This window comes from Pseudomonas sp. FSL R10-0399 (assembly GCF_009600165.1).
GTDB classification, from domain to species: Bacteria; Pseudomonadota; Gammaproteobacteria; order Pseudomonadales; family Pseudomonadaceae; genus Aquipseudomonas; species Aquipseudomonas helleri.
Genome location: NZ_WIWK01000046.1, coordinates 1 through 42,349 on the forward strand (window position 1 = coordinate 1; position 42,349 = coordinate 42,349).

Annotated in this window: 32 protein-coding genes and 1 pseudogene; 5 read left to right on the forward strand and 28 right to left on the reverse strand. The window is 58.0% G+C overall.

Going from position 1 to position 42,349, the window contains the following annotated elements; all coding sequences use genetic code 11:
• The 4 genes and pseudogenes from GHO41_RS14735 to GHO41_RS14750 all read right to left on the reverse strand — a co-directional run.
• Nucleotides 1-406 (reverse strand): annotated as a pseudogene (locus tag GHO41_RS14735) (hypothetical protein); the annotation flags it as partial.
• A 277-nt stretch (nucleotides 407-683) separates the two neighbouring features.
• Nucleotides 684-2,006, reverse strand: a complete 1,323-nt coding sequence (locus GHO41_RS14740) for a UDP-glucose/GDP-mannose dehydrogenase family protein (protein WP_153433985.1) — start codon at nucleotides 2,004-2,006, stop codon at nucleotides 684-686.
• A 214-nt stretch (nucleotides 2,007-2,220) separates the two neighbouring features.
• Nucleotides 2,221-4,449: a polysaccharide biosynthesis tyrosine autokinase gene (locus GHO41_RS14745; protein WP_153433998.1), complete on the reverse strand. Its 2,229-nt coding sequence runs from the start codon at nucleotides 4,447-4,449 to the stop codon at nucleotides 2,221-2,223.
• Nucleotides 4,450-4,487: 38 nt separating this feature from the next.
• Nucleotides 4,488-4,928, reverse strand: a complete 441-nt coding sequence (locus GHO41_RS14750; RefSeq protein ID WP_048369070.1) for a low molecular weight protein-tyrosine-phosphatase — start codon at nucleotides 4,926-4,928, stop codon at nucleotides 4,488-4,490.
• A gap of 998 nt (nucleotides 4,929-5,926) precedes the next feature.
• Between GHO41_RS14750 and GHO41_RS14755 the strand changes: the two genes are divergently transcribed.
• Together GHO41_RS14755 and umuC are read left to right on the forward strand one after the other, a co-directional pair.
• Complete coding sequence (locus GHO41_RS14755; RefSeq protein ID WP_048369071.1) at nucleotides 5,927-6,355, forward strand: LexA family transcriptional regulator; 429 nt, start codon at nucleotides 5,927-5,929, stop codon at nucleotides 6,353-6,355.
• Nucleotides 6,345-7,619, forward strand: coding sequence for a translesion error-prone DNA polymerase V subunit UmuC (gene umuC, locus GHO41_RS14760; protein WP_048369072.1), 1,275 nt, complete (start codon nucleotides 6,345-6,347; stop codon nucleotides 7,617-7,619). Before GHO41_RS14755 ends, umuC begins: the two co-directional genes overlap by 11 nt.
• 61 nt (nucleotides 7,620-7,680) lie before the next feature.
• On the opposite strand, the gene GHO41_RS14765 is transcribed toward umuC, so the two are convergent.
• Nucleotides 7,681-8,031, reverse strand: coding sequence for a DUF6124 family protein (locus GHO41_RS14765; protein WP_048369073.1), 351 nt, complete (start codon nucleotides 8,029-8,031; stop codon nucleotides 7,681-7,683).
• A gap of 612 nt (nucleotides 8,032-8,643) precedes the next feature.
• On the opposite strand from GHO41_RS14765, the gene GHO41_RS14770 reads away from it, so the two are divergent.
• Nucleotides 8,644-10,434 (forward strand): bifunctional diguanylate cyclase/phosphodiesterase, encoded by a 1,791-nt coding sequence (locus tag GHO41_RS14770; RefSeq protein WP_048369074.1) that lies wholly within the window; start codon nucleotides 8,644-8,646, stop codon nucleotides 10,432-10,434.
• A gap of 748 nt (nucleotides 10,435-11,182) precedes the next feature.
• Here GHO41_RS14770 and GHO41_RS14775 read toward each other — a convergent pair.
• From GHO41_RS14775 to GHO41_RS14830, 12 genes are all read right to left on the reverse strand, one after another.
• Nucleotides 11,183-11,959: an avidin/streptavidin family protein gene (locus GHO41_RS14775; RefSeq protein WP_153433986.1), complete on the reverse strand. Its 777-nt coding sequence runs from the start codon at nucleotides 11,957-11,959 to the stop codon at nucleotides 11,183-11,185.
• Nucleotides 11,956-13,281 carry an MFS transporter gene (locus GHO41_RS14780; RefSeq protein ID WP_256678781.1) on the reverse strand — a complete coding sequence of 442 codons (1,326 nt, stop codon included), beginning with the start codon at nucleotides 13,279-13,281 and terminating at the stop codon, nucleotides 11,956-11,958. Before GHO41_RS14780 ends, GHO41_RS14775 begins: the two co-directional genes overlap by 4 nt.
• Nucleotides 13,282-13,298: 17 nt before the next feature.
• A complete protein-coding gene (locus tag GHO41_RS14785; protein ID WP_048369075.1) occupies nucleotides 13,299-14,120 on the reverse strand; it encodes an aspartate/glutamate racemase family protein in 822 nt (273 codons plus the stop codon).
• Between the two features lie 18 nt (nucleotides 14,121-14,138).
• Complete coding sequence (locus GHO41_RS14790; RefSeq protein WP_153433987.1) at nucleotides 14,139-15,029, reverse strand: hypothetical protein; 891 nt, start codon at nucleotides 15,027-15,029, stop codon at nucleotides 14,139-14,141.
• 52 nt (nucleotides 15,030-15,081) lie between these two features.
• Entirely contained in the window at nucleotides 15,082-16,743 is a 1,662-nt protein-coding gene (locus GHO41_RS14795; protein WP_153433988.1) for a hydantoinase B/oxoprolinase family protein, read from the reverse strand.
• Nucleotides 16,744-16,745: 2 nt separating this feature from the next.
• Complete coding sequence (locus tag GHO41_RS14800) at nucleotides 16,746-18,833, reverse strand: hydantoinase/oxoprolinase family protein (protein WP_153433989.1); 2,088 nt, start codon at nucleotides 18,831-18,833, stop codon at nucleotides 16,746-16,748.
• Between the two features lie 182 nt (nucleotides 18,834-19,015).
• Nucleotides 19,016-21,655, reverse strand: a complete 2,640-nt coding sequence (locus tag GHO41_RS14805; protein ID WP_153433990.1) for a LuxR C-terminal-related transcriptional regulator — start codon at nucleotides 21,653-21,655, stop codon at nucleotides 19,016-19,018.
• A gap of 664 nt (nucleotides 21,656-22,319) precedes the next feature.
• Nucleotides 22,320-23,564, reverse strand: coding sequence for an aspartate aminotransferase family protein (locus GHO41_RS14810; RefSeq protein WP_153433991.1), 1,245 nt, complete (start codon nucleotides 23,562-23,564; stop codon nucleotides 22,320-22,322).
• Nucleotides 23,565-23,634: 70 nt separating this feature from the next.
• Nucleotides 23,635-24,459, reverse strand: coding sequence for an ABC transporter permease (locus tag GHO41_RS14815; RefSeq protein ID WP_153434000.1), 825 nt, complete (start codon nucleotides 24,457-24,459; stop codon nucleotides 23,635-23,637).
• A gap of 2 nt (nucleotides 24,460-24,461) precedes the next feature.
• Nucleotides 24,462-25,718 (reverse strand): ABC transporter permease, encoded by a 1,257-nt coding sequence (locus tag GHO41_RS14820; protein WP_153433992.1) that lies wholly within the window; start codon nucleotides 25,716-25,718, stop codon nucleotides 24,462-24,464.
• Nucleotides 25,719-25,728: 10 nt separating this feature from the next.
• Nucleotides 25,729-26,832 (reverse strand): ABC transporter ATP-binding protein, encoded by a 1,104-nt coding sequence (locus GHO41_RS14825; RefSeq protein ID WP_153434001.1) that lies wholly within the window; start codon nucleotides 26,830-26,832, stop codon nucleotides 25,729-25,731.
• A 118-nt stretch (nucleotides 26,833-26,950) separates the two neighbouring features.
• A complete protein-coding gene (locus GHO41_RS14830; protein WP_153393157.1) occupies nucleotides 26,951-28,003 on the reverse strand; it encodes an ABC transporter substrate-binding protein in 1,053 nt (350 codons plus the stop codon).
• Between the two features lie 384 nt (nucleotides 28,004-28,387).
• Between GHO41_RS14830 and GHO41_RS14835 the strand changes: the two genes are divergently transcribed.
• Nucleotides 28,388-29,023, forward strand: coding sequence for a cupin domain-containing protein (locus tag GHO41_RS14835; protein ID WP_082148724.1), 636 nt, complete (start codon nucleotides 28,388-28,390; stop codon nucleotides 29,021-29,023).
• Between the two features lie 107 nt (nucleotides 29,024-29,130).
• Here GHO41_RS14835 and GHO41_RS14840 read toward each other — a convergent pair whose 3' ends face one another.
• The 4 genes from GHO41_RS14840 to GHO41_RS14855 all read right to left on the reverse strand — a co-directional run bounded on the left by GHO41_RS14840 (nucleotide 29,131) and on the right by GHO41_RS14855 (nucleotide 34,227).
• Nucleotides 29,131-30,030 carry a LysR family transcriptional regulator gene (locus GHO41_RS14840; protein WP_153326937.1) on the reverse strand — a complete coding sequence of 300 codons (900 nt, stop codon included), beginning with the start codon at nucleotides 30,028-30,030 and terminating at the stop codon, nucleotides 29,131-29,133.
• A gap of 63 nt (nucleotides 30,031-30,093) precedes the next feature.
• Entirely contained in the window at nucleotides 30,094-33,114 is a 3,021-nt protein-coding gene (locus GHO41_RS14845) for an FAD-binding and (Fe-S)-binding domain-containing protein (protein ID WP_153433993.1), read from the reverse strand.
• 261 nt (nucleotides 33,115-33,375) lie between these two features.
• Nucleotides 33,376-33,846 (reverse strand): hypothetical protein, encoded by a 471-nt coding sequence (locus GHO41_RS14850; protein WP_048388762.1) that lies wholly within the window; start codon nucleotides 33,844-33,846, stop codon nucleotides 33,376-33,378.
• A gap of 12 nt (nucleotides 33,847-33,858) precedes the next feature.
• On the reverse strand, nucleotides 33,859-34,227 hold the full coding sequence (locus tag GHO41_RS14855) for a hypothetical protein (protein WP_153433994.1): 369 nt from the start codon (nucleotides 34,225-34,227) through the stop codon (nucleotides 33,859-33,861).
• A gap of 498 nt (nucleotides 34,228-34,725) precedes the next feature.
• On the opposite strand from GHO41_RS14855, the gene mqo reads away from it, so the two are divergent.
• Nucleotides 34,726-36,372, forward strand: a complete 1,647-nt coding sequence (gene mqo, locus GHO41_RS14860) for a malate dehydrogenase (quinone) (protein ID WP_048369925.1) — start codon at nucleotides 34,726-34,728, stop codon at nucleotides 36,370-36,372.
• An 85-nt stretch (nucleotides 36,373-36,457) separates the two neighbouring features.
• Here mqo and GHO41_RS14865 read toward each other — a convergent pair whose 3' ends face one another.
• From GHO41_RS14865 to GHO41_RS14895, 7 genes are all read right to left on the reverse strand, one after another.
• On the reverse strand, nucleotides 36,458-37,309 hold the full coding sequence (locus GHO41_RS14865) for a CAP domain-containing protein (protein ID WP_153433995.1): 852 nt from the start codon (nucleotides 37,307-37,309) through the stop codon (nucleotides 36,458-36,460).
• A 35-nt stretch (nucleotides 37,310-37,344) separates the two neighbouring features.
• The gene (locus tag GHO41_RS14870) at nucleotides 37,345-38,022 is read right to left on the reverse strand and encodes a GNAT family acetyltransferase (protein ID WP_048369934.1); all 678 of its coding nucleotides are present in this window, start codon (nucleotides 38,020-38,022) and stop codon (nucleotides 37,345-37,347) included.
• A 112-nt stretch (nucleotides 38,023-38,134) separates the two neighbouring features.
• Nucleotides 38,135-38,689 (reverse strand): UPF0149 family protein, encoded by a 555-nt coding sequence (locus GHO41_RS14875; RefSeq protein ID WP_048369937.1) that lies wholly within the window; start codon nucleotides 38,687-38,689, stop codon nucleotides 38,135-38,137.
• Nucleotides 38,690-38,743: 54 nt separating this feature from the next.
• The gene (locus GHO41_RS14880; RefSeq protein ID WP_048369939.1) at nucleotides 38,744-39,088 is read right to left on the reverse strand and encodes a hypothetical protein; all 345 of its coding nucleotides are present in this window, start codon (nucleotides 39,086-39,088) and stop codon (nucleotides 38,744-38,746) included.
• Between the two features lie 124 nt (nucleotides 39,089-39,212).
• A complete protein-coding gene (locus GHO41_RS14885; protein WP_048370371.1) occupies nucleotides 39,213-39,614 on the reverse strand; it encodes a hypothetical protein in 402 nt (133 codons plus the stop codon).
• A 40-nt stretch (nucleotides 39,615-39,654) separates the two neighbouring features.
• On the reverse strand, nucleotides 39,655-40,290 hold the full coding sequence (locus GHO41_RS14890) for a TetR/AcrR family transcriptional regulator (protein ID WP_153433996.1): 636 nt from the start codon (nucleotides 40,288-40,290) through the stop codon (nucleotides 39,655-39,657).
• A gap of 5 nt (nucleotides 40,291-40,295) precedes the next feature.
• Nucleotides 40,296-42,349, reverse strand: a 2,054-nt coding sequence (locus GHO41_RS14895; protein WP_153433997.1) for a membrane-bound PQQ-dependent dehydrogenase, glucose/quinate/shikimate family, incomplete at its 5' end; no start/stop codon positions are given.

Here is a 42,349-nt window from a genome sequence, read left to right on the forward strand (position 1 = left end):
CAAGAAGCCGTGGTGATGCGGCATGATGCTCCCGCTTCAATTCAATAACCGTGTTGCACTCAGATCCTGCAACCGCCATGTTTATGGCTTCTTTGCTTATCGTTATACCACTGCCGATTGCGGTGACATAATCTTTCTTTGTGTACGGTCCCGCAGAGTAAACTCCGTGGGAGCAAGGGCTTCGAGGAACTCCTTTTGTTAATATGGTTGGCATTCCGACAAATGTTTGCTGCGTATTGGTTACGAAGCTTAAGTATTCTTTTGTCAAGTTGGAGTCATGATCCAGTATTACATAGTTATCGCTTGGCCAGCTTTCAATAAAAGTATTGTATATCCAGCTTAACGGTTTGTTTGTGATTGTCTGTTTGAGGACGGTATTGAGTCCGCAGGCTTCAAGCTTACTCATAACGGGCTGCTCTATGCAGATTTCGCGAGGGCCATTATTCCATATGCATAGCGTTGCTCCGCCAAAATGTAGTGTCGACGTCAATAGTGATTTTATTGTTGCTGAGTCTTCAATTTCGCAATTGTAGGCAACAACCAATATGGAAAGGGTCATAATATATTGTGCCGTAGCCAGTAGATGGAGCTTTTGTGGTTCCTGAGGTGTGCGTTGGCGCTATGAGTAATTCACGGCGCCAAAGCAGCAGGGTGCGCACAGCGAATGATCTTGCTTACTTGCCTCAGCGCCCTATTGAGTAATAAGTGATGTCCTTGTTTTTAATGCGCGCAGGGGTGAATAGATTTCGGCCATCAAAAATTACGGGATTACTTAGTTGCTGTTTGATGAGTTCAAAATCTGGCGCCTTAAATGCTTGCCACTCAGTAACAATAACCAAAGCATCTGCGCCTTTGAGCGCTGCTTCTTTGGTTCCACAAAGATTTAGATCATCGCGGCTGCCATAGATGCGCTGTGTCTCTTCCATTGCTTCGGGGTCGAAGGCTTGTACCTTGGCCCCGGCCTGCCACAAGGCTTCCATCAATACACGACTAGGTGCCTCACGCATGTCGTCGGTATTAGGCTTAAAGCTAAGACCCCATAGTGCAAACGTCTTGCCACTTAGGCTGCCATTGAAATGCTGGGTTATTTTCTTGAACAGTACGGACTTTTGTTCATCGTTACGACTTTCTACAGCTTTGAGCACCTTGGCGTCGAAGTCTATGCTATCAGCGGTACGGATAAGCGCTTGAACATCTTTTGGGAAGCAAGAACCCCCATAGCCGACACCTGCATACAAAAACTGGTAACCGATGCGTGGATCGGAGCCGATGCCTTGTCGAACCATTTCGATATCTGCGCCGAGCATTTCGGCTAGATTGGCCATTTCATTCATAAAGCTGATTTTTGTAGCAAGCATGCAGTTGGCCGCGTATTTGGTCAGTTCTGCGCTGCGCACATCCATCACAATTATTTTCTCGTGGTTGCGATTGAACGGGGCATACAGCTCTCGCATAACCTCTTCAGTTGAGGTGCTGCTGGTCCCGATCACAATACGGTCTGGGCGCATACAGTCAGTAACGGCTGAGCCTTCTTTAAGGAACTCAGGGTTGGACACTACATCAAAGTTTAGGTCTTCACGCTGGCGCAGGCTCAGCACTTGCGAGATGCGGGCACTCACTTTGTCTGCAGTGCCAACTGGGACTGTAGATTTGTCGATAATGATTTGTGGCCGTTCCATATGCTGGGCGATGGTTTCGGCAACGGCTAAAACATATTTTAGATCTGCCGAACCATCTTCGTCGGGTGGTGTGCCAACAGCAATGAACTGCACTTCTCCGTGTTTTACACCGGCAGCTGCATCGGTAGTGAAATTCAATCGTCCAGCTGCGTAGTTTTCTTTGACGAGTGCCTCGAGTCCCGGCTCGTAAATCGGAATATACCCTTGCTTAAGGCGTTCGACCTTATTGGCATCGATATCAATACAGACGACATCGTGCCCGACTTCGGCGAGAACTGCGCCTTGGACTAGGCCGACGTAACCGATGCCAAATACTGTAACTTTCATGTCGATTCCCTTTAAGCGTATGGCGGTGGTGTAAAGTAGAAAAGTTGTGCTGCAACAGTGGTATTAAATCGATTAGACACGCTACCGCCCCAGGATTATTCGCTAGTCCCTCAAAGCGGCATTACTTTACAGTTGGCGTGTTTTTTAATCTTGAGTAGCAAAAGAGCGCCCGCAAATTTAGCAGGCGCTCGGTAAATCATGAAAATGGCAGTTGTTAAGCTTTGTCGGACTTGTATTCGTAGTTGTAATAGCCGTAAGCACCGTAGCCGTATTTGGCGGATGCACGTTTTTCTATGCCGTTGAAAATTGCACCTTTTAGGTCAATTCCATTTTGTGCGAAGCGGCGCATGGTCAGTTCAACTTCACGGGCTGGGTTGAGTTCGAATCGAGTGACAATTAAGTTGGTACCCGATTGACGGCCGACAATAGCCGCATCCGTGACTGCCAGGAAAGGTGGTGTATCAAGAATTACTAAATCGTAGTCGGCACTGAGCTGGTCGAGAAGTTCGCTGAAGTTTTTGTGCATCAGCAGTTCGGACGGGTTTGGGGGTGTTTGACCGCGACTGATTACATGGAGGTTCTCTATGTTTGTTTTATGAGTTGCAGTATTCAGATCGCAGCGTTTGGTCAATAGATCAGATAAGCCGTTCTCTGCCGGGATATCAAACATTTTGTGGATATAGCCTTTTCGCATGTCTACATCGACTAGCAGTACACGCTGACCTGATTGCGCAATAACAGCAGCCAAGTTTGAGGAGACGAAAGATTTACCAACTTTAGGGCTCGGGCCCGAGATCATCAGGCGGTTGTTGTCTGCTTCAAGCATGGCGAAGTGCAAGCTGGTTCGCAGGCTGCGCAGTCCTTCAACTGCAAGATCAGTTGGATGGCTGCTCGCCAGCAAAGGTGTCACGCGAGTACCTCGGCCTCCAGTACTTTTATCATCTTCAACTTTTTGCAGCGAGCTGAAGGGAATTGAGGCGTATACCGGAAGGCCTAGTTTCTCGATGTCGTCTGGGTTTTGAACACCACGGTTCAGCGCTCTACGAAAGAGGACATAACCTATTGCTAAAAGAGCACCTAAAAAGGTTGCAATAAGCACGATCAAAGCTTTTTTAGGTTTGACTGGAGTTAGAAGATCTACGTCGGCGGTATCGATCAGGCGCACGTTACCAACTGCACCAGCGCGCATTACATCCAGTTCCTGAGATTTATTCAGCAACTGAGTGTAAATTTCAGTACTGACTTTTAAGTCTCGGGTCAGACTTAGTACTTCTTGCTGTGTCGTAGGTAAGCCTTCAACTTGCTTCGCCAATCGACTTTGTTTGCTAGTTAGCTCCGCAAGCTGCCCCATTAGCGCCCTATAAGCAGGATGCTGTGGAGTAAACTTTCGATCCATTTCTGCTTTTTGCAATTTCAAGGTTGAGATACTTGTATCCAGAGCTACGATCTGATCGAGAATTGCTTTTGCTTCAAGGCTGATATCAATAGATTTGCTGCGTATTTGGAAAGCATTAAGCGCATTTTCAGCTTTTTCTAGATCCTTACGAACTTGCGGTAATTGATCTCTAAGAAAGCCAAGACTTTGTGCTGCCTCTGCTGAGGTGCGTTCAACGTTTTGCTGTACATACAGGCGGGCTATTTCATTAAGCGTCTGAATTGCGACTGTTGGATCTTTATCTTCAAAGGCAAGGGCTATCATGCCTGACTCTTTGCCACGCTCAGTCACGTCCAGTGCTTTTTGGTAATCCATAATAGTGTTAAGGCGTGGATTACGAACGACAGTAAACTTAGTCCCTGGATTTGCACGTAGATTTTCAACTTGCAGTTTTACACCATGCTCGTTGATATCTTGGCCAACATTGCCTGTGAGCAATAGATTGTTGTCATCATCAAGAAGGCTAAAAGCTCCCGACTCACCCTTGATAAGCGTCAGGTCTTTGCCCAAGAGTTCCCGTGGCACTTCCAACTGTGCAAGCTTGAGTTGTTCACCGCCCCAAGCGTAACTGTTCATGCCCAGCAGTGGGCTAGCAATTTCTCCATCGGTCTCTGGTTTAAACCGACGCGCAACAAATTCCCCAATTAGTGGGAATCGGTTGGGTTCAACAGTGATATCCAGTTTCAGGTTATCTACTGCAGTCCCGATATTCTTACGCGACTTGATCAGTTCAATCTCTGTCGTTGACGGCGATTCCTTACCCAACAAGCTGCTGACATCAGAAAACCCCAACGGGTCATTCTTCTTCGGCTCAACCTGAATCAACGCGTTCGCTTGGTAGACCGGAGTGGCCAGGAGCGCATACGCCACGCCCGCGGCCATAAATACGCCGGTCACGCCTGCGATCAGCCATTTGTGGTCGATCAGCGTGCCCAGCAACCCCATAAGGTCGATTTCGTCGTTATCGTCTTCGCGGTCATGGGACTTTGTCACGGGAGCTTGCTGCATAATTCGATTCTTTTTCTTCACAGTATTCGAGAATTTGCTCAGCGCTTGAGGCGCTGTGCCCATGCGTTTACAGCTTCTTCAATCAGCGCGTACGCATGGTCGAAGGCGGCTTTCCCCTGGCGATAGGGGTCGTCGATTTCACGGTTGTTTTGCCATTTACCCAACAACAACACTTTGCCGCGTGCTTCCGGTGCGATTTTCAGTACACCGTCTATATGTTTCTTCTCCATGACAAGGATGAGATCCGAGTCATTTATCAGAGAAGAGTTCAATTGGGTACCGCTGTGGTCGCCCAGGACATGACCTTTGCTCTCAAGGACAGCACGAGCGTTTTTTTCGATGGCGTGGTTTTTCAGGGCGCCCAAGCCCGCAGAGCTCACGGCGATGCCGGAGGGGGCGAGGGCAACCCGCAGCATATGTTCTGCGGTAGGACTGCGACAGATGTTGCCGACGCAGACAATCAAGATTCGTTTAAACAAGGCAGCTTCCTTTGTGCCAAATATGCTCAGCCGGCGAGAGCATTCAACTAATCGTCACGACCACCATGCCCGCGTTTGGGCAATGGTTGTACCTGTCTATAAAAGCCTATGTGCAGCAATTGCTAAGTGGACATGGCCTTCACAAGGCAACAGTTCCCTCTGTTTTAATTACAGATAAGGCCGGTGTGAAGTTGGAGGTGCCGAAAATTTTAACGGCGAAGGGTCTCTCAGATCAACCTTTATGTACAAGATGTAACGTAGGGGGCTATATATAGCCTTTTTCAACGATTTTAGTTTGACAAAAAATAACATTTTAGGGCCTTTTTTCTCGGTCAAATCAACCCCTTAGGCGCTGTTGCGTTGCGCTGGCAAGCAGGCCTAAGGGGCAGTTTTCAGGGTGCAGATGAGTATTTATGCGGCTTCCAGGGCACGTTGTGCGGGTTGGGGTTTGCGCTCACCCACTTGGGTGTGCTTTCGCGGGTGCCCATCCTTTTAGATGGCAACCTGTGCCCGGTTCTGGTGCAAGGTGGTGCCCGCTCATCGCCCTGGCTGCACGGGTGCCGGTGGCAGGGTGCACGGGCAATTTTGCGGTAGAACTGTTTAGTTATATCTGGCGCTAACTGCCGCTTGGCTCTTCAGAAGTTGCATGACTATTCACCTAAACTTAGTGGTAGTGGCACGGTGATATTGATGTTGATATCAAAACATCAAATTAAGCGATAAGCGGTAAATAGCCGTGTATTACGCGCTTTTGTCACTGAGTTTGACAGTACTTATGCGCCCTAAATGTGTAGGGCGAATCTGAAATTCGCTTCAAGTTAGTGCAATTGCTCCAGATATCGCACAGCGATAAAGCAGAGCATTTAGGCCGGGCATGCGTTTTTGGCAATTTCGGATGCGGCTGGCTCCACCTGTCGAAATTTCTGACATAAAAATTGACCGGGCTCTTACGCCACAGTCTACTGTATGCATGTACAGTTTATGGAAGGGCGCGTGTCATGGGTTTCTCTCTCTTGGGTCCTCTTGCTGAAGGCAGCGTTCGCTTGCCGCTGTGTACGTTCAAGATCCCGGCGGGGTTTCCGTCGCCTGCGACGGACCATATGGAGCAGCCCATCTCGCTGGATGAGGTGCTAAGCCTGCGTGCCCCGCATGTGTATCTGGTGACGATTGATGGCGACAGCATGCAGGGGGTGGGGATTTTTTCGGGTGACCTTGCGGTGGTTGATCGTTCTATTGAGGCGGCAGACGGGGATGTGGTGGTGGCTCTGCTTAATAACGAGCCGATCTGTAAGCGGCTGTGTATTCGTGGCAAGCGCGTGGTGCTTTGCTCCGAGAACCCCAAGTACCCCGACCACCATGTGCTGGAGGGCGATGACTTGTCTATTTGGGGCGTGATTACGTATAGCGTGCGCAGCCATGGCCATTAAGTTGCCAGCGGTGTTTGCGCTGATTGACTGCAATAGTTTTTATGCCAGTTGCGAGCGGGTGTTTCGTCCGGACTTGGCCAAGGTGCCGATTGTGGTGCTGAGCAACAACGATGGCTGCGTGATTGCCCGCAGTTATGACGCCAAGCCGCACATAAAAATGGGTGAGCCGTATTTTCAGATCAAGGATCGGCTGGAAGCATTGGGGATTGTTGCGTTCTCGTCCAACTATGCGCTGTACGGCGATATGAGTGAGCGGGTGATGAGCCTGATCGAGTCTCAGCTGCCCGCCGTCGAGGTGTACAGCATTGATGAGTGTTTTGCTGACTTGACCGGTATTACCGACCCCAGCGAGGTGGGGCGCCAGTTGCGCAGCAAAATTGTGCAGTGCACAGGGATCCCGGTAGGGGTGGGTATTGCCCCGACCAAAACCCTGGCCAAGTTGGCCAACTACACGGCCAAACGGTTGCAGGCGCGTACAGGCGGGGTGGTTAATTTGTGTGGCGAGCGTGAGCGCAGTTGGGTGCTGCGTAATACGCCGGTGGCTGAAGTGTGGGGCGTGGGCCGGCGCATGACGCTGCATTTGCAAGGCATGGGCATTATGACGGCCATGGATCTGGCCAGTGCTGACCCATGGATGCTGCGCAAAAAGTTTAGCGTGGTGATGGAGAAAACCGCTCGCGAGCTGGCCGGTACGTCGTGCCTGGAGCTGGATGAGCCAGATCCGCCCAAGCAAGAGATCTGCTGTAGCCGCATGTTCGGCAAACGCCTGACCGCCATGGCACCTATTAAAGAAGCGGTCGCGACTTATATGATGCGCGCGTCCGAGAAGCTTCGGGCCCAGCGTTCTTATTGCCGCAAGGTGCGGGTGAGTATTCGTACGGGGATGTTCAACCCCGATGAGGCCAAGTACGCCAATGGTGTGGTGGTGACGTTGCCGTACCCGACCGACGACGTGCGCTTGCTCACCAAGGCCGCGGTTGATGCGGTGGAGTTGGTGTTTCGGCCGGGTTTTAAATACAGCAAGGCAGAGGTGCTGTTGCTGGATCTGCGCCAGCCGGGCGAGTTTACCGATGATCTGTTTGCGATTAACCAGCCTGCGGAGGCGTCGCGGGTGATGGCGGTGCTGGACGAGATCAACGGGCGCTGGGGGCGTGGCACGTTACGCACGGCCAGTGTGCCGAGCCATCCGGAGTGGGCCATGCGCCGTGACTTGATGAGCCAGGGCTATACCACGCGGCTGGACCAACTGTGGCGGGTGGGGTGAGGTGTTTGTATGAATACACGGTTGGGCTGACGCGCCTGTCGCCAAGCAGGCGCGTGCTGCTTTAGTGCGTGGTTAAACCATCCAGCGACTTATCGACGTACGCCCTGGCCAGCTCCACCAGGTGCACGGTCGATAACACCAAACTGCGCGCGTGCCCGCTCATGCCATTTCCTGCCTCACTCGCGGAGGCACCCGCGCAGCGCAACAAGTCTGACGCTTGGGCCAAAGCCGCTTCTAAATTGACGCTGTCCGGGATGACATACGTGGCCAGGTCCACGTGTCGTGGAGGTTTGGGTTCGAGCAGGTAAAAATCCAGCGCGCGCTCGGCGGCCGCACGGTCTAACAGCACATCGTTGCACTGGGCAGCATCGAGCAAGGGAAGGGTGGGTGGATCGGGGACAATCTTTTTCATGGGTACAACTCCTAATCACTTAAAGGAGCTGTCACCTGTCGCGACTAAACGAGTGGGTGGCAGCCGTACGCAGGTTAGTCGACCGGTGATCAGGAAACCCGGCGCGCCCGAAGGCGCCCTGCGCACGGCCACCATAAAACGCGGCCGAAAAAAAACGCCTCGCACAGGTGGCGCCTTGCGCCTGATCACTTGCCGGGCGACTAAACCCAACCGCTGATGGACAGCGATGGGCCGAGACTATGCCTCGAACTGGACAGGCGCAAGCGAACGGGATTTTCTCGGAAGTTTCGCGCAATTGAAAGCGAACTGTCGTACGAAATGGCTGATTTTTAAGTGCTGCTGACGTTTTTCATCGCAGTTTGTGGCTGTTTGCCATTGCTTAAATTTGCAACGGTTTCGTTTGAATGTTGCCTTTATTTGAAGCATGCCTTGGCCCGGTGGTGGCTGGCATAGATTTTGTAGAGCGCCCGCGTGGAGAAACCCTGAGAAGGGTGCTTTACTCCAACCCACTTAAAGCGAGAGCTCCGGCGGTAAGGGGTTCAACACGGTGAATACACTGAACGAAGGCCGATCAAGGCTGGAAACCCAGGCCGACTGAATTAAGGACTCTTCATGCCTACAACGCCGGCCACACTTTTAATTGTTGATGATGACGAAGGCATCCGTAAGTTGCTGGAGATCATGCTGGAGGATCAGGGCTATCAAACGCTCAGCGCCCCTTCGGGTGAAATGGCCCTGGCCATGGTGGCCAGGCAACCGCCCGACTTGATCTTGCTCGATGCCATGATGCCGGGCATGGACGGCTACCAGGTGGCCCGCCACATCAAGGCGAACGTGGCGACCGCGAATATCCCGATCATCATGTTGTCGGGCCTCAGCCAGCAAAGCGCGCGGCTTTCAGGGCTGGAGGCGGGCGCCGAAGAGGTGCTCAGCAAACCGGTGGTCAATGATGAACTGTGGCTCAAAGTGCGCAACCTGCTAAGGCTCAAGGCCTTTGGCGATCATCAGGTGGTGCACAGCTTGATGCTCGAGCAGCAATTGCAAAAGCGCACCATCGACGTTGAGCGGTTTCGTTCCGCCATGGGCAGCGACGAGCGCCTGTTGAAAATGGCCAACTACGACCCGCTGACTGGCTTGCCCAACCGCAACCTGTTCTACACCACCTTGCAAATGGGCCTGACCCAGGCCGAGCTTAGAGGCTGGCAACTGGCGGTGTGTACGGTCGACCTGAATGACTTTAAAAGCTTCAACGACGTGTGGGGGCATTTGATTGGTGATCAGGTGCTGGCCGAGTTTTGTCGTCGGCTGTCCAACTGCCTTAACGTTACCGACACCTTGGGCCGTATGGACGGTCATGAATTGGCCTTGATCTTGATGATCCGCAAAGGCCAGACGGGGCCCAAACAGATCGTGGACCGTATTCGAGAGGTGCTGCGCGAGCCGTTCAGGGTTCAGGAGCAAGACGTGACCATGACTGCCAGCATGGGGCTTGCCCTGTACCCCGATGATGGCGCCGACGCCGAGGGGCTGATCAAACAGGCCAGCACCGCGATGAACCGCGCCAAACAGGCGGGCAGGGATACCTACCGGTTTTACACCGCGCAAATGAACGTCGAAGTGCAGGCACGCCAAGAGCTCGAAACGGCGTTGCGTGATGCGGTACGCAAGCAGGCGTTTGAGCTGTATTACCAGCCGAAGATAAGCCTGCGCGACGGCACCATGTGCGGGGTTGAAGCGCTGTTGCGCTGGCATCGCCCGGGGCTGGCGAGCGTGCCGCCGTCGGTATTTGTGCCGATTCTGGAAGAAATGGGGCTTATCTCCATGGTGGGGCAGTGGGTGATTGCCAGGGTTTGTAAGCAAATTGCCTATTGGCAGCGTTCCGGTTTAGGCGTGTCGCAAGTGGCGGTCAACGTCTCGGCGCAGCAGATAGCCGAGGGGGATTTTGTGCAAGACATCCAGCGCTCGCTGGACGAACATCAAATCGAGGCTAAATGGCTGGAGCTGGAGTTGACCGAAAGCTCCTTGATGTTCAACACCCCCGAGACCATAGCCAGTTTGTTGGCGTTGCGAGACATCGGGTTGAAGATCTCCATAGACGACTTTGGCACGGGGTATTCGAGCCTTGCTTACTTGAGTCGTTTCCCGATTGATAAATTGAAAATCGACATCGCTTTTATCCGCGAAGTCCCGCACAACGTCCAGGACGCGGCCATTACCCGCACCATCATCGAACTGGCTCACAGCCTCAACTTGCAGGTGATTGCAGAAGGCGTTGAAAACTGTGAGCAGCTGGCGTTTTTAACAGAGAACGGCTGTGATCAAGTCCAGGGTTACCTATTGAGCCGGCCATTGCCGACAAAAGAGCTGGAGACGTTATTGCGCGAACAGAGATGTTTTACGTGAGACGTGGTACGCCCGTAGCAGTTGACGAGCCTTGCGAGGCTACGTCCGGGCGCGCAGCGGCCGTAAAAGAGCCAAGATCAAAAGATCGCAGCCTTCGGCGGCTCCTACGCTTTGACCGCGTACGCTTGTAGTCGCTGGCGAGGCACGAGGCTGCGAAAGATCAAAAGATCGCGAGGCAAGCTCGCTCCTACAGCTGTATTGCGCACCTGTAGCCGCTGACGAGGTACGAGGCTGCGATCGGGCGCGCAGCGGCCGTAAAAGAGCCAAACTCAAAAGATCGCAGCCTGCGGCGGCTCCTACGCTTTTACCGCGTACGCCCGTAGTAGCTGACGAGGTACGAGGCTGCGAAAGATCAAAAGATCGCGAGCAAGCGCACACACCTGTAGCAGTTGACGAGCTTTGCGAGGCTACGTCCGGGCGCGCAGCGGCCGCAAAAAGGCCAAAATCAAAAGATCGCAGCCTGCGGCGGCTCCTACGCTTTTACCGCGTACACCTGTAGTCGCTGACGAGGTACGAAGGCTGCGAAAGATCAAAAGATCGCGAGCAAGCGCACACACCTGTAGCAGTTGACGAGCCTTGCGAGGCTACGCAATAGCCAAAATCAAAAGATCGCAGCCTGCGGCGGCTCCTACGCTATTACCGCGTACACCTGTAGATCAAAAGATCGCGAGACAAGCTCGCTCCTACAGGTGTATTGCGCACACCTGTAGTCGCTGACGAGGCACGAGGCTGCGAAAGATCATAAGAACTACCCGCGTTTAAACACTAATGCCGTCAGACGTGTTTGTACGTAGGTCTGACCTGGCGCTGTCGGTGCGCTGGTCATTACCGCTAATGCCAATGTTTGATCCTGCATCTGTAAGGTTCCACATAACGACTGTACGTGGGATGAGTGTGCAGTGCTCAGTGCCAGTGATTGCAGCACTAGCCCGCTGGCCATGGCTTTGATGTCGGTAAACCCCACCACCTGTGTCTGGCCCTCTGCATTGATCAAAAAGCCCTGCACACGGCCCACTCGACCTTCTTTGGTGGCTTCAACCCACAGGTTTAAACCCGTGCCGTCCGGCGCAATCCATGTGCCTGTCAGTGGGTTGTCGACGCTCGATGCTATGGCCGCAGCCCCCGTCGGCACCGCGCGTTGCATACGGCCAGGCCTGCGATACACCAGTTTGTCGACGTAGGTTCCCTGCGCGGCAAGCCCCGCAAAGTCACTGCTGGCGACCAGTAAATGCGAGAGGGTCAACACCTCTTCCTGACCCTGCAAACTGATTTGCCCGCAGAGTGAGGATGACCAGTTCCAACTGGGGTCTGCCGTGCCTTTGCCGACGCAATGCCAGTCGATGGCCAGCGCCACGGGTTGGCCCTGTGTCGCCGTGGCGGCTGTGCCCAGTTGGTAACCGCTGACTTCGTACTGCCCCGTGGAGCCGGTTGAAGACTGGTAAACCCCCGACACTTTATTACCCTCAACGACCAGGCTCATCAGCGAGCCGTATTCATTGGTCCAAAGACCTGCAACCGGGCTCATTGCAACGCCTTCCCTTGCGTCTCCGGAATAAACACCACCAGCAGCACGGTGACTAACATGAAGCCGTTGATGAGGGTGGAGGTCAGGTTGAAGGATGACCCGTAGGCCACCAGCACGCCGATGATGGACGGTGCCAGGATGTTGGCCACGCGTTGGGCAAAGACTGCCCAGCCATAGCCGATGGTGCGCAGTGGGGTGGGGTAGAGTTCGGCGATCCAGGTGCCCCACACGCCCCAGGCGCCAAGGCTGAAGAAGGCCAGGGCAAAGTTGCTGAGGTAGAGCATTTCCAGGCTCTGAACGTTGGCAAAGGCGTACCCGGCCACCACGGAGGCGCTGATGAAGGCGATGATGACTTTTTTACGCCCCAAACGGTGGGTCAGCCAGGAGGCGGCCATGTAGCCCGGGATCATGCACAGGGCTGACAGGGCAATAAAGCCGTAGCTTTGCGGCAAGTTGAGGCCGCGCTGCTGGAGCAAGGTCGGGAGCCAGGTTTGCAGACCCCAATAGCCCCACGAGAAGGTGAAGTTGACGGCAATTTGCAACACGCTGACTTTGCACAGCGCAGCTTTGAACAGTTCACGCTGATGGCCCCGGCTGGTCTGGTCGATGTGCAGCCAGCAATGCTCCGGGACTTGCACCGCGCCCCGGCTAAGCCGGGCAATCACGGCGCGGGCCTGAGTTTGTTTGCCAGCACCTGCCAGCCAATAAGGCGATTCCGGCACCCAATACGCAACCACCAACGCCCATAAACTGCCCATTGAGCTCAGCACGATAATCGCCCGCCAGCCCCATGGCAGCAGCCACACGGTCGCGCCCAGCGCCAATAGCATGCCGACCGGCCAGCCTGCCGCGAGGTACACCGACAACGCGCCGCGATAGCGCAGGGGCAGTAGCTCCTGGAAGTGGGCAAAGGTGACGACCATCATGCCCACCGCTGCCACGCCCGACAGCAGTCTGAGGCTGTACAGGGTGACGTAATCGGGGGCAAAGGCGCTGGCCAGCGAGATTACGCCATAGGTCGCCAGGCTCAATATGATGGCGCGTTTGCGGCCGATGCGTTCGGCCACTTTGCCCCAGGCCAGTGACCCCAGCAGCATGCCGATAAACATGGCGCCAATCAGGTTGCCGACGGCGATGGTGTCGAGGCCGAAGTCGTTGGCGATCAGCGGCGAGGTGTAGACGATGATCATCATTTCCCACGCTTCAATCGCGAAGACAAAAAACAGCGCCAGGCAGCTTTTTAAATGTTCGCGGGTCAAGGGCACGGTGCGAAATACATCACCGACCTGCCGGGTTGTTGGGGTGTCAGGCGTCATGCTCATAAGGGCTGCATCCAGGATTAGGCGTTGATGCGGTTGCCAATTGGCACCGGTTCTTGAAACAGCCCGAAGGCCTTGATCTCTGCTTCGGATGGCGGCTCACAACTGCCTACCCGGCTGGGGCTCCAGCCAAAGCGGCGTTTCATGCCCGCTGCGGCTTCGGCCACTTTGAACGCGGCGACCACCGGGTCGATGACCGGTACACCGATTTGCGCCTGTACCTCCTCGAAGAAGCCGAACTCGATGGTGCAACCGAGGATGATGGCTTCTGCGCCGTCCTCTTCGACAGCCCGCCGGGCCTGTTCAATGATGGTTCGGCGGGTAAGGGCGTGATCGCGCTGGAACTCGTCCACGCCCATGCCCAGCGAGCGCATGGAAGCCAGCCGGTCTTGCGCGCCGTAAGCCCGGATGCGCCCGTGCATCTGCTCTATCCATTTGTTGCGCCCCACAATGATCGAGAACCGGTTGGCCAGATTGGCAGCCACTTGCACGCTGGCCTGGCAAGGGCCGATGACCACGGTCTGGCCAGAGATTTCTCGGGCATCTTCAAGGGCCGGGTCGTAGAAGCAGCCCAGTACCAACGCGTCGATGTTGTGCTGGGCGCTGTCGCGGGCTATGTGCACGATGGGCGCGTAGGTCAGCGCTTCATACGCGCGGTATTCGAGATGTGTGGAGCTGGCCGCCATGGCCAGCGACAGCACTTCAACGCGGGTCGAAGGCAGTTTGATGGCGTGCAGCAGCTCACTGATCGGCGCATCGAAGGTGGGGCGGCCAATCGGGTTCAGCCAGCGCACGGTGACCGGCACGTCGTGTGCCGGGGTGGGGAATGTCGGGGTGTCCATGGGCGTGGCCTCGCAAGGTTAAAAGAACTTCACCAGCGCCATGGTCAGGGCGTTGGAGTGCTTGAGGTTGGCGCTGTGGTAGTAGTCAACATTGAGGTTGGCGGAGATGAAGAGGCCGTCCTCGGCAAACCCGGTGTAGGTCATGGACGGGCCGATCTTGCCGGCCCGCGACACGTTGAAGTCCGAGGCGGTGGTGTTGTTGATGTGGTAGACGTGGTGCACGCCCAGCCACAAGTCTTCGGTCACTAGATACCCGGCGGCAATGTCGCCCAGCCACAGGCTGACCCCGCCGCGCAGTTGGGCGGGGTCGCCCGCGCCCAGGTCGGTTGCGTGGCGGTTGCGGGCGGCGTAATGGATGCCTGCGGGGGTAAAGGTGACGGCGAAACGGCCCACTCGCAGGTAATTGGCGACACTGAAACTCACGGCGTAACGATTGGCAAAGGCGCCGTGGCCGGTCAGGTCGTCATTGCCGTTGGGGAATTCGACCATCAGCGTAGGGTTGGTCCAGAACGTGGTGTAGTCATCTGAACCCATGTCGCTGGTGGGCTCGACCACGTTGTAGTAGTACGAAAAACCGACATTGGGCGAGGCAATGCCCCACGCGCTGCTGTCACGGGCACCGTTGCTGCTGGCGTAACCGGGGATGGCGCCTACCCAAAATTGCAGTTGGTCGCGGGCGGTACCGGTGAAGCCGGTCTCGGAGAAGTACGCCAGCACCGTATTGGCGGCCATGCTGAGGTCGCCATCGGTGGTGCGGTTGAGCACCGGAAATGACTCCACCGCCCAACTGCCCGGGATTCCGGGTTGGGCGAATCCGATAAATTGCTCGCCCAGGGCCAGCGGGCTGGAACCCAGGGTGCAAGCGAGTGCAAGACCGACGCTGAGGCGCCGTGCAAAGTGTGTGTGCATGGTTGAGCTCTCTTTATTGTTGTTTTTGTTTGAAGCCGTGTTTCAACCCTGGTCAGCCATGAACGCCATACACCGCGCTGGCGGTGGCGGCGTCGACATAGCCGTTTTTCAGGTCATCGCGCACCGCGTCCTTGCAGCGTTTGCCGGGTGGGCCAAAGCCGCCGCCCGCGCCGGTGCGTACGCGCACCAGGTCACCCGCATTCAGGGGCACGCTGCTGGCCATGGCGTAGCGTTCGTGCACATCGCTGTGCTGGCGGATCACTTCTACGTAGTTGAGCGAGCCGGGCTCCCCCTGTTGCAGGCCCCACGGCGGCACGACCGAGCGGGTGTAGCCGCAGGTCATGAAGCTGGCGTCGGAGCGCACCCGATAGTCGATGCAGATACCCCGGCCACCCCGAAACTGGCCGTGGCCACCGGGTTCGTCGTTCAGTGCCATGCGCTCGACATACAGGCCGTAGCGGGCTTCGCAGATCTCGACCGGGCAGTTATAGGTTTCGCCATGCAGGCCTGAGTACATGGCGTTGTTGCCGTCGCGGCCCGGTTCGGCGCCCCAGCCGCCGATTTCGGGTTCGACCAGGGTGAACAGGCGCCCGGTGTCCGGGTGCACGCCGCCAATGATGGTGGCGCACACCGAGGCGAAATTGCCGGCCGGCAGGCGCTCGGGGAACGCCGTGGCCAAACAGCGCAGGAGCAGGTCGTAGACGCGGATCATGTTTTCGAAATAAAAGCCCTCGGCGGCGGGTGCCTGCGCATCAAACAAGGAACCGGGGCGCGTCAGTACCTTGAGCGGGCGAAAGGTGCCGCCATTGGTTACGCCCTGCGGAGCCGTCAGCGCCTTGAATGCCATTTGCGCTGCCACCACGGCACCGTCGCGGCTGAGGTTGACGGGGCCCGCGCACTGGTCGGGGTTGTCGCGCAGATCAATCAGCAACTGTGTGTGGCTGATGGTGATACCGACCTTGAACACACTGCCGTCGTCTTGCGGTTCGCTCAGGCTGAGGGTTGTACCGGGCAAGGTTGCCAGGGCCTTGAGCGAGATTTTTTCGCCCAGGTCCATAAAGTCGCGCATGGCCTGCAAAAACAGATCGGTACCGTATTTGCTGTTCAGTTGTTGCAAGCGCAGAGCGCCACCGCGCACGGCGGCGATACCGGCCCACAAATCCCCCTCCATAAAGTCCGGCATACGTGAATTGGCGCGCAAAATTTGCAGCACCGAACGAATCGGCTGCCCGCGGCTGATCAACTTGACCGACGCCAGGCGCAAACCCTCCTGAAAAATATCAACGGCTTCGGTCGATAACGAGCCGGGCACCATGCCGCCTACGTCATTCCAGTGGGCGATGTTGGCCGTCCAGGCCACCAGTTGCCCGTCAGCAAACACCGGCATGGCCAGCACCACGTCATTGAGGTGGGTAACTGCGCCGCCGTCGTGTGGGTCGTTGCTGATAAACACGTCGCCGTCTTCGATTTCATCGGCCTGGTGGTGCTTGAGGATTTGCTTCACGGCCTTGTCGAGCACACCGACAAAGGCCGGAATGCCGGCGCCTGAGCTGGCGATATCGCCCTGCGCGTCGGTGATGCCGGTGCCCATGTCGAGCACTTCATAAATAATCGGGCTCATCGCAGCTTTGCGCATGGCGGCAAACATTTCGTCAGCGATGGCCTGCAAAGCGTTCTGGATGATGTCGCGGGTAAAAATATCAAGGCTGTGCATGTTTACGCTCCGTTGCCATCGAGGGTGATATGCAAGTTGCCGAGGTGATCGACCCGCACGTGATTGCCGGGGTGGATCACCACCGTGGTGCCTGAGTCTTCAACGATGGCCGGGCCGCAAAAGGCCATGTTCGGCTCAAGCAGGGCATAGTCGTAGAGCGCGGCCTGGTGCACGCCCTGAAGGGCAAAGTCGACGTTGCGCTGGCCTTTGCTGGCGGCTTGCAGGGTGCGGCCGGTGACGGGCAGGGCCTGGGGGATTAGCTTGCCGATCTCGGCCACGGCTATCAGGTGAAAACCGACAATTTCAACCGGTGCGTGCAGGCGGTAGGTGTAGTGCTGCTCGTATAACGTGTGAAAACGCTGCTCGATCGCGACCCAGTGTTCGGCGATGGCTTCATGGCTGTTCAGCGCAACCTCGACCGAGTGCTCCTGGTTTTGATAACGCAGCTTGGCGAACACCTGCAGTTGCACCTGAGCTGGCGCCATGTTCTCGGCCACGAATTGCTCGCGGGCCGCGTGCATCAGCGTTTCAAGTGCACATTGGGTGTCAGCCAGGGCGGCGGGTTGGGTGGTGTCCACGAAGCGGTTTATAAACAGGTCGCGGCGCAGGTCGGACAAGGTCATGCCCCACGCCGAAAACACCGCTGCGCTGCGCGGGACGATGACCTTTTTAACCCCCAGCTCTTGCGCGAGGGCTACGGCGTGCAGGGCACCGCCACCACCAAACGCCATCAAGGTGAGTTCGCGCGGGTCATGGCCACGGCTTAGCGAGACCAGCTTTAGCGCGTTGACCATGTTGTCATTGGCCAGCCGCACGATGCCGCGTGCGATCTCGATGGGCGGCAGCTGTAAACGCTCGCTGAGCCGGTCCAGCCCGCGGGCGACTGCGCCTTGGTCGGCGGTCAGTTCGCCGCCGCAAAAATAGTCCGGGTTGATCCGGCCCAAGGCCAGGTTGGCGTCGGTGGTGGTGATGTGTTCACCTCCATTGCCATAGGCGGCCGGGCCGGGCAAAGCCCCTGCGGACTGTGGCCCTACGTGCAGTTTGTCAAAATCATCGACCCAGGCAATCGAGCCGCCACCGTTGCCGATCTCTACCAGATCCACCACCGGCACCATGATCGGATAGCCCGCGTGGGTGCTGTCACGCTCAATCCAGTAGTCAGTCTTGATGCTGACCTGACCGTTCTGGATCAAGGCGCACTTGGCGGTGGTGCCGCCAATGTCCAGCCCCAGCAGATTGGGTTCATCGATCAAACGCCCGAGTTCGGCTGCCGCCCAAAAACCGCTGGCGGGCCCGGATTCGACCATGGTGATGGGGGTTTGTCGGGCGTGCGCCAGGCTGTCGACACCGCAGTTGGACTGCATGATGTACAGCGGCGCCTGATACCCCGCGTTGCGTAAACCGGCCTGCAATTCATCGAGATAGCGCGCCGCAATGGGCTGTACGTATGCCGACAGTACGGTGGTGCTGGAGCGCTCGTATTCGCGCCACTCGCGGGTGATCTGGTGTGAAGCAACCACTGATACGTCGGGCCAGAGCCTGCGGACTTCGGCCAGCAGGGCTTGTTCATGAACGGGGTTGGCGTAGGCGTGAAGCAGGCAGATGGCTACTGCTTCGACGCCTTCACGGCGCAGGGTGTCGAGCAGCTCGGGCAGTGTCGACAGGTCCAGTGGTTCGCGCTCGCGGCCATCGGTGTGCAAGCGGCCATTAACTTCCAGGCGCAGGTAGCGCGGCACGAAAGGGGCGGGTTTGACCCATTTGAGGTTGAAGTAGTCCGGGCGGTTGGCCCGTGCAATCTCCAGAATGTCGCGAAAACCGCTGGTGGTGATCAGCGCCGTTTTGACACCTCGGCGCTCGGTCAGGGCATTGATCACCACCGTGGTGCCGTGAGCAAGAAAATCAACCTTTTCCAGCGCCACGTCGGCCTTTTGAATGACGTTGAGCACGCCTTCGGCGAAGTTTGGTGCGGTGGTGTCGACCTTGGCCGTGCGAATCTGTTGCTGGCCAGTGGCGGTGTCGGTTTCGAAATACACCAGATCCGTGAACGTGCCGCCGACATCCGTGGCAACCCGTACGATTTTGCCGTCCATACCCACAGGGCATCTCCTGTTGTGATTGTTTTTGCTGGAGGCAGCGCAAGGCCTGCCCGGCGTTGTACCGGGGTCGATGCTAGGGGGGCGTATGGGCGGGGGGCTACGGAGCCGAAGGGTAGGGCGGCCGCATGTTCTGCCATGAGCTACCCCAACGGGTAGGTTTGGTGTTTGTATTCCGGTTACAACGGTGGGGCAATCAGGCCTTGGCGCAGGGCCATGTTGATGGCGCTGGTGCGGTTGTCCACCGACAGCTTGGTGTAGATGTTTTTCAGATGGAATTTCACGGTGTTTTCAGACACGTCCAGCGCCTGGGCAATGGCTTTGTTGGGCTGGCCGCAGGCGAGCAGCGTCAGGACTTGGGTTTCTTTAGGACTGAACGGGATCTTTACCCGCAACGGCTGCGCACGCCAACTGCGCAGCCGGCTTATGACGGGTTGCAGCGCCGGCAGCGCCTCTGTGTAGTCTTCCAGCACGGGCAGCAGGCACGGCCCGACTTCCAGCAGCAAGCCGGGTACCGCGTTTTCACACAGGGGCAGCAGGGTGGCCAGTACGTCGTCTGCCTGCTGGGGGATTTGCGCTTTGTGCAAGGCCACCAAAGCCAGCAATTTCAAGCGCCAACTCGGCAGCAGCAACCCTTTGTCACGTAAGTACGCAGCGTCACGTTGCAGGCGACTGAACGCAACCTGAGAGGCGCCGGTGGCGATGTGCAAGCGGCTCAGCGCCAGGCTGGCCGCTTCGAGGTTGCGCCAGTCTTGCTGGGGGTTTTGGGTGTACAGCTCCGCTTGCTGCGCTTCTTTACGGGCCTGCGTCAGCATCCCGCCCTGTACCAGCGCATCGACCCGCCAGGCGTTGATCAATTGCTGCAATCGCGGCCAATTACGGATGCTGGCCAGTTGTGAAACGCGATCCAGCTCAAGTAGAGCAGGGTGCAAGCCCTTGGCCCGCAAGGTGGTGCGCCAAGTGACTTCGGCGGTACCTGCCACGACTTCCAGCCAACCGTCGGCATATTCCAGCGCCGCCCAGCCGTCGTTGAGCCACGGCGTCGTTTGCTCCCAGTGGCCTTGCCAATAATCCTCACGGGCCTTTAAACAGCCGATGAGTGCTTTTAACGAACTTTCGCCACCAAAGTGGCTATGGACAAAGGCCAGCGTGCTGTTGATCAAGGCGCTGGATGCCTGCATTTGCCCGCTCAGGGCCAGTAGTTGCGCTTCGTGCAGGCAGCAGTAACTTTCGCCACGCGGGCTGGCCACCAGCTGCATTTGTACCTGCGCTGTGCGGATGCTGCGCAGGGCCTTTGGCATGTCGCCACGGGTCAGCAAATGCAGGGTGTTTACACATTCAAGCGTGGCCTGGGCGAGCAGTTCTTCGGGATGCTCGCCCAGGCCGGGGGGCGGCTCGTCATGCGCAAAGCGGTCCAGATACGCATTGGACAAGGTGCGGATCACATAAAAATCGCGCAGCAGGCGGGGTTCTCCTTGCAGCGACTTTTGCGCGAGTTCCAGCCGTTGCGTACACAGGGCATGCTCTCCCAGCTTGGCGTGCAAATAGGCTTGCAGCAGCAACAGGTCGGGCGCATTGCGCCGGGTCTGCTCATCAAACTGTTGCACCAGGCTTTGTGCGTAGCGAATGCCCTGGCGCAGTACCAGCGCCCAGCCGCCCGCCTGCACCACCAGGTTGATTGCCAGCGCGGTGTCCTTGGCTTTCAGGGCGTGGGCCACGGCTTGTACCCAATCGCTGGCTTGCGCCAACCAATGGGCGGCGGCGCGGTGGATGCGCCGGGCTTGGCTCTGGCCCACCCGCGGGCCCAAAAAGTCACGTAGCAGGCCGTGATAACGAAACCATTGGCGCTCGGCGTCCAGTGGCATCAGCAGCGCATCAAGGTGGCTGAGCTGGCTGAGTAATTGCGCGCTGTCCGTGCGTTCACGTACCGCATCGGCCAGCTCAGCATTGAAGCGTTCGAGTAATGACGTTTCGAGTAAAAAAAGCTGGCATTGCGGCGAGAGGCTGCCCAGCACTTGCTCAGCCAGGTAGTCAGCCACATCCGTGACACAACCGCAAAACGCCCCCAAACCGTACACATTGCCTTCATGGCTTTCTCGCCAAAGGCGCGCCAACTGCACGGCGACAGCCCAGCCTTCGGTGGTGCGATGGATGTGCTGTATATCGCTGGTCTGGGCATGTGCTCCGAGAATACTGCGGGTCTCGTCTTCTGACAGGCTCAGTTGGTGGGCAGACACTTCTTGCACCCAGCCTTTGGTTTTCCAGCGGGCCAAGGGCCAGGCCGGGCGGGTGCGGCTGGCGACCACCAGATTCAGCGAGGGTGTTGCCTGTTCAAGCAGCGTGCAGACGATGTGATCGACTTCTTTGCAGGTCACGTAGTGATAGTCGTCCAGCAGCAGCGTGATCGGGTGTTTAGCGTGAGACAACGCGTGCAGCAACGCAGACAGGGTTCGCAGCGGCTGGGCGTCCAGCGATTGAGTGGCGGCCAGGTGAGACAGCGGCCCCAGCTCCAACCCGGCGCGTTCGAGGGCCAGAATAAGGTAGGCCAAAAAGCGATTGGGCTCGGCGTCGGCTTCATCCAGCGAAAGCCAGGCGAGGTGGGCAGGGGCAGGGCGAGCCAGCAGTTCCTGGCGCCATTGCATCAGCAAAATGGTTTTGCCGTAGCCGGCGGGCGCGACGACCAGCAGCAAAGGCGGTGAAGGTTGCTGGCGCAATGACGCGAGCAGTGTTTCGCGCACCTTAGACGTCAGCAGGGTATGTGGCGGGGTCAATTTACCGATCCAGCACCAGGTGCTGGATGAAGCGGGCTGAATGCTCATGGTGAGAAGGCCGATCTCAAGGGCTGAGCATCCAGAGCTTGTCCCCCTCGGCCAACACCGCCAAGTCGGCCATTGCCGAGTTCCGCGTAAGAAGTTGCCCTACAGCCCGTAGTCGCTGACGAGGCACGAAGGCTGCGAAAGATCAAAAGATCGCGAGCAAGCTCGCTCCTACAGATGTTTTGCGTGCAACCTGTAGCAGTTGACGAGCTTTGCGAGGCTACGTCCGGGCGCGCAGCGGCCGTAAAAGAGCCAAAATCAAAAGATCGCAGCCTGCGGCAGCTCCTACGCTTTTACCGCGTACACCTGTAGTCGCTGACGAGGCACGAAGGCTGCGAAAGATCAAAAGATCGCGAGCAAGCGCATACACCTGTATCAGTTGACGAGCTTTGCGAGGCTACGTCCGGGCGCGCAGTGGCCGTAAAAAGGCCCAGATCAAAAGATCGCAGCCTGCGGCGGCTCCTACACTTTTACCGCGTACACCTGTAGTCGCTGACGAGGCACGAAGGCTGCGAAAGATCAAAAGATCGCGAGCAAGCGCATACACCTGTAGCAGTTGACGAGCTTTGCGAGGCTACGTCCGGGCGCGCAGCGGCCGCAAAAAGGCCAAGATCAAAAGATCGCGAGACAAGCTCGCTCCTACAGGTGTATGCGTACGCCCACACGCTTAATCGCTATACGCAGCACTCAATTCAACCGCCGCGTGTTCGAACGCGGTTTTGATTTCTTCGATTACGTGGTCGCTGTGGTCGAAGGAGATATACAACCGGCCATACGGCGACGGCATGATCAATACGCCCGCTTCGCGCAATGCCAGGTGCAGGGCTTTGGTAAATGACGGGTTGGCGATTTGCGCAGCTTGTTCGTAGGTGCTCGGGACCACGGCGCCCAACCAGATGCCAAATACGTTGCCGTAGCCGCTGGTGCTCACGGTGATGCCGTGGCTTTTAAAGATGCTTTCAATGGCCCTACGCAAGGCGTCACCACGGGCGATGAGTTGCGGGTAGTCAACGCTGTCCAGTTGCGCCAGGGTGGTGGTCACGGCCGCGCAGGCCATGGGGTTGCCGCTGAAGGTGCCGCCGCGAAGGACCCGGCCTTCTTCAAAGCCCGCTAGGATGTGGGGTTTAGCGACGACCGCCGACACCGGTACGCCGTTGCCAATGGCTTTGCCAACGCTGGCGATGTCCGGGTCCAGTCCTTCTTGCAGAGCCGCGAGGCCCGGGTACAGGCGAAAGCCCATCAACACTTCGTCGCTGATCACCAGTGCGCCGTGCCGGTGGGCCACGTCTTGGACGTGTTTGAGGTAGCCCGGCAAGGCCATAATGCAGCCCGCATTGGCCAGCATCGGCTCCAGAATCACCGCGGCAATGTTGTTGTCTTCGGCAAACAGCCGTTCAACATCGTCAAAGTCGTTAAAACGCAGCAGGGTGGTGCGCTCTGTAGACGGGCGCTTGCCGTCGCTAAAGCTCGCTTCTTTGGAGGTGACGTTGCCGTAGCTGATGTCATCGAACCAGCCATCAAAACCCGCCGCCATTTTGGCGATTCTGCCGCGACCGGTGTACGCACGCGCTGCGCGGCAGGCCAGGTGCACCGCTTCGCTGCCCGAGTTGGTGAAGATGACTTTGCTCAGCTCGCCGGTGTGCCTGGCCAGTGCCGTCGCCGCGCCATGCTCACGCACGTGGGCCCAGGACGGCGCCGCGCTGTCGCTCAGTGCCTGCACGACCGCCGCATTAACGGCGTCATTGGAGTGGCCCAGCAACACGGCGCCAAAGCCCAGCGCGGTGTCGATGTATTGGCGGCCCTGGTCATCCCACAGGTAGGCGCCTTTGCCATTGCGGATAAACAGTTTTTCACCCTTGAGATCAGGCAGGATGCGGGCTGCGCTGGAAACATCACCCACTAGATTCGGCATAAAAACCTCTGAATTTTGACAAGAGTTACCCGCCCCGGGCTGTTGGGCCCGGGAAGGTGTACGGCATGGGTTATTGTTGTTTGACTTTCAGTTTTTCGTTGCGTCGTCGCAGCACTTCGAGGGTCAGCAGCATCAATACCGACAGGATGACCATGATGGTGGCGACCGCGGCAATGTTGGGGCTGATGTTTTCTCGAATGCCCGAAAACATCTGCAAGGGCAAGGTGCGCTGTGCCGGGCTGGACAAAAACAGCGTGACCACGACTTCATCAAACGAGGTGGCAAACGCAAACAGCCCGCCCGAGATCACGCCGGGGGCAATCAGCGGCAGGATCACTTTGAAAAATACCGTCAGCGGCGGCGCACCGAGGCTGGCGGCGGCCCGGCTGAGGTTATTGTCAAAACCCTGCAACGTCGCGTTGACGGTGATGACCACAAACGGCACGCCGAGCATGGCATGGGCCAGCACCAGACCGGTGTAGCTGTTGAGCAATTGCAGCTTGGCAAAGAAGAAGTACAGGCCGACAGCAACGATCACCAACGGCACGATCATGGGCGAAATCAGAAACGCCATGATCACGCCCTTAAAGCGGAAGTTGCCCCGGCACAGCCCCACAGACGCCAGGGTGCCGAAGATCATGGCCAGTGCCGTGGCGGCGGGGGCGATGATAAAGCTGTTTTTAAAGGCTTGACGCCACTCCTGGGACGACATCAGTTCTTCGTACCAGCGCAACGAAAACCCGTCCATGGGGTAGGTCAGGAACGATGACGAGTTGAACGACAGCGGAATGATCACCAGCACCGGGATAATCAAAAACAGCAGCACCAACAGGCAGACCGTCACCAGACCGAAGCGGGCCAGTTTTTCGGCTTTGGAGGCATAAGGCGGCAACATGGTCATGACCTCGCCTGGTTAGGGTGGGTAAGTTTGCCGTACACCCCATACAACAACAGGGTGGCAAGCAGCAGCAGGCTGCCGAGTGCAGACGCCATGCCCCAGTTAACGGTTTTATTGGTGTAGAACGCGACGAAGTAGCTGACCATCTGGTCCGCAGCACCGCCCACCAGGGCCGGGGTCACGTAGTAACCAATGGCAAGGATAAAGGTCAGCAAGGCACCGGCAGCCAGACCCGCGAAGGTCTGCGGCACGTATACCCGCCAGAACGCCACGAACGGGTGTGCGCCCAGCGAAATGGCCGCCCGCACGTAGTTGCCGGGGATGTTTTTCATCACGCTGTACAGCGGCAAGATCATGAACGGCAGCAGCACATGGGTCATCGCGATGATCACCCCGGTGCGGTTGAACACCAGTTGCACCGGCGCGTCGATAAGGCCCAGAAACATCAGCGAACGGTTGATCAAGCCATCGGACTGCAACAGCACCACCCAGGCGGCGGTACGCACGATCAGCGAGGTCCAGAACGGCAGCAGCACGCAGATCATCAGCAGGTTGCTTTTGCCCTCTGGCAAGGTGGCCAGCCAGTACGCCACCGGGAACCCCAGCACCAGGCATAGCAGGGTGACCACGGCGCCGATGGCGAAGGTGCGGGCAAAAATGTCCACGTAGATCGACTGGTTAGGGTCGGCTTTGACGATGTTGCCGGTGGCGGAGTCGATACGGTGGTCGAGGGCGGCCAGCAAGAAGTAAGGCGTCAGCGGCGCCGATGCCTGCTTCAGGGCCTTCCAGTAATTAAGCTCGCCCCACGAACTGTCGATGGCAATCAGCGCGTCGCGTTTGGACGCCACGTCGCTGGCCGGGAGGTTGCGCAGGGTTTTGCTGATGAGGGTCCGGTAAGCCGGGATTTCATAGCTCAAGCGCTTGGCCAATGCGCCGATCTGGCCGTTCTCTTTGGCGTTGGCCAAGTCGATGACCAGCGCTTCGAAGGTGTGTTCGTTCGGCAGCGATTTGCCTTTCCACAGGGCCAGCGCCTCAACGGTGGCCGGCAGCGCGGTGTTCACATCGGGGTTATCGACGCTGCGCGAGAGCAGGGTGCCGATGGGGAAAGCAAAGCACACCAGCACAAACAGAAACAGCGGTGCGATCAGCAGCAGGGATTTGAACTTGTAAGAACGTTCGGACTTTCTGAGCTTGGCCCTGAGAGTGGGCGTCTGCTCCTGGGGCTGGCCGGATTGATTGGCGGCGGACTGACTCATGATCGACATCTCAGTGCTTGGTCACGTCCAGAGCGCGGATGTGCTCTGGTGACCAGGAAAGTGAAATCGAACTGCCAACCGTCCAGCTGTTGTTCATGTGCGCCGCCGGCAGCTTGACCATGAAGTTCGGCTGCCCGGCAATTTCGGTGATCATGCGCACGTGGTCGCCCAGGTAGATGTATTCCTGAATGCGCGCGGTCAGCGGTGTGCTGCCTGCCGGGCCGACCACCACCCGCTCGGGGCGGATGCACAAGGCCACCTGGTCGCCCGGCTGGCATTCGGCCACCGGCACGGCGCGGATCAGGCTGCCGTCATCCAGGCGCGCCACGGCATACTGCTCGTCGCAATACATAAAGGTGCCAAGCAGGGTGTTGTTCTCGCCGATAAATTGCGCCACGAAGCTTTTGTTCGGGGCCTCGTAAATGGCGGTCGGGGTGTCGATCTGCTGGATCACGCCGTCGTTGAACACCGCCACGCGGTCGGACATGGTCAGGGCTTCGCTCTGGTCGTGGGTCACGTACACCACGGTCAGGCCCAGTTGCTGGTGCAGGTGCTTGATTTCCAGTTGCATGTGTTCGCGCAATTGCTTGTCGAGCGCGCCCAGCGGTTCGTCCATCAGTACCAGTTTGGGGTCAAACACGAGCGCACGGGCCAGGGCGACACGTTGCTGCTGGCCACCCGACAGTTGCGCGGGGTAGCGTTTTGCGAAATCGGTAAGTTTCACCATGTCCAGAGCACGGCTGACTTTGTGCTTTTTGTCGACGCTGTTCATTTTGCGGACAGAAAGCGGAAAGGCCAGGTTTTGCTCAATGGTCATGTGCGGGAAGAGTGCGTAGTTCTGGAACACCATGCCGATGTTGCGCTTGTGCGGCGCAAGGTTGTGCAGCGGCTTGTCGTTCAGGTAAATCTCGCCATGGGTCGGCGTTTCGAAGCCGGCCAGCATCATCAGGCTGGTGGTTTTGCCTGACCCGGACGGGCCCAGCAGGGTGACAAATTCGCCTTCTTTAATATCGAGGTTCAAATCCTTGACTACTGGGCGTATGCCGTCGTAAGTCTTCTGAATATTTTTAAAACTGACCAAGTGTTTCACGTAACCATCCTCACTTGAGAGCAGGCGCACAGCATCTTCGCCAGGGCATGCTCGCTCATCATGATGAGAGGCACCGGCGTGCAGATAACGTCGTGGACCTGCCACCGGGGAACCGGTGGCAGGGTGACCAAGAGGCGGGAGTTTACTTCTGGGCGACCCAGGCGTTGAAGCGCTCGGTCAGCGGTTCGATGTTCTCAACCCAGAACTCGACATCGATAGGGATCGACTGCGCAAGGTTTTCCGGGGTGGTTGGCAGGGTGTGCTTCAAGTCTGCCGGAACAAATTCGTTGGCGTTCTTGTTGGTCAGGCCGTAGGCAATGTACTTGGGCAGCTTGGCCTGTGCTTCGGGCTTGCTCGCGAAGGCGATGAAGTCCATGGCTTGGTCTTTGTTCTCGCTGCCTTTGAGCACGGCCCAGGAGTCGATGGCCGATACGCTGCCATTCCACAGGAACTTGAAGTTTTTGCCTTCGTTGGTGTTAAAACCGGTGATGCGGCCGTTGTACGACGAGCTCATCACGATGTCACCGGCAGACAGCATTTGCAGCGGTTGTGCTGCGGCTTCCCACCACACGATGTCCGACTTGATGGTGCCCAGTTTGTTGAAGGCACGATCGACGCCTTCCGGGGTGCGCAACACTTTGTACACGTCGGCAGGTTTGACCCCGTCAGCAATCAGCGCGAACTCAAGTGCGTATTTAGGGCCTTTGCGCAGGCCGCGTTTACCCGGGATTTTTTCCAGGTCAAAGAAGTCTGCCCACGAGGTCGGTTCGGTCTTGAGCTTGTCACCGTCCCACGACAGGCCGGTGTTCCAGACGATGTTACCAACACCGCAGTCGCTCACGGCTTCCGGAATAAAATCAGCTTTGTTGCCGATTTTGGCCCAGTCAATTTTTTCATAGAGCCCGGAATCGCAGCCCAGCACAAGGTCTTCGCCTTCTACTTCAACCACGTCCCAGTTAGGCTTGCCGGCTTTGACTTTGGCGTCGAGCACGCCCACTCCGCCATCCCAGCTTTGGTCGAGTACTTTTTTGCCGGTTTGTTTGGCGAAAGGTGCAAAAAACAGCTCGCGCTGTGCGTCCTGAAAGTTGCCTCCCCAGGAGACAATCGTTAGATCACGGGCAGTGGCAACTTGGGAAGCTGCTAAGCCAATGAGGGCAAGTCCATATGCTGCAACAGCGTGGCGTGATTTATGCATTATTAGCCTCTACGCAGATGTTGTGATTCAGTGGTAAAAATTTTTACCACTGGAGGTGTCTCCAGGCAAGCTTTATTTTCGCTGACGGTTTAAACCCTGAATCGCCCGATAAACGGTAAGCGATTGTTTTCTCACGTCTAAAATTTAAAAAAGACTGACAAACCCAACTGTCGGTGTTTTTTTTAGCTAGAGTAATAAACGTTTTCTTCAGGGGTGAGCCTGTTTGAAACCGTGCTACTTTGCTGCGCCTGGAGTGTGCAACAGGATACGGGATTACCCGACCTGGTGCGTTTAAGTTGCCTTTACCGTGTAAGAAAATTCGGCAGTTCAAGGTCCACATTAAACTTTGGCCCGCTCGGGTGCCGTTTAGCTAAGGAATTCACCGTGACAGAAACATCGGCGACAGGCCGAAGCCCGCATATCCGGGAAGAGCTCCCTGAAAGCCCGCCAGAGGTTTTGGAGACCGCCACCGTAGGCGCAAGGCTCAAGGCATTACGACAAAGTCGAGGTCTCTCGATCAGGGGGCTGGCAGAGCTGGCCGGTGTGCCGCATGCCACGCTTTCGATTATCGAGCGGGATAAATCCAGCCCGTCTGTGAGCATCCTCAAGCGTTTGCTGCGGCCCTTGAACGTCACCCTCAGCGTGTTTTTTTCCGACTCGGCGGTGGTTGACCGCGCCGTGTTTTACAAAGCCAATGAGCTGGTCGAACTCGCTGATGGCAAGAAGCTATCATACAGGCAAGTGGGAGCGAATCTCGAAAATAGTTCGATGATGATCCTCCATGAACGTTACGAACCGGGTGCAGACACCGGTGAAGAAGGCGAAGAGCTGTATTCCCACGACGCCGAAGAGGGCGGCATCGTCATTGAAGGGCGTTTGGAAATGACCGTGGGTGATGAGATCCGCGTGTTGTCGCCGGGGGATGCCTACTACTTTGACAGCCGTTTGCCGCACCGCATGCGCAACCCGTTTGATGAAGTGTGCATTGTTGTCAGCGCGGTATCGCCGCCGACCTTTTGATGCACAGCAGCGCCGAGCAAAAACTGTAGGAGCGAGCTTGCTCGCGATCTTTTGATCTTTTTAAAAGATCGCGAGGCAAGCTCGCTCCTACAGGGGCGGTGAGTGGTTTAGTCCCAAGGCGATGCCTTAAGTTTCTGTTCCAGAAAATCCCTGAACACGCGTATGCGCGGGCTCAGGTTTTTGCGATGGGTGTAGATCAGGTAAATGGGCTCTTTGGACGGGATGTCGTAGGTCTGCAGCAAGGGCACCAGCCTGCCTGCCTTGAGGTCCGCGCCGATATGGAACTGCGCAAGCTTGACGATTCCGCCGCCGTTCAAGGCGATGTCGCGCTGTAAATCCCCTTGGGCAAAGACCGCCTTGGGCTTGATGGCTACCGTGACCGTCTCGCCGTCGACCCTGAACTGCCAGTTGTTCCAGGCACTGTTAAAGGCAAAGTTGAAGCAGTCGTGGTTGAGCAGGTCTTCCGGGTGATTGGGCGTGCCTTTACGGGCGAGGTACTCCGGGGAGGCGCAGATGATCCACGCGCTTTCACCGATTTTGCGCGCAACGCGAGATGAGTCCGGCAACACGCCACTGTGAATGGCGATGTCGAGGCCCTGGTCAAAGTGGTCGACATACTGTGGGCCGACCTGCAAATCAACCGTGAGGCCGGGGTAGGTCGCCATGAACTCCGGCAGCCAGGGCACGATCTGGTGTTTGGCGAAGGTAGTCATGGTGTGGATGCGCAGCGCGCCGCTGACCTGGGTTGGGAAGGCCTCGGCCAACGAGTCGGCTTCGGCCATGGCGTTCATGACTTTGCGTGCGCTCATCAGGTAGGCCGAGCCTTCTTCGGTGAGCGTGAGGCTGCGGTTGCCGCGCTGGAACAGACGCACTTGCAGTCGGTTTTCGAGGCGGCTGATCAGCTTGCTGACGGTGGACGGGGTGATTCCGTTCGCCCTGGCGGCCACCGAGAAATTGCCGTGTTCGTGCGCCCACAGAAAGGCTTGCATCTGGGAAAAATTATCCATTTTTATTCTCATCGCAACGAATGCGAGCAGCCTGCCATCAATCACCCACCCAAACAACTCACCTCACTGGCGCAGGTGGCCCAGCAGTGCCTGCAATGGATGCTGCAACGCTTTGCCTTCATGGCGCTTGACCTGGCTGCGGCAGGAGTAGCCGTCGGCAATCAGGTTGCCGCTCGGCATGTGCCGTTCGACCAACGGCTGCCAAGACTGCGAATAAATAACCGCAGAGGTCTTGGCGTTGCGGGCTTCATGGCCGTAAGTCCCGGACATGCCGCAGCAGCCGCTGGGCAGCACCTGCAACGTAAGGCCAAAGCCTTCAAAAACCTTCTTCCACAGATCAACGCTGCCCGGCTCGTTGGTGCGCTCGGTACAGTGCGCCAAGAACTGGTACACCTGCGGTGCGCCGTGCTTGAGCGTATCGGGCAATGCCGTCACCAGCCACTCTTGCGGCAGCGCTACTTGCGGTGCGCTGCCTTGTTCGAGAGTTTTGGCGTATTCCTGGCGGTACACCAGGGTCATGGCCGGGTCGAGGCCCACCAGCGGTATGCCGCTTTGCTCCAGTGCCAGCAAGCCTTTGGCGGTGTTGGCCGCGGTCTTTTTAAAGGCCCCGAGAAAGCCCTGCACTTGCAACGGTTTGCCGTTGGGCGAGAAGGGCGCGAGGTAAACCTGATAGCCCAGCCGGGCAATCAACTCGATCCATTGCGCCGCCAATGGCGTCTCGAAATAGCGGGTGAAGGCGTCCTGTACCAGGATCACGCTGCGTTTGCGCTGCTCGTCACTCAACCGTGCAAGGGTTTTCGGCGTGGCGATTTGCACGTTCCATTGCGCGCACACGGCATGGAAATCCATCAGGCTCAGCAGCGGGCTGTCGACCATGCCGACCACGCGTTCCAGCAGGTATTTAACCGGCGCAGCGCTCATCAAGGCGTTGTACAGCCTCGGGAAGCGCGCAATGTGCGGGATGCTGAATTCAAGCGAGCCCACGGCGTAGTCTTTGAGCGGGCGCAGGTAACGGCTGTGGTAGAGCTCCAGAAAACGCGCGCGAAAATCCGGCACGTTGACCTTGACCGGGCATTGCCCTGCGCAGGATTTGCACGCCAGACAGCCGGCCATGGCGTCATACACTTCGTGCGAGAAGTCTTTCTCGCCCAGCAACCTGGCCAGTGAGTTGCGGGTTCTGCGCAGCACGCCGGTGGAGTAATTGCCCAGCAGGTCCACGCCTTGCGCCCCTTGCTGGCGCAGCCATTCACGCATCAGCGAAGCGCGGCCTTTAGGCGAATGGATGCGATCACGGGTGGCTTTCCAGGACGGGCACATCGCGTCATCCGGGTCGAAGTTGTAGCAGGCGCCGTTGCCGTTGCAGTGCACGGCGCTTTGGTAGCTTTGCCACACGCGCTCGTCGATTTGCCGGTCCAGATCACCGCGCAGCGGCACTTCGTCGACGCGGGTCAAGCGGGCCGTGCTGACCTGCGCCGGGGTAGCGATTTTGCCGGGGTTGAGCTGGTTGAACGGGTCGAACGCGGCTTTGATCGCCTGCAACGCCGGGTACAGCGCGCCAAAGTATTTAGGCCCGTATTCAGAGCGCAGGCCTTTGCCGTGCTCGCCCCACAGCAAGCCGCCGTATTTGTGCGTCAGGGCCGCCACGCCATCGGAAATCGGGCGGATAAGCGCCGCCTGGCGCGGGTCTTTCATGTCGAGGATCGGGCGCACGTGCAACACCCCGGCATCGACGTGGCCGAACATGCCGTACTCCAGTGCGTAACTGTCCAGCAGGGCGCGGAACTCAGCGATGTAGTCCGCGAGGTTTTCCGGCGGCACGGCGGTGTCTTCTACAAAGGGCTGCGGCCGGGCCTCGCCCTGCACGTTGCCGAGTAAGCCCACAGAGCGTTTGCGCATGGTGTAGACGCGTTTCACCGCTTCACTGCCCACCGCCAGTGTATGGCCCAGGCGGCGCACGCCGTTGTCGGTGTTCAAGTGTTCGATAAAGTCATGAACGCGCTGCTCCAGGCGCTCGTTATCGTCGTCGCTGAACTCGATCAGGTTGATGCCCAGGGTGGGTGTGGCCGGGTCCTGGGGGAAGTATTCGGCGACGCCATGCCAGACGATGTCTTTCATCGCCAGCATCAGGACTTTTGAGTCCACCGTTTCGATCGACAGCGGCTTGAGGGCCATCAGCGCCTTGGCATCGCGCAGCGCGTCCATGAAGCTGGCGTAGCGCACGTTGACCAAAATTGAATGCTGCGGAATGGGCAGCACGTTGAGCTTGGCTTCAATGATAAAACCCAGCGAGCCCTCAGAGCCGCACAGCAGGCTGTTGAGGTTGAAACGCCCATCGGCTTCGCGCAGGTGGGCGAGGTCATAGCCGGTGAGGCAGCGGTTGAGCGGCGGGAAGATTTCTTTGATCAGTTGTTGCTGGTTATCGGCAATGTCTTGGGCGCAGCGATAGACCTCGCCGATCACGTCGTTGCGCTCGGCCTGGCGGTGCGCCAGTTCGTTTGCCAGCGCCTGGCTGTCGAGGCGTTTGCCGCCCAGCAGCACGGTCGACAGTTCGAGCACGTGGTCGCGGGTTTTACCGTAGGTGCAACTGCCCTGGCCGCTGGCGTCGGTGTTGATCATGCCGCCGATGGTGGCCCGGTTCGAGGTGGACAGCTCGGGGGCAAAGAACAGGCCGTGGGCTTTTAGTGCTGCGTTGAGCTGGTCTTTGACCACACCGCTTTGCACGCGCACCCAGCGCTCTTCGACGTTGATTTCGAGGATGTTATTGAGGTGGCGGGACAGATCGACCACCAGCCCGTCGGTCAGCGACTGGCCGTTGGTGCCCGTGCCGCCGCCACGCGCGGTCAGCACGATGGAGCGGTACTCCGGCCGCGCAGCGAGTGCGCTCAGGCATTCGACATCGGCGTAATCTTTGGGGAACACCGCAGCCTGCGGCAAGCGTTGATAAATGGAGTTGTCGGTGGCCAGCACGGTTCTGAGGCCGAAATCACTGGCGATTTCACCCTTGAAGCCTTCCGTTGTCAGTGCGCTTAGAAAACGTTGGTAAGCGTCATCAAGACGGTGGAGGGGGGCGAGGCGGGCGATCATCGGTGGTTTTTCCTGCAGGCAAATTCAGTTCTACATTCACTCGGCGCATGGAGCTGGCTAACGCGCTCGCGCGGTGAAATTGATTTGGCAGGATTTTCAGGGTCTTGGCGCCACAAGGCAAACGTATAACGTGCAGCCTTTGCATGAGGTTTATGCATGAATGGGGGCGCAATCCCATTGTAGGAGCGAGCTTGCCTCGCGATCTTTTGATCGTTTAAAAGATCGCGAGGCAAGCTCGCTCCTACACAAGTGCTGTGGGGATTACTCGGTGGGGAGTTTTTCCAGGGCGGCGCGCAGGGCGTCTGCGCTGGCGAAGGTTTGCTGCGACACCAGGGTGCCGTTGTCCAGTTGCAACCACAGCACCTGGTCGTCTGCGCCGGGGTATTGGGCGGCAATGTTGCCGTCACGATCCAGCACGACGCGGTAGCTGTAGTCGCGCATTTTCGGGATGGCAATAAACTTGCCGATCAATGACGGCATGGCATGCACGTCAGCCAAAAAGGCGACATGGCGAGCCTCAAGGTAGCCTTTTGGCTGGTTTTCCAGCGCCGCTTTTACCAGCTTGGAACCGTCCATGTTGCGGGCCACCAACAGCACGTGGGTGTTGGCATCCAGGGTGTAAGGCTGGTCGTGCTGGTCTTGCAACGTCCAGGGGGTAAGGTGTTCACCCACCGTGGCGGCGAAGCTTTGCATCGACAGGGCGCTTAACAGCAGTAAAAGTGCAATTCTCACTGTGTAGTCTCTCTATTTTCGGGTGGTTTTCTGGGCTAGACGTTTGACCCAGTCGCCGCCACAGGCGCGCTGGCATTCGTCTTCGGAGTCATAAAAAACGTGGTTGGCCACCTGGCGCACGTTGATATTGGCGTCTAGCAGGGCGCGGGTGGTGAGTTCGACCATGAAGCGCGCCTCGCCATCGGCCAGGGCGAAGTCTTTGTTGACCTGGTTGTCGAATACCCAGACCACCTTCAGGCTGGCCGGGAAGGCTTCGAAGTCGACTGAATGGGTGAGCCAGACAAAGCCCGGAATCTGCCCTTTGGCGCTTTCACAGGCTGCGGTCAGGTGTTTAACCAGGCGACGTTCGATCTGAGCCTGGTTACGTTTGTTCAAAGACATGGGTGAATCCTGTGGGCAGCGGTGGCAAAAGCGCAATTGTACGTGAACTGTCCCTTAGCCATTGATCTACTTCACATCGCTAAAAAGATGCGTTTACGTCAAAAGTGCCACCTGAGGTAGAATGTCGCGGTTTGAAGGCTGACACCGCCGGTTTTTCGCAGCCGGGCAGGCTCTCTGGAAAGAGTTGCAAGAGGTGTCAGTACCAATGGAGTCGCATGAAGGTGTCGGGAGTGAAGGAGCTGGACAGGGCAGACCTGTTATCGGCCGCGCCCGGCACTTACCCGAAATGTCACCCAAGTAGCTGAAGCCAAAAGCAATAAAAGATCAGCGCCCAAGGTACATAAAAGTGAGGTCTATAGTGTGCATAGGCCTTATATATCTACCCGATCCAAGGCCTGATGAGGGGCTCGGTTGCAGGCAAGCCTGTCCTGTAACCCTGTCCAGTTCTGTTCAGCGCGCCGTGCCGGGTAGATGGCGTTTTATCTTAGGTACGACAACATGTTAAAGAAGATGAACAAAGGGCTTTTGGGCCTGGCGCTGACCATGGGCATCACGTCCGTGCACGCTGCCGAGCCAAAGCACGTTGATGTCCTGCTGATTGGCGGCGGCATCATGAGCGCTACCTTGGGTGTCTGGCTCAACGAGCTGGAACCCGGCCTGTCCATGGAGATGATTGAACGTCTCGATGGCGTCGCTCAAGAAAGCTCCAACGGCTGGAACAACGCGGGTACCGGTCACTCGGCTTTGGCTGAACTGAACTACACCCCTGAAGACAAGAACGGCAACGTTGAGATCCCAAAGGCCATTGAAATCAATGAAGCCTTCCAGATCTCGCGTCAGTTCTGGGCCTGGCAGGTCAAGAACGGTGTTCTGAAAAACCCTCGTTCGTTCATCAACTCCACTCCGCACATGAGCTTTGTGTGGGGCGATGACAACATCAAGTTCTTGAAAAAACGCTACGAGGCGCTGCAGGCCAGCCCTCTGTTCGCGGGTATGCAGTACTCCGAAGACGCGGACCAGATCAAGAAGTGGGTACCGCTGATGATGGAAGGGCGTGACCCGAACCAGAAAGTCGCGGCCACGTGGACGCCAATCGGTACTGACGTGAACTTCGGCGAAATCACGCGCCAGTTCGTGTCTTACCTGCAAACCAAGCCTGGTTTCACGCTGAACCTGTCCAGCGAAGTTAAAGACATCAAGCGCAACGAAGATGGTTCGTGGCGTGTGGTGTACAAAAACCTCAAGGACGGCACCACTAGCGAAACTGACGCCAAGTTTGTCTTCATCGGCGCGGGCGGCGGTGCTCTGCACTTGCTGCAGAAGTCCGGTATCCCTGAAGCCAAGGAATACGCTGGCTTCCCGGTAGGCGGTTCGTTCCTGGTAACCGATAACCCGACGGTTGCCGAGCAGCACCTGGCCAAGGCTTACGGTAAGGCTTCGGTTGGCGCTCCGCCGATGTCGGTTCCGCACCTGGACACCCGCGTGCTGGATGGCAAGCGCGTGATCCTGTTTGGCCCGTTCGCGACCTTCTCGACCAAGTTCCTGAAAGAAGGCTCGTACTTCGACCTGCTGACCAGCACCACGGCGCACAACATCTGGCCAATGACCAAAGTTGGTATCGAACAATACCCGCTGGTTGAGTACCTGGCCGGCCAGCTGATGCTGTCGGATGAAGACCGCTTCAACGCGCTGAAAGAGTACTACCCGAACGCCAAGCAAGAAGACTGGCGTCTGTGGCAAGCCGGTCAGCGTGTGCAGATCATCAAACGTGACGAAGAGAAGGGCGGCGTGCTGAAACTGGGCACCGAGATCGTTGCTGCCAAAGACGGCAGCATTGCCGGTCTGCTGGGCGCTTCGCCAGGTGCTTCGACCGCTGCGCCGATCATGCTCAACGTGCTTGAAACTGTGTTCAAGGACAAGGTTGCAACCCCTGAGTGGCAAGCCAAGCTGCACCAGATCGTGCCTAGCTACGGCACCAAGCTGAACGGTTCGCCAGAGCGCGTTGCACAGGAATGGGCGTACACCGCCGATGTGCTGCAACTGACTCCGCCGCCGGCCATCCCGGCAGCCAACGGTACACCAGCAGCACCTGCTGAGCCGGCCAAGCCTGCTCCAAGTAACCCAGCGGCCGACATGGCGCTGTAAAAAAGCAGCCCCGCCCAACGACAGTTAGGCGGGGCTCTTTTTTAGCTTCGCAACCTTCCCCGCAACACTCCTTCCTGCCTAAGCGTTACTGCGTGCCGAACAACGCGGTCCAGTAGATGCCTGCATCACTTTTAGGATCGGTCGCATAGGCGGCGCCCAACTCGCGAAATTGCGGGTTCATGATATTGGCGCAGTGCCCCGGGCTTGCCAGCCAGCCATCGACGACTTTACGTGGCGTGTCCAGACCGGCAGCGATGTTCTCGCCGATTTGCTGGGCAATGTAGCCTGCCAGTTCTGCGCGATCACCCGGCGTGCCGCCGGTGCGGTCTTTGTGGTCAAAGTAATTGTTGTTGGCCATGTCGCGGGTGTGCGTCTGGGCGGCGGTTTCCAGGGTGGCGTTCCAGGCCAAAGGGCCGGTGGGCGCGAAAGCCTGGGTGCCGCATTGGCGCGGTTGGGTGCGGGCGCTGTTGATCAGCTCAAGGACCTTTTGGCCCTCTGCCTGAGCATCGCCCAGGCGTGCAGTCAACAGGGAGCGCGCCAGCACGATGCGCCAATCCTGCCCGGTGTGGCTGACGCCAATGTCGACAAACTGCGGGTCGAGCACCACTTTGCAGAAACTTTCGCGCACGGCTTTCATCGCCGCTTCGGAGTTACGCGGGCCCGAGAGGTTGATGGCTTGCACGTTGACCATCGGGTAGGCGGCTTGCGCGAGCGATTCCTGCAAATCGCCAAAACCGTTGGCGGGCAGTACCAGACGAATATCAGAGGTCAGCGGGGGCAGTTCTTGCGACGCTTGGGCGCCGCACGGTTGCGCCTGGCTGCGATACAGGTTGATGGAGTCAACCAGTTGCGATTCTTCGCTGGCCAATGCGCTGGCGCTGAAGATCAGGCCCAGGCTGAACCCGGCAAGGCGGGTGAGGGTGAAGTGACGGCGCATAACGTTGCCTCGGATCGGAATGCGCCCATCATGCGTTATTTCAGGCTGGCCACGAAAGCCTTGGCTTTGGCGGTGAGCTGGTCGATCTGGCGGTCGCGTTTTTTTTCGGCGTCCATCATGGCTTTTTTGCCGTTGCGATTGAGCAGGTAGGTGTGGATCTGCCGCACCTCGGTAGACTGATACACCGCTGCCACGTCCAGCACGCCCATGAGCCCGTCCGAGCTGTAATCGCGGGTGTTCATCAGTACTTGCGGGCCGCGGGTGCCGATGACCTTGAAACCCATGCCTTGCAGGGCGGCGACTTTGCTCACGCTGCAACTCAGTTCGGTGTGCGGGTAGCGGCGGGTGACTTCCTCCAGCATGGCCTGCATCACGCCCAGGTGGCGATGGCTGGCCAGTTCGGCCATATAGGCCACACCGCAGGCCTGCGGGTCGTCTTTGTACGGCAAGTACAGGACGAAACCGGTGACCTTCTCCGGGTCTTGCTCATCGGTGGCGACAATCAGTTCTACCGCAATGCCTTTTGAACCGTCGAGGGCTTGCAGGTACAGGTGCACTTCAAAGCCGATGGCGTACTGATAGATGCTGTAGAGCAGGTTGCTCGGCGCGATTTCCATGGCGCTGATGTCGCTGAGATGGTCAACGACCAGTTGCATGATCTGCGCGTTGATCGGCTCGCTGATCGGTGTGTCGAAGTGGGTGAGGGTGGTCATAAGCGTGGCCTGCGAGGCGAGTAAACTGCTGTTGCAGGAGCGAGCTTGCCTCGCGATCTTTATAAAAGATCAAAAGATCGCGAGGCAAGCTCGCTCCTACAAAGGGGGTGGTTTAGCGCTGGCTTAGCCAGTAGTCATGCAAGGCGCGGGCGGCCGGGGCTACGAGGGCCACTTTTTGCTGGTAGGCGGGTACGTCGAAGTCTTCTGGCAGTTCAAAGGTTTCTTGCTCAGCCAGTTCAAAAATCGTTTCCAACAGGCCGGCCTGGATCTGGGGCATGTCGGGCCATTGCGCCAGGGCCACGCCGCGGCTGTAGCCGAAGCACCATTCTTCAGCCAGGGTCACGGTTTGGCCCTGGTGTTCGGATTCTTCAAAGCGCGGCGCAAAGGCTTTGCTGTCTTCTGCCAGTTGGCGGGCCAGGGTGTTGAAGTGGCGTACGCTCAGCTCGATGAAGTGTTTGGCTTCTTCGGGGTCTTCCCAAGCCGGGTTTTGGCCGCCCCAGATTGCGGGGAACCAGTCGGCGATGTCTACCTGCGTGGGGCTTGAAACCAGTGCTGTAAAGAAGCCATCCAGCTCGCTGGTGTTGAGGACGGAGTGATCGTCGCCGTATTTGAGCAGGGTGTCTTCGAGTACGTCGAAGTCGGCGGCATTCAGAGGCTGGCTGTGCATGGCAGGTTCCTTGGCATGTAGTCCTGGGTCAACGTTACGTCAGGCGTGTCAGCGTCAGTCAACCCGAACAATCGAATCAACCACAAAGTATTTAAAGCCGGCTTTGGCCAGGGCTTTTTTAGCTTCTTGTTCGGCGTCAAACTGGCTCAGCAGTTTGGAGTCGTGAATGAACACGGTTTCTTCGCCGTCATAGACTTTGCTGACGTGCAGGGTAACCCGCAACATCGGCCCTCGACGCTTGACCGGTGCACGCGGTGCGGGCTTGGGGGTGAGGGTTGCAGCGGGTTTGGGTGTGGCGGGAGTTGCAGGTGGCGCGGGTGGCGTAACTGGCTTTGTCGCTACGGGCAGATCAAGGCCGAGCGCTATACGCATTTCGTCCTCGGTGAATCCGGTGCTCATGGTGTGGCTCTATCGTTATTCAAAAACGCGCTTATAAGTGATTGAGTAGGCATAAGCAAGGAAAACCAGCGCCTTGGCTTGATAATTGCCGGATATGTCGCAAAGTTTACTTTTACCAGGAGGTTCAGGTGTCGCGCAGCAAGTCGTGACTGTCGAGCAGCTTGTAGGCAATCTCCGGGCGTTTTTCCAACGCTCGACGAATGGCCGCCGGGATCGACTGGCGCGTTTTGCGACACAAACCTGGCTGGTCGGCGACACGGATTTCGATCCCGCGCATGGTCCGTACCTCATTGAAGCCGGGTTCAACCTGCACCCTTATGCCTAATTGTTCATACATGCGTCGTTGCATGCGCTGCAGATCGTCCAGGCTCTGGATGTTCTCCAGGTGCTCAAGCATGACTTTTTCGGCCTGGCGGGTGAGGCCCAGAATGCGCAGGTCGGGGGCTGGTTGCGCCAACAGGTGGTCGCGCTCGCAATTACAAGCGCCGGGAGGGCAGGGTTGGCGGACCACAGTGGATGAGCTCATGGGCATGAGCATAGCCATATCGGCCCGCAGTTGTCGCGTGTCAGGGTGCTTTGAGGCGCCGGACCACCAGGGCGATCAGTTCATTGATCATCGGTGCGAAAGCTTTGGCGGTGCAGGTTTGTCCCAGCATCACGGTGCGCGTGGTGAGGTGTGAAAACAGCGCATCGAACAGTATGGGCGGCAACTCAGAGAACGAACTGTTGGCCGCGATGAGGCCGCGATGGCGTTGTTCTTCGAGCAGGTTGAAGATCAGTTGGTGCCAGACTTTGGGGCCGCGTTCGTACCAGGTTTGCCCCACTTGCGGCACGTGCGCCGAGCCGTTGACCACCAGCCGGTAGAAGTCGACATGGCGCGGGCTGGTGACCACCGCCACGAGTTCTTCAAGAATCAGCTCAAGGCCGCGGGTCAGTTCGACACCCGAAGTATCAAGTTGCTTGAGGTTGATGATGAAGTCTTCGCAGAGGTATTCGACCACTGCCACCAGCAAGTCGGCCTTGCTGCCGAAGTACCGGTAAATCGTGGCTTTGGAGCCGCCTGCTGCGGCTACGATGGCGTCCATGCTGAGGCCATCGTAGCCCTGCTGTAAAAACAGTTCACTGGCTGTGATCAGCAAGTTGCGCCGCTTCTCCTCGCTCCGGGTTGCGGTTAAAGGGCTGGAGCGGTGCAACTGTGGCATGGGAACTACTCTTTTTCAGGGAGCGCGTACGCTATCACGTAATCCCCGCGATCTGGAGACTGACGTGCGCCGCCAGCGACGATGACCACATACTGGCGCCCGGTTTTAGGCGACAGGTAGGTCATGGGCGTGGCTTGCCCGCCGACCGGCAGGCGGCCTTTCCAGACTTCTTTGCCGGTGGCCATGTCCATGGCCCGCAGGTAGTAGTCTTGCGTGCCCGCGTAGAACACCAGGCCGGAAGCAGTGGTCGCACCGCCGCCCAGGGTCGGCATGCCCAGCGGGATCGGCAGGTTGGCACGTACACCGTTGATCACGGCGTCTTCAACCGTACCGGCAGGGCGCTCCCAGACTTTCTTGCGGGTGTTCAGGTCCACGGCAGCAAACACGCCCCAAGGCGGGCTCTGGCACGGAATGCCCAGCGGCGAGTTGAAGCCTTTGTGGTCGATCACGAACGGCGTCCCTTCCATCGGGTAGGTGCTGCCGACGCCGTGGCCGGATTTGAGGTGCGACAGGTCGACGTTTTCACGCGGCACCAGCTTGACCACCTGCGGGATGCGGATGTCGTTGACGAACAGGTAGCCGGTTTTTTCGTCGATCGCGCCGCCACCCCAGTTGAAGCCACCGTAGTAGCCCGGATAAATCAGGGTGTCCTGGGTGCTTGGGGCGGTGAACTCACCGTTGTAGTTGAGCTTTTTGAAATTGATGCGGCACATCAGCTGATCAAAGAACGTGGCGCCCCACATGTCTTTTTCTGTCAGCGGATCGGCACCGAACGTCGGCATGCCCACCGAGTACGGTTGGGTTTTGGCCACCCAGTCACCGGCAGCGACGTCCTGAGGCACTGGCTTCTCGACCACGTCGGCAATCGGCTGGCCGGTACGACGGTCGAGCATGAAGATCTGCCCGCGCTTGGTCAGCTGGATCAGCGCCGGAATGGTGCCGCCTTTGCCGTCCGGCACGTCATACAGCGACGGTTGCGCAGCAATATCGTAGTCCCACAGGTCGTGATGCACGGTCTGGAAGGTCCAGCGCTCGCGGCCTGTCGCCATGTCCAGGGCAACCACGGCGGAGGAGTACTTCTCGGTCAGCTCCGGGCGGGTACCGCCCCAGAAGTCCGGCTGCTGGTTGCCCAGTGGCAGGTACACCAGGCCCAGTTCGTCGTCGAACGCAGGTGTGGACCACATGTTCGGCGTACTGCGGGTGTAGGTTTCACCTTCAGGTGGCAACTTGGTGATGTCCGGGTTGCCCAGGTCCCAGGCCCAGACCAGCTCGCCGGTGTCGGCGCTGAACGCGCGGATTACGCCAGAGGGTTCGTCCAGCGAGCGGCCATCAAAGACCCAGCCGCCAAGGATGATCAAGTTGCGCGAAATGGTCGGTGCCGAGGTGTAGGCGTAGTAGGGCACGTTTTCCATGACCCGGCCCAGGCCCGTGGTCAGGTCGACTGAACCGTGGTCGCCGAAATCTTCGCAGGGCTTGCCGGTTTCTGCGTCGATGGAGATCAGGCGCGCATCCATGGTCACTTGCACGATGCGCTTGGCGCAGCTGTTGCCCTGGGCCGGTTTGGCGGGTTTCAGATCAGCGAACACCAAAGGGTGTTCGACCTTGGCCGGCTCGTAGTAGCTCACGCCACGGCAGCGGTTCCAGGTTTTGGTGTTTTGCGCTTTTGGATCGAAGGTCCAGCGTTGCTCGCCGGTGTCGGCGTCCAGGGCAATCACTTTGCTGGTCGGGGTGCAGGTGTACAGGGTGTCACCGACCTGGATCGGGGTGTTCTGATACTCCGACGCGCCCTCGGCGATTTCGCCGGTGCGGTAGGTCCAGGCCACTTGCAGTTTGTCGACGTTGTCTTTGTTGATTTGCGTCTGCGCCGAGAAGCGCGTGCCGGCTGGGTTGCTGCCGTAATGGCTCCAGTCGGTGGCTTTATCGGTGCCTTTTGCTTGCGGCTGGACGGCCAGAGACGGCTCGCCTTCAATCACTCCGTGGGGGATGAACAGGGCGTAGAAGCCGACGGCCAGCACGCCGGCAAACCCGGCTGCGCCGCCGTAGCTGGCTGCGCGGTGAC

Coding starts and splice junctions, on each gene's coding strand:
- GHO41_RS14740 (WP_153433985.1), bottom strand. CDS start 2,006: ATGAAAGTTACAGTATTTGGCATCGGTTACGTCGGCCTAGTCCAAGGC.
- GHO41_RS14745 (WP_153433998.1), bottom strand. CDS start 4,449: ATGCAGCAAGCTCCCGTGACAAAGTCCCATGACCGCGAAGACGATAAC.
- GHO41_RS14755 (WP_048369071.1), top strand. CDS start 5,927: ATGGGTTTCTCTCTCTTGGGTCCTCTTGCTGAAGGCAGCGTTCGCTTG.
- umuC (WP_048369072.1), top strand. CDS start 6,345: ATGGCCATTAAGTTGCCAGCGGTGTTTGCGCTGATTGACTGCAATAGT.
- GHO41_RS14765 (WP_048369073.1), bottom strand. CDS start 8,031: ATGAAAAAGATTGTCCCCGATCCACCCACCCTTCCCTTGCTCGATGCT.
- GHO41_RS14770 (WP_048369074.1), top strand. CDS start 8,644: ATGCCTACAACGCCGGCCACACTTTTAATTGTTGATGATGACGAAGGC.
- GHO41_RS14775 (WP_153433986.1), bottom strand. CDS start 11,959: ATGAGCCCGGTTGCAGGTCTTTGGACCAATGAATACGGCTCGCTGATG.
- GHO41_RS14780 (WP_256678781.1), bottom strand. CDS start 13,281: ATGAGCATGACGCCTGACACCCCAACAACCCGGCAGGTCGGTGATGTA.
- GHO41_RS14785 (WP_048369075.1), bottom strand. CDS start 14,120: ATGGACACCCCGACATTCCCCACCCCGGCACACGACGTGCCGGTCACC.
- GHO41_RS14790 (WP_153433987.1), bottom strand. CDS start 15,029: ATGCACACACACTTTGCACGGCGCCTCAGCGTCGGTCTTGCACTCGCT.
- GHO41_RS14795 (WP_153433988.1), bottom strand. CDS start 16,743: ATGCACAGCCTTGATATTTTTACCCGCGACATCATCCAGAACGCTTTG.
- GHO41_RS14800 (WP_153433989.1), bottom strand. CDS start 18,833: ATGGACGGCAAAATCGTACGGGTTGCCACGGATGTCGGCGGCACGTTC.
- GHO41_RS14805 (WP_153433990.1), bottom strand. CDS start 21,655: ATGAGCATTCAGCCCGCTTCATCCAGCACCTGGTGCTGGATCGGTAAA.
- GHO41_RS14810 (WP_153433991.1), bottom strand. CDS start 23,564: ATGCCGAATCTAGTGGGTGATGTTTCCAGCGCAGCCCGCATCCTGCCT.
- GHO41_RS14815 (WP_153434000.1), bottom strand. CDS start 24,459: ATGTTGCCGCCTTATGCCTCCAAAGCCGAAAAACTGGCCCGCTTCGGT.
- GHO41_RS14820 (WP_153433992.1), bottom strand. CDS start 25,718: ATGAGTCAGTCCGCCGCCAATCAATCCGGCCAGCCCCAGGAGCAGACG.
- GHO41_RS14830 (WP_153393157.1), bottom strand. CDS start 28,003: ATGCATAAATCACGCCACGCTGTTGCAGCATATGGACTTGCCCTCATT.
- GHO41_RS14840 (WP_153326937.1), bottom strand. CDS start 30,030: ATGGATAATTTTTCCCAGATGCAAGCCTTTCTGTGGGCGCACGAACAC.
- GHO41_RS14845 (WP_153433993.1), bottom strand. CDS start 33,114: ATGATCGCCCGCCTCGCCCCCCTCCACCGTCTTGATGACGCTTACCAA.
- GHO41_RS14855 (WP_153433994.1), bottom strand. CDS start 34,227: ATGTCTTTGAACAAACGTAACCAGGCTCAGATCGAACGTCGCCTGGTT.
- mqo (WP_048369925.1), top strand. CDS start 34,726: ATGTTAAAGAAGATGAACAAAGGGCTTTTGGGCCTGGCGCTGACCATG.
- GHO41_RS14865 (WP_153433995.1), bottom strand. CDS start 37,309: ATGCGCCGTCACTTCACCCTCACCCGCCTTGCCGGGTTCAGCCTGGGC.
- GHO41_RS14870 (WP_048369934.1), bottom strand. CDS start 38,022: ATGACCACCCTCACCCACTTCGACACACCGATCAGCGAGCCGATCAAC.
- GHO41_RS14875 (WP_048369937.1), bottom strand. CDS start 38,689: ATGCACAGCCAGCCTCTGAATGCCGCCGACTTCGACGTACTCGAAGAC.
- GHO41_RS14880 (WP_048369939.1), bottom strand. CDS start 39,088: ATGAGCACCGGATTCACCGAGGACGAAATGCGTATAGCGCTCGGCCTT.
- GHO41_RS14885 (WP_048370371.1), bottom strand. CDS start 39,614: ATGAGCTCATCCACTGTGGTCCGCCAACCCTGCCCTCCCGGCGCTTGT.
- GHO41_RS14890 (WP_153433996.1), bottom strand. CDS start 40,290: ATGCCACAGTTGCACCGCTCCAGCCCTTTAACCGCAACCCGGAGCGAG.